The 57,671-nt window shown below is 70.7% G+C and carries 46 protein-coding genes and 2 pseudogenes (1 of these 48 cut by a window edge); 15 read left to right on the forward strand and 33 right to left on the reverse strand.

What is annotated here, in order from left to right; all coding sequences use genetic code 11:
• Positions 1–97 precede the first annotated feature (97 nt).
• Both ACFWYS_RS07335 and ACFWYS_RS07340 read right to left on the reverse strand, forming a co-directional pair.
• Complete coding sequence (locus ACFWYS_RS07335; RefSeq protein WP_384764594.1) at positions 98–667, reverse strand: SMI1/KNR4 family protein; 570 nt, start codon at positions 665–667, stop codon at positions 98–100.
• Positions 668–1,465: 798 nt separating this feature from the next.
• A pseudogene (locus ACFWYS_RS07340) lies at positions 1,466–1,654 on the reverse strand (NAD-dependent protein deacetylase 1); the annotation flags it as partial.
• A gap of 77 nt (positions 1,655–1,731) precedes the next feature.
• Here ACFWYS_RS07340 and ACFWYS_RS07345 point away from each other — a divergent pair.
• The 4 genes and pseudogenes from ACFWYS_RS07345 (at position 1,732) to ACFWYS_RS07360 (ending at position 7,524) form a co-directional block, all read left to right on the forward strand.
• Positions 1,732–1,971 carry a hypothetical protein gene (locus ACFWYS_RS07345; protein ID WP_384764596.1) on the forward strand — a complete coding sequence of 80 codons (240 nt, stop codon included), beginning with the start codon at positions 1,732–1,734 and terminating at the stop codon, positions 1,969–1,971.
• Positions 1,972–2,213: 242 nt separating this feature from the next.
• A complete protein-coding gene (locus ACFWYS_RS07350; RefSeq protein WP_384764598.1) occupies positions 2,214–5,723 on the forward strand; it encodes a SpoIIE family protein phosphatase in 3,510 nt (1,169 codons plus the stop codon).
• An 822-nt stretch (positions 5,724–6,545) separates the two neighbouring features.
• Positions 6,546–6,712 (forward strand): annotated as a pseudogene (locus ACFWYS_RS07355) (pirin family protein); the annotation flags it as partial.
• Positions 6,713–7,320: 608 nt separating this feature from the next.
• Complete coding sequence (locus ACFWYS_RS07360; protein ID WP_381631729.1) at positions 7,321–7,524, forward strand: cold-shock protein; 204 nt, start codon at positions 7,321–7,323, stop codon at positions 7,522–7,524.
• 506 nt (positions 7,525–8,030) lie between these two features.
• Here ACFWYS_RS07360 and ACFWYS_RS07365 read toward each other — a convergent pair.
• The 4 genes from ACFWYS_RS07365 to ACFWYS_RS07380 form a co-directional block, all read right to left on the reverse strand.
• On the reverse strand, positions 8,031–8,252 hold the full coding sequence (locus tag ACFWYS_RS07365) for a helix-turn-helix domain-containing protein (protein WP_384764600.1): 222 nt from the start codon (positions 8,250–8,252) through the stop codon (positions 8,031–8,033).
• A 210-nt stretch (positions 8,253–8,462) separates the two neighbouring features.
• The gene (locus tag ACFWYS_RS07370) at positions 8,463–8,615 is read right to left on the reverse strand and encodes a hypothetical protein (protein ID WP_384764602.1); all 153 of its coding nucleotides are present in this window, start codon (positions 8,613–8,615) and stop codon (positions 8,463–8,465) included.
• 223 nt (positions 8,616–8,838) lie between these two features.
• Positions 8,839–9,228 (reverse strand): helix-turn-helix transcriptional regulator, encoded by a 390-nt coding sequence (locus ACFWYS_RS07375; protein WP_384764604.1) that lies wholly within the window; start codon positions 9,226–9,228, stop codon positions 8,839–8,841.
• Between the two features lie 70 nt (positions 9,229–9,298).
• Positions 9,299–9,769 (reverse strand): cupin domain-containing protein, encoded by a 471-nt coding sequence (locus ACFWYS_RS07380; RefSeq protein WP_384764606.1) that lies wholly within the window; start codon positions 9,767–9,769, stop codon positions 9,299–9,301.
• A 70-nt stretch (positions 9,770–9,839) separates the two neighbouring features.
• Between ACFWYS_RS07380 and ACFWYS_RS07385 the strand changes: the two genes are divergently transcribed.
• The 8 genes from ACFWYS_RS07385 (at position 9,840) to ACFWYS_RS07420 (ending at position 20,663) form a co-directional block, all read left to right on the forward strand.
• Positions 9,840–10,538 (forward strand): class I SAM-dependent methyltransferase, encoded by a 699-nt coding sequence (locus tag ACFWYS_RS07385; RefSeq protein WP_384764608.1) that lies wholly within the window; start codon positions 9,840–9,842, stop codon positions 10,536–10,538.
• Positions 10,539–11,063: 525 nt separating this feature from the next.
• The gene (locus tag ACFWYS_RS07390; protein WP_384764610.1) at positions 11,064–12,197 is read left to right on the forward strand and encodes a LacI family DNA-binding transcriptional regulator; all 1,134 of its coding nucleotides are present in this window, start codon (positions 11,064–11,066) and stop codon (positions 12,195–12,197) included.
• Between the two features lie 299 nt (positions 12,198–12,496).
• A complete protein-coding gene (locus ACFWYS_RS07395) occupies positions 12,497–13,876 on the forward strand; it encodes an ABC transporter substrate-binding protein (RefSeq protein ID WP_384764612.1) in 1,380 nt (459 codons plus the stop codon).
• Between the two features lies 1 nt (position 13,877).
• Positions 13,878–14,801 (forward strand): carbohydrate ABC transporter permease, encoded by a 924-nt coding sequence (locus ACFWYS_RS07400; protein ID WP_384764613.1) that lies wholly within the window; start codon positions 13,878–13,880, stop codon positions 14,799–14,801.
• Positions 14,798–15,727 carry a carbohydrate ABC transporter permease gene (locus ACFWYS_RS07405; protein ID WP_384764615.1) on the forward strand — a complete coding sequence of 310 codons (930 nt, stop codon included), beginning with the start codon at positions 14,798–14,800 and terminating at the stop codon, positions 15,725–15,727. The genes ACFWYS_RS07400 and ACFWYS_RS07405 overlap by 4 nt, the downstream gene beginning before the upstream one ends.
• Positions 15,728–15,755: 28 nt before the next feature.
• Entirely contained in the window at positions 15,756–17,897 is a 2,142-nt protein-coding gene (locus ACFWYS_RS07410) for a beta-galactosidase (RefSeq protein ID WP_384764617.1), read from the forward strand.
• Positions 17,898–17,975: 78 nt separating this feature from the next.
• On the forward strand, positions 17,976–19,781 hold the full coding sequence (locus tag ACFWYS_RS07415; protein WP_384764619.1) for an RICIN domain-containing protein: 1,806 nt from the start codon (positions 17,976–17,978) through the stop codon (positions 19,779–19,781).
• Positions 19,782–19,973: 192 nt separating this feature from the next.
• The gene (locus ACFWYS_RS07420; protein WP_384764691.1) at positions 19,974–20,663 is read left to right on the forward strand and encodes a phosphatase PAP2 family protein; all 690 of its coding nucleotides are present in this window, start codon (positions 19,974–19,976) and stop codon (positions 20,661–20,663) included.
• Positions 20,664–20,711: 48 nt separating this feature from the next.
• Here the strand turns inward: ACFWYS_RS07420 and ACFWYS_RS07425 are convergent, their stop codons facing one another.
• From ACFWYS_RS07425 to ACFWYS_RS07530, 22 genes are all read right to left on the reverse strand, one after another.
• The gene (locus ACFWYS_RS07425) at positions 20,712–22,043 is read right to left on the reverse strand and encodes a glutamate-1-semialdehyde 2,1-aminomutase (RefSeq protein WP_384764693.1); all 1,332 of its coding nucleotides are present in this window, start codon (positions 22,041–22,043) and stop codon (positions 20,712–20,714) included.
• Positions 22,044–22,055: 12 nt separating this feature from the next.
• A complete protein-coding gene (gene rfbC / locus ACFWYS_RS07430; protein ID WP_384764621.1) occupies positions 22,056–22,607 on the reverse strand; it encodes a dTDP-4-dehydrorhamnose 3,5-epimerase in 552 nt (183 codons plus the stop codon).
• The gene (locus ACFWYS_RS07435) at positions 22,604–23,851 is read right to left on the reverse strand and encodes a polysaccharide pyruvyl transferase family protein (protein WP_384764623.1); all 1,248 of its coding nucleotides are present in this window, start codon (positions 23,849–23,851) and stop codon (positions 22,604–22,606) included. The genes rfbC and ACFWYS_RS07435 overlap by 4 nt, the downstream gene beginning before the upstream one ends.
• Positions 23,848–24,822, reverse strand: a complete 975-nt coding sequence (locus ACFWYS_RS07440; protein WP_384764624.1) for a glycosyltransferase family 2 protein — start codon at positions 24,820–24,822, stop codon at positions 23,848–23,850. Before ACFWYS_RS07440 ends, ACFWYS_RS07435 begins: the two co-directional genes overlap by 4 nt.
• Positions 24,819–26,117: a hypothetical protein gene (locus ACFWYS_RS07445; RefSeq protein ID WP_384764626.1), complete on the reverse strand. Its 1,299-nt coding sequence runs from the start codon at positions 26,115–26,117 to the stop codon at positions 24,819–24,821. The genes ACFWYS_RS07440 and ACFWYS_RS07445 overlap by 4 nt, the downstream gene beginning before the upstream one ends.
• 5 nt (positions 26,118–26,122) lie before the next feature.
• Positions 26,123–27,406 carry a DUF4910 domain-containing protein gene (locus ACFWYS_RS07450; RefSeq protein WP_384764628.1) on the reverse strand — a complete coding sequence of 428 codons (1,284 nt, stop codon included), beginning with the start codon at positions 27,404–27,406 and terminating at the stop codon, positions 26,123–26,125.
• On the reverse strand, positions 27,394–28,419 hold the full coding sequence (locus ACFWYS_RS07455; RefSeq protein WP_384764629.1) for an NAD-dependent epimerase/dehydratase family protein: 1,026 nt from the start codon (positions 28,417–28,419) through the stop codon (positions 27,394–27,396). Before ACFWYS_RS07455 ends, ACFWYS_RS07450 begins: the two co-directional genes overlap by 13 nt.
• 3 nt (positions 28,420–28,422) lie before the next feature.
• A complete protein-coding gene (locus ACFWYS_RS07460; protein ID WP_384764631.1) occupies positions 28,423–29,070 on the reverse strand; it encodes a PIG-L deacetylase family protein in 648 nt (215 codons plus the stop codon).
• Positions 29,067–29,861 carry a glucose-1-phosphate cytidylyltransferase gene (locus ACFWYS_RS07465; protein ID WP_384764633.1) on the reverse strand — a complete coding sequence of 265 codons (795 nt, stop codon included), beginning with the start codon at positions 29,859–29,861 and terminating at the stop codon, positions 29,067–29,069. Before ACFWYS_RS07465 ends, ACFWYS_RS07460 begins: the two co-directional genes overlap by 4 nt.
• Positions 29,858–31,093 (reverse strand): class I SAM-dependent methyltransferase, encoded by a 1,236-nt coding sequence (locus ACFWYS_RS07470; protein WP_384764635.1) that lies wholly within the window; start codon positions 31,091–31,093, stop codon positions 29,858–29,860. The genes ACFWYS_RS07465 and ACFWYS_RS07470 overlap by 4 nt, the downstream gene beginning before the upstream one ends.
• Entirely contained in the window at positions 31,090–32,334 is a 1,245-nt protein-coding gene (locus tag ACFWYS_RS07475; RefSeq protein ID WP_384764637.1) for a glycosyltransferase, read from the reverse strand. Before ACFWYS_RS07475 ends, ACFWYS_RS07470 begins: the two co-directional genes overlap by 4 nt.
• 2 nt (positions 32,335–32,336) lie before the next feature.
• Complete coding sequence (locus ACFWYS_RS07480; RefSeq protein WP_384764639.1) at positions 32,337–33,605, reverse strand: O-antigen ligase domain-containing protein; 1,269 nt, start codon at positions 33,603–33,605, stop codon at positions 32,337–32,339.
• A 1-nt stretch (position 33,606) separates the two neighbouring features.
• Positions 33,607–35,148, reverse strand: coding sequence for a right-handed parallel beta-helix repeat-containing protein (locus ACFWYS_RS07485; RefSeq protein WP_384764640.1), 1,542 nt, complete (start codon positions 35,146–35,148; stop codon positions 33,607–33,609).
• 9 nt (positions 35,149–35,157) lie between these two features.
• On the reverse strand, positions 35,158–37,134 hold the full coding sequence (locus tag ACFWYS_RS07490) for an alginate lyase family protein (RefSeq protein ID WP_384764642.1): 1,977 nt from the start codon (positions 37,132–37,134) through the stop codon (positions 35,158–35,160).
• A complete protein-coding gene (locus ACFWYS_RS07495; RefSeq protein WP_384764644.1) occupies positions 37,131–39,317 on the reverse strand; it encodes a bi-domain-containing oxidoreductase in 2,187 nt (728 codons plus the stop codon). The genes ACFWYS_RS07490 and ACFWYS_RS07495 overlap by 4 nt, the downstream gene beginning before the upstream one ends.
• Positions 39,318–39,334: 17 nt before the next feature.
• Positions 39,335–41,269, reverse strand: coding sequence for an asparagine synthase (glutamine-hydrolyzing) (gene asnB / locus ACFWYS_RS07500; RefSeq protein ID WP_384764646.1), 1,935 nt, complete (start codon positions 41,267–41,269; stop codon positions 39,335–39,337).
• A gap of 3 nt (positions 41,270–41,272) precedes the next feature.
• On the reverse strand, positions 41,273–42,829 hold the full coding sequence (locus ACFWYS_RS07505) for a Wzz/FepE/Etk N-terminal domain-containing protein (protein ID WP_384764647.1): 1,557 nt from the start codon (positions 42,827–42,829) through the stop codon (positions 41,273–41,275).
• 2 nt (positions 42,830–42,831) lie between these two features.
• The gene (locus ACFWYS_RS07510) at positions 42,832–44,193 is read right to left on the reverse strand and encodes a Wzz/FepE/Etk N-terminal domain-containing protein (protein ID WP_384764649.1); all 1,362 of its coding nucleotides are present in this window, start codon (positions 44,191–44,193) and stop codon (positions 42,832–42,834) included.
• Positions 44,190–45,455: a glycosyltransferase family 4 protein gene (locus ACFWYS_RS07515; protein ID WP_384764651.1), complete on the reverse strand. Its 1,266-nt coding sequence runs from the start codon at positions 45,453–45,455 to the stop codon at positions 44,190–44,192. The genes ACFWYS_RS07510 and ACFWYS_RS07515 overlap by 4 nt, the downstream gene beginning before the upstream one ends.
• Positions 45,445–46,767: a nucleotide sugar dehydrogenase gene (locus ACFWYS_RS07520; protein WP_384764653.1), complete on the reverse strand. Its 1,323-nt coding sequence runs from the start codon at positions 46,765–46,767 to the stop codon at positions 45,445–45,447. The genes ACFWYS_RS07515 and ACFWYS_RS07520 overlap by 11 nt, the downstream gene beginning before the upstream one ends.
• Positions 46,768–46,840: 73 nt before the next feature.
• Positions 46,841–48,319, reverse strand: coding sequence for a sugar transferase (locus ACFWYS_RS07525; RefSeq protein WP_384764655.1), 1,479 nt, complete (start codon positions 48,317–48,319; stop codon positions 46,841–46,843).
• Between the two features lie 857 nt (positions 48,320–49,176).
• Positions 49,177–50,040, reverse strand: coding sequence for a helix-turn-helix transcriptional regulator (locus ACFWYS_RS07530; protein ID WP_384764657.1), 864 nt, complete (start codon positions 50,038–50,040; stop codon positions 49,177–49,179).
• A 133-nt stretch (positions 50,041–50,173) separates the two neighbouring features.
• On the opposite strand from ACFWYS_RS07530, the gene ACFWYS_RS07535 reads away from it, so the two are divergent.
• Entirely contained in the window at positions 50,174–50,389 is a 216-nt protein-coding gene (locus ACFWYS_RS07535; protein ID WP_384764659.1) for a 4-oxalocrotonate tautomerase family protein, read from the forward strand.
• Positions 50,390–50,466: 77 nt separating this feature from the next.
• On the opposite strand, the gene ACFWYS_RS07540 is transcribed toward ACFWYS_RS07535, so the two are convergent.
• Entirely contained in the window at positions 50,467–51,294 is an 828-nt protein-coding gene (locus ACFWYS_RS07540; RefSeq protein ID WP_384764661.1) for an alpha/beta fold hydrolase, read from the reverse strand.
• 156 nt (positions 51,295–51,450) lie between these two features.
• On the opposite strand from ACFWYS_RS07540, the gene ACFWYS_RS07545 reads away from it, so the two are divergent.
• Both ACFWYS_RS07545 and ACFWYS_RS07550 read left to right on the forward strand, forming a co-directional pair.
• Entirely contained in the window at positions 51,451–52,503 is a 1,053-nt protein-coding gene (locus ACFWYS_RS07545) for a hypothetical protein (RefSeq protein ID WP_384764663.1), read from the forward strand.
• A gap of 2 nt (positions 52,504–52,505) precedes the next feature.
• On the forward strand, positions 52,506–53,615 hold the full coding sequence (locus ACFWYS_RS07550; RefSeq protein ID WP_384764664.1) for a hypothetical protein: 1,110 nt from the start codon (positions 52,506–52,508) through the stop codon (positions 53,613–53,615).
• A 32-nt stretch (positions 53,616–53,647) separates the two neighbouring features.
• Here the strand turns inward: ACFWYS_RS07550 and ACFWYS_RS07555 are convergent, their stop codons facing one another.
• The 4 genes from ACFWYS_RS07555 to ACFWYS_RS07570 form a co-directional block, all read right to left on the reverse strand.
• Positions 53,648–54,547, reverse strand: a complete 900-nt coding sequence (locus ACFWYS_RS07555) for an amidohydrolase family protein (RefSeq protein WP_384764666.1) — start codon at positions 54,545–54,547, stop codon at positions 53,648–53,650.
• 136 nt (positions 54,548–54,683) lie between these two features.
• A complete protein-coding gene (locus ACFWYS_RS07560) occupies positions 54,684–55,226 on the reverse strand; it encodes an AAA family ATPase (protein ID WP_384764695.1) in 543 nt (180 codons plus the stop codon).
• Between the two features lie 184 nt (positions 55,227–55,410).
• Entirely contained in the window at positions 55,411–57,441 is a 2,031-nt protein-coding gene (locus ACFWYS_RS07565; RefSeq protein ID WP_384764668.1) for an RICIN domain-containing protein, read from the reverse strand.
• A 180-nt stretch (positions 57,442–57,621) separates the two neighbouring features.
• A protein-coding gene (locus ACFWYS_RS07570) for a hypothetical protein (RefSeq protein ID WP_384764670.1) crosses the window boundary here: on the reverse strand, positions 57,622–57,671 show its 3' end. It continues 1,420 nt past the right edge of the window; the window shows 50 of its 1,470 coding nt (coding positions 1,421–1,470); its start codon lies beyond the right edge, outside the window; it ends in the stop codon at positions 57,622–57,624.

A 57,671-nucleotide genomic window follows, 5' to 3' on the forward strand; every position in this document is an offset into this window, starting at 1 on the left:
CCCCACAGCGTGTCCCGGGGGGGGCCCCCCCCCCCCCCCACCCGACACCCGGCAACACCCCGCCCCCCCCCCCCCCCCGGGGGGCCCCACTTTGGTTTCACAACCAGACGAGTCGTCCCTCGGCGACCGCGCAGGTCGGATGGCTTCCATCGGCGATTTTCGTGAGCATTTCCGTCATGGAGTCGAAATAGTGCGCCAGTGATACGTACTCGCCCGTGGTCGTGATCTCACCCACGAACCACCTGCCGATACTGCCGTCCCGCACGTCGATGAACTTTCCTGTCCAGCCGTCCTGGTCCGACAGGAACGGGATCCACTCATTGCGCCAGAACGGATTGTCCGGCTGATCCGGAGGATTGACCCCACCGGGCATGGAGCGGTTCGCGTAGAGCTTCTCTATCGCCCGGATGCCCAGAAAGAAGGTTCCCTCGTCCGGAAACCCGGCGAAACCGCAACATTCCACATCGTCGTCCACGTCTTCCTCAGGAAGATCCAGATTGTTCTGCAACAGCCACGTCCGCAGTTCCCGAGGAAGCGGGATGCCCATCCGTTCCTCGGCTGCCGCGAGCATCTGTTCGGTGGCCGGCCCGGGCAGATCCGCATGATCGGCCGGGGCGTGCTCCTGAAGAAGACTCATCACGCGGGACCAGCTCTCCACCACGCCCATTCCCCACGATCCTCTCTGTACGAACGCCCTCTACGGCTGCGCCACTGCGAGCTACTGTTCGAAGCGTCGACGCCGGGTGCCGCAATCCCGAAGCGCGCGCAAGAAAGCCACCTTGCACAGCGCCGACCGGAAAACCTCGCAGGAATGGTACTCGGAGTGGGTTGACTGTCCCCTGCTCGGCGCCTTCCGACCCACAGTGCAGGACCGTCCGCTCGCGAGGTGACCGCCCGCCAGCTCCTCATGGACACGCCGGTGTGTGCCCCTGCGGGCCCAGCTGAGGAACGTATGGTGCTCTCGCCGGCCGGCAGAGCCGCGGCGAGCGCGAGCAGCGTGACGGCCAGGACCCGGCCGATCTGCGGCGATCAGGTCCCGCAGTCAAGGGCCCGTACTTCGGCTGGGGCGCCAGGGCCGTCACCGCCGTCGTCGTCGGTCTCGCACTGGTTGCGTTCGTGAGCTGGGAGCAGCGGGCGCGCCGGCCGATCCTGAACGTGCGCAAGTACCGCGACAATGGCCATCCTAGGCTCCGCCCTGTCCACCTACTACGCCGACCAGCCCACCGACCGGTCGGCGACACCAACGTGTCCTCAGGCCTGCTCGCTGACGCCACCGACTCGGTAGGGGGCGAACTTGTCGCCATCTCGGTGCGGGGAGGCGTCTGGCACCATTCTTCGGAATGATCTTTACACCCTATTTGCACCTCTATGCTTGCGGGCGGACACAAAGCACGGATCTGACCTGGGAGTTGAGAGTGGCGCACTAGGTTGCCGCGCTGACGGCGGAACTCACGGACATGGCTGCGGGCGTGTGCCGACTCAGGCTCCCGCCTTTGCCTCGATGGTCGGGGATACCCGACTCCGTGGAGATGCCCGCCCCGCTGAGTACGAGCACACCGCCGGTGTCCAGTGCATCCGCGACCGGCTCCAGATCCATGGTGGCCGACGGCCAGTCCATGGTCGGGGCCCAGGCGAGGGTGGGGCGCATGCGCATGCCGCCAGCGTACGCAGTGGGCTGCCGTCAGGTCCTCTGGCACGGCGGCCGGGTTCCGTGGCCGGCTGCGGGGGCGAATGCCTGTGCCCGGACGGCTGAGCGGTGCCGCAGCGGTGATCAGCCGGGCCGGCTACATGCTGCGCGGCGCGCAGGTTGCCGTGCGCATCGGCGTAGCCGTAGTCGGCTGGCACCGGGGTGATCCTGCCATGGAGTTCACGCAGTCGCTGCAGCAGCGGCACCGCGACATCCCGGTCCTGGACGCACGCGGCGGAGACCATCACCACAACCAGCAGCAAGCCCAGGTAGTCCACGACTGACGGTGTCGGCAGCCCGCAGGGACTGCGACTCGATGATCGCCGCCGTCGGCGAAGGCTTGAAAGCCTACACTTCTGAGGAAATCGCAGTTTAGACTATTTTAACTCTGCAATTCTGGCAGAAGTGTCGCCAGGACCGTCGGAACCAGGCGTCCGATCAGACCGGAGGGTCCGCAGCGAGTGGTCGTCGGCAGCCTTGCAGGGGCGCGGGCGGATCACATGGGTGCCAGGAGGAACATCTCTCGATGACCCGGCCCGATGACCCGCGCACCGCGGCGGCCCGGATGTTCGCCGAGGCCGGGGCGTTCGGCGAGCTTCTGGCCGGGATCGAGTGGGCGGCGACGCCGCTCGGGCTCCCCGAGTCCTGGCCGGGGCCCCTGGTGGACACCATGCGCCTCATGCTCACCTCTGAGCACGGGATGGCTCTGTACTGGGGCACTGAATTCGCCACGCTGTACAACCAGGGCTCCTCACCCATAGTCGGCGCCAAACACCCCTGGGCGCTCGGCAAGCCGTACAAGGACGTGTTCCCCGAAGTCTGGGCCCATCCCGTGAGCTCCCACTTCCACTATGTGATCGACACCCGCAAGTCCCTGCTGATCCGCGATGAGCCGCTCATCATGGAGCGCCACGGCTTTCTGGAACAGTGCTACTTCTCCTCCTCCTTCCAGCCCGTGCTGCTGGACGACGGCACCGCCGGCGGCGTGCTGCAGATCATCACCGAGACCACCGGCCGGGTATTGGGCGAGCGCCGGCTGCGCCTGCTGAGCGAGACCGGCGCCCGCACCGCCGGGCTGCTCACGCCGGGCGAGGTCGCCCGCGTCGTTGCGGAGGTGCTGGGCTCGTATCCCGAGGAGATCCCGTTCCTGGGCTTGTACCTGGCCTCCGAGCCGGGGATGCTGCGGCCGGCTGCTTCCGTCGGTCTCCAGCCGGCGCCCGAGGTCATCTCGCCGAGTGCGGCCGACGGGTCGGAGATCGCGGCCCGGCTGGCGCAGGTGATCGCCGACGGTGCCCCTGCCACGCTGCCGGCCGCCGCGCTCACCGGGGGCAACACGGCCGGGCAGCACGCCGCGGCCGCCCGGCTCCCCGTCGAGGAGGCAATGGCTCTGCCGCTGGACTGTGCGGGCCAGGTGGGCGGCGTCCTGGTAGTGGGCATCAACCCCTGCTTCCCGCCGGCCGGCGCGTATCGGGACTTCTTGGAGGTGCTCGCTGCCGCGGTGGCCGGAGCGCTGACGGCCGCGCTCGCCCACGACGAGCAGCGTCGGCGGGCGGAGGCGCTGGCCGAGCTGGACCGAGCCAAGACCACCTTCTTCGCCAACGTGAGCCATGAACTGCGCACCCCGCTCACCCTGCTCCTGGGCCCGCTCCAGCAGGTTCTGGCCGACGAGGACCGGCCCGAGCGGCGCGAGCAGCTGGAGCTGGCCGAGCGCGGTGCCCTGCGCCTGCTGAAGCAGGTCAACACTCTCCTGGAGGTCGCCAGGGCCGATGCCGGGCAGATACGCCCGGCCCTGGAGCCGGTCGACCTCGCCGGTGCCACGGCCGAGCTGGCCGGGGTGTTCCGCTCCGCCTTCGAGGCGGCCGGGCTGACGCTGGAGGTGGACTGCCCGCCGCTGTCCAGGCCGGTGTCCCTGGACCGGGAGATGTGGGAGAAGATCGTCCTCAACCTGCTCAGCAACGCCCTGAAGTTCACCTTCACCGGTGGCGCCCGGGTACAGGTGGCCGCGGCCGGCGACCGGGCCCGGCTGACCGTGACCGACACCGGAACCGGCATCCCCGCGGACGAGCTGCCGCGTCTGTTCGAGCGTTTCTACCGGGTCCGCGGCGCCCGCTCCCGCTCCCACGAGGGCAGCGGCCTCGGCCTGGTGCTCGTGAAGGATCTGGTGGAAGCGCATGGAGGCACCGTCAGCGTGGACAGCCGGGTCGGCCAGGGCACCAACGTCACCGTGGACCTTCCCTTCGCCGTCGGCCACCGGCCGCGCCCGGCCCCGTCCGCGGCCGGCGACGTATCCCGCGATGAAACCCCCAGGGAAGGTGGAGGCGGCCGGCCCGGCCGCGCCGCGGCCTATGTGGACGAGGCGCTGGGCTGGCTGGCGCCCGACCTCGCCGCAGCCGCCCACGCCACCCCCGCGACACGCACCCCGCACGCCCCCGCGACCCACGATGCCTCCCACGACCCCGGTCCGTACGAAACCGACCGCCCCCGCCGGGCCCGCCTGCTGGTCGTCGACGACAACGCCGACATGCGGGCCTACCTCACCCAGCTCCTGCAGCCCGACTACGACGTGCTGCTTGCCGCCGACGGCCGGGCCGCCCTGGAGGTTGCTCTGGCGCAGCCGGTCGAGCTGGTGCTCAGCGACGTGATGATGCCCGGCATGGACGGCTTCGAGCTGGTCCGGGCGCTGCGCGCCGACTCGCGCACCGCCCGCCTGCCCATCGTCCTGCTCACCGCCCGCGCCGGCGAGGAGGAATCCGTGCAGGGCCGGCAGGCCGGCGCCGACGACTACCTGGCCAAACCCTTCTCCGCCCGCCAACTGCTGGCGCGCGTCCGCACCGGGCTGGAACTGTCCCGGCTGCGCGAAGAGGTCCTCACCGAGACCCGCAACCAGCTGGCCGTGCTGGCCTCCCTGGCCGACGCGGGCCTACGGCTGTCCGCCACCCTCGACCCGGACCAGATACTGCAAACCGCCGGCCAGATCTTGCTGACCGACTTCGCCGACCAGATCAGCATCCACCTCACCGCCGAAAAACCCGCCCCGGCGCAGTCGCCCCTGGCATACAGCGCCGGAACCCGCCTTGTTGCCCGCGAGGTCCTGGCCGGCGCCGCCACCCACGCGATCAACGGCACCGCCCCGGCGCCAACCGGCCCGTACCCGTCGCCCGCCGCCATGCTGGCCCTGCCGCTGCACGCCCACGGCCGGACACTGGGCGCCCTGGTACTGGTCCGGCGCGCCGACTACTCCCCGGTCGAACGCAAGTATCTGGAGAACCTCGCCCACCGCTTGGCCCTGGCATACGACAACGCGACCCGCTACCGCAACGAGCGCCACCTCGCCCTCTCCTTGCAGCGCGCCCTGCTGCCCCACCGCCTGCCCCAGGTGCCCGGAGTGCGCCTGGCCACGCACTACCGGGCCAGCAACCGCGGGGCCGAGGTCGGCGGTGACTGGTACGACGTGCTCGCACTGCCCGATGGCGCCGTGGGGCTGGCTATCGGAGACGTCATGGGCCACGACGTGGAAGCCGCCATCGTGATGGGGCAACTCCGCTCCGCGCTGCACAGCCTCGCGATGGAGGGCGCCGGCCCGGCCCAGGTGCTCGCCAGGCTGGACGCCTACCTGCAATCGCTCGCCGCCGAACGCTTCGCCACCTGCCTGTACGCGGTCTACGACCCACACCGCCACAGCCTGAGCTACGCCTCCAGCGGGCACCTGCCACCCCTGCTGATAGCCGCCGACACCACCTACTTGGAGCTGCCCCCGGCGCTGCCGCTGGGACTGGGCAGCACGCCGGTCGACCGCGAGGTGGCGTTCCCGCCCGGCACCAGCCTGCTGCTGTACACCGATGGCCTGGTGGAAAACCGAGCGCTGTCCCTGGATGGCTGCCTGGCGGCCCTGCGACAGACGTGCAGCACTCTGCCCGCCGCCGCCCGCACCGACCCGCAGCTGATCACCGAACGAGCCCTGGAGCTGCTGAACACCCCCGACCGTGTCGACGACGACACCGCCCTGCTCGCCGCCACCGCCGAGCCATCGCATTGAACCGGCGACCCGCAGGGCAGTCTGAGGGCGCGCCGCGCTTCTGCGGTACGGCGTCACCGGGGGAGACGCCCCGCGGCCGTAGTGATGGGCGGTGAACATGTAGAGCAGGCCGGAGACCACGACGACCACGCCGCACGGCAGGACGATCCAGCTTTCCCACCAGGTCTTCTCCGGGGTGCGGGCCCAGGAGATGTTGATGACGGCCAGGATGCCGTAGACCAGCGCCGCGACGTTCACGTTCCGCCCCAGGCGGCATGGAGGCCGACGACGCACTGATCGAGAAGTTGCCTCCCGCGCCGACCTCCTCAGAAGCGAGCTCGTAGCGGCCGCCGGCTGGCACCAGCGGTCTTCCTCGCCGTCCCGCCCGGTGGTGCGGCATTGTGGGTAAGCGAGCCAGTGTGGGAGCAGCACGCCCTCGCGCAGCGGCCCGACCCGCTGGGCGAGGGCGGACAGGCCCAGTTGCTCGCTCACCTGCTTGAACCAAGCCCGTGGGTCGGCTAGTTGGCGATGCCAACGCGTTCCCAAGCTCACAAGGCCTCAACGAGCGTTACGGTTTCGGGGGAGACGACCGCAGGCGTCATCCATCGTCGCCCCTTGGGCACGACGAGGCGTCTTCCCAGGGCCGACAGGTGGCGCCGCCGACCTGGTGGTCGGGCTGGGCGTCAGCCGACGTGCCCAAGAGGTGCTGGACGTGCATGCCCGCCGTGGTCACGGTGATCCTCCTGAACTCGCTGCCCCTACGTTCCGGTGGAGGCGACGGTCGTCCCGAGCGTTGTCCCGCGGCGCATCAGGGTGTTGAAGCGATGGCTGCAGCTCGCCCAGTTGTTCTCGAACTGGGTCGGGCGACCTCAGTGAGGGAACGTACAGGCTCGCCAGGACTGGAAGGAAGGCTCACGGTTCGGGGAGGCACAGGGGGGTACGACGGGGATCCACTGTGTGCCCCTGAGTTGCCTGCGGTGCCCCTGAAGCCGCGCGGTAGGGTTCGTTGACCTGCGGGAATGCCTGAAGGCAGGCTAGTGGCGAGCGGGAGGCGGTCGGATGGTGTCTCCCGTCTTTGGTTCGCTGGTGGGAGGGCGGCAGGAGGATTTCGGGAGCGGTTCCGAGGCGCGGGCGATTCCACGGTGTGGCTGTCTGTGGGCAGCTGTGGCAGGACGTTTGCTGACCTGATGCTGACTTGGGCTGGGTCCGGCCGTGTTTGGGTCCGGCCGTGCTTGGGTCGGGGGGCGGCAGCCTTCTTTGACTGACGCTGTAGGGAGACGACAAGGCTGGGAGTGGCGTCGAGCGCCCGCGCATAGTCCGGACCTTGATCGTGGATTGGTGGGGTCGGACGCAGGCCGGAGTGTCGGCTTGGCGGTGGACAGCCATCTGGTGCTCTGCCCCCGTAACACAACCTGCGAGACCAACTCCGTGTTTGAGTGGCAGAGCGTCACGAGCCGGTGTAGCGTCGTGATCAGCAGTCGTGGTTCCGAAGTCCCGTTCGCCCGTGATCGCAGTCACGGGCGTTTTTGCTGTTCAACGCCTCTCCGGACCAGGGCGATCACCTCCGGACCCCGCACGGTGCGGGGCCCGATACGAGTCCCTCGAAGGAGACAGGCACATGGCTACAGGCACTGTGAAGTGGTTCAACTCGGAGAAGGGCTTCGGCTTCATCGAGCAGGACGGCGGCGGCCCCGACGTCTTCGCCCACTACTCGAACATCGCCAGCTCGGGCTTCCGTGAGCTTCAGGAAGGCCAGAAGGTCAGCTTCGACATCACGCAGGGCCAGAAGGGCCCACAGGCAGAGAACATCACTCCTGCCTAACGACGCACGAAGAAGCCCCGGCCAGTGATCCCACCGGCCGGGGCTTGCCCGTCTCGCCCCGCCGTCCAGACCTGTACGGTCCGGAAGGCGGGGCGTCGTGCATTGTCGAGCACTCGGCTAGTCGTTCGGTAGATCCCTCCGCCCCACGCCGACTGCGTTGTAAGGCAGTTACGCGGACCCATCGGACAAGCACTAGGCGGATCGTGATCCGTGAAGGTGGACGGACGAAGAGATCTTCTTGAGGTTGTCTTGCGCGCCCAGCTGGATGCCACCGGACCGGCTCGACGCCGGTGAGGAACTGCCGCCCGGGGAGCGCGAGGATCTGCTGGAGCGGGTCGCGGAGAGGTGAGAGCGGGTGGCATTGTGCACGCACAGCGCAGGCAGTTTCGCCGTCTGTCTCCCCGGCTCCAGCGCTGCCGCGCCGACGGGCCCCCTTCCGAGGACGTCCGGGCCGGCGACGCGTTCGCCCCACTGCTGACTGGTGGCCGGACGGGCCCGCTTTCGGTTCAGCTGCCCCCCGCGTGATCGGCGAGCTGCTCCCGTTCGAGCACGGAGATGCGGCCGCGGGCCAGGCGGATCGGCTGCTTGTCGGCGAAGTCGCGCAGCACCTTGGTAGTGGTTTCCCGGGAGGTGCCGGCCAGTGCGGCGATCTGCTGGTGGGTGAGCGCGATCTGCGGGCTGCGGCCGCGTCGCCGAGGTCGCGGAAGATGTCGACCTCGGAGATGCACCAGGTCCGGTCGGGGTCGTCGTCTGCCGCGTCGTGGTCGATCATGCGGTGGGACTCCTCGCGTCGCCCCGGGGCCCATGGCGGCGGTGCGCCGCCCGAGACGGGGGCGGCCAGGGCGTCGGCGCCTTCGGCCAGACAGTACGGGACCGAGCCGTCGTCGGCACCCGGGGCAGTCGGCCGGGGCCGTCCGGCGTCGCGGGCGCAGTCGCGGTCATCGGCCGGCCGCGCTGGCACGCCCCGCCGTCACCTGGGCGATTACGGCGAAAGTGAGGCCCGCCAGCAGCCCGAACACCAGGTGGCCGCCGAGGCTGGAGTTGGTCACGTCGTTCCATTCGAAGACCGGCATGCCCATGTTCGCCGGCATGCTCCACGGAGCGCCCAGGGCCCACCACACGGCGCCGTAGGCCACTCCGAGGACGATCGCGGGCGCGAGCTTCTGAGTGAACGCGTCTAGCAGAATGCCGAAGCCGATGCCCGCGAGTGAGGGCTTACGTACGGGCTGGTAGGCACTCGGCGTGGTTACAGCGGCTTTCGGCAGGGCTCGGCCCGAGCCGGGAGGAGGCCATGCAGGTGGCTTCCCGGGTTGCTCAGCGCCTCGGCCTGCTTCCGGGATCGGTGCCGGCTCGGCGCCACTGTGCGGGGCTCATTCCGTGCACCTTGCCGAACGTGCGGGCGAAGTAGCCGGCGTCCGGGAAGCCCACGTGCCTGCCTATCTCGCTGATGGGGAGTTCGGTCGCGGCCAGCAGGCGCCGGGCTTGCACCATCCGTCGCTCGGTGATCCACTCCTGTACGGTACGCCCGGTCCGTCGGCGCACGGTCGAGGTGAGGTGGCCGGGGGAGAGGTTGACTGCGCCGGCCACGTCGCGCAGGGACAGCGGTTGTGGGTAGCGCTGCTCGATGACCTCGAACACCTCGGCGAGCAGTGGTTCCCGGTTCTCGCGCAGGTCGCCCACGACATCGGCGGCGAGCCGGGACACTGCGACCAGCAGCAGTGTCAGATGGGCCGACGCGGCCTCCCGGTAGCCGTCCTGGCGTTGCGCCAGTTCATCATGAAGGGCCTGGATCCGGTCGGTCCGGTTCGGGTACCCGCAACCGCAGGGCGCCGATCGCTCCGCCGCGCACGAACGGGAACAGCAGCGGGTGCGTGCGCCAGGCCAGGTGAGCGCCGGGAACGTCCGGGCCGAGCGCGTCGGCCGTGAAGAACACGCCCCAGCCATGGGCCTGGGCCAGGTCGGTGGCGTGGACATGGCCCATCACGTCGCCGGGTGCAATGACGAACAGGTCGCCGGCCTCGATCGGCCAGGCCCGCCGGCCGGTGCGCAGCAGTCCGCCGCCGGTCTGGAAGTACGCCAGGCCGGGGAAGTCGTGGGCGTGCTCCTCGAAGGTGCCGGTGCTTTCCCAGTCACTCTCCCAGCCGTGCTCCAGCCGCCAGGTCGCCATGGGCAGTTCGCCGGGTGTCGGCCGTATCGAGTAGGTCGCCGGCCGGTCCCGGTTGGGTGCCTTGCGTACAGTCCTCACCGTTGAATCGTCCCATTGAAGCCGCAGATCGGTACAGGTCCGCAGCTTCGGACGCAGTCAGACTGAGGGCATGACCGAAAAAATGTCTCAGCCGCTCACCGAGCGGAAGTACATCCCGGGCATGGGGAAGCACTTCCTGACGCCGCTCTACGACGTGATGCACCACGTGTTCGGGCTGCGCCCGATCCACCAGGAGATGATCACGCTGGCCCGGCTGCGGGACGGGCACCGGGTGCTGGACGTCGGCTGTGGCACCGGGAACCTGCTGCGGGCGACCGGTCAGCGGCATCGGAACGTGGACCTCGTCGGGCTGGACCCGGACCCGCAGGCGCTGGCCCGCGCCGGGCGCAAGGCCCGGCGGGCCGGCTTCACCGTACGGCTGGACCGCGGGTTCGCCCAGGAACTGCCCTACGCCGACGGCTCGTTCGACCGGGTCTTCTCCAGCCTGATGCTGCACCACCTGGACAGCACGTCGAAGGACGCACTGCTGGCCGAAGTCCGCCGCGTGCTGCGGCCCGACGGGCTCCTCGTCCTGGCCGACGCGGTGCTCGACGAGCACGGGCATGACCACATGCACGGCCGAGGTCGCCGTCAGGGCGGGAGGCGCGGCCGGATGCGCGAACAACTGCGCGACAACGTCGGTGACGCCGTTCCGCAGCGGATCGCCGCCGCCGGCTTCACTGTGGAGTCAACCCGCACCATGGCCCTGCGGATCGGCGGAAGAGTCGGCATCGAACTGGCCCACCCGAGTGGGCCGGCCCAGAATTAGCCCGGGTCGGACCGCCCGGTGCCGGGCATCCGCCAACACCCGGCACCGATCACGCAGTTGACCGGCGAGTGCTCAGCCTTGCATGGAGAAGGTCAGCGGCGTCGGTAGGGGCCTGGTCTCGGCCGGGCGGTGGCCATGCGCGTGGCAGGTGCTCAGCCAGTCGTCGACCATCGGCGTTCCACGCCAGCTGCGGTAGTCGTTGGACCGCGGCTCGAAGCGCAGGCGTTGATTCGTGGCACGCTGAAGCGGTCATGGGTTAGACCCTGATCACTGTCGGCGGTGGCCGACCTCTGCGAGGCGTAGCAGGGCCCTGGATCTCTGCACTCCGCGACAGTGATTGGCGCGTGGGGAAGCCGCCGTGCGGCGCGGTTCGGTGCTGCGATGTTGTGTGAAGCCTTGACACGTTCTGTTCGGCTGCGTAGATATGACACCGCAGTCATGACAGCGCAGTCATAAAGCGGTCGGCCCCGGACGGCCGTCCCTGACTCGCTAGGATCTGAGCCGACGGACAGCGGGAGACACCAGATGACGCGAGTGGGAGGACGGGGTGGAAGCCCCGCCGCGCCGCGCAGCGTGGACGTTGCCCGGCTGGCCGGCGTCTCGCAGAAGACGGTGTCGCGGGTTTTCAACGGTGAGCGGTACGTGTCGGACGAGGTGCGTCGGCGGGTGCTCGAAGCCGCCGAGGAACTCGGCTACCGGATCAACAGCGCGGCCCGTGCACTGGCCTCGGGGCGCTCCCGCTCCATCGGCGTGGTCACCCTGGGAACCGCCTTGTACGGCCCCGCCTCACTGCTCACCGGCATCGAGCGGGCCGCGCGGGACGCGGGTTATGCCCTCCGTGTGGTCACCACGCTGGAGGGCGACCCGGGCGGAGTCGCCGGCGCTGTGGAGTCCCTGCTGGAACAGGGCGTGGACGGCATCGTCATATCGGAACCGATCGACGAGGGGGCGGTCTCCCTCAGCGTCGATGTGCCGGTCCTCGTTCTCGGCGCGCCCGCGGCATTCGGCGGCCCCAGGGCCGTGACCGCGGGGGCCGGTGCGGAGTCGTTGGCGCGAGCAGCCACCGAGCATCTGCTGAGTCTGGGCCATCCGACGGTCCATCACCTCGCCGGTCCGCAGCGATGGTTCGCCGCCCGGGACCGTCTGGAGGGCTGGCGGGCGGCGCTGGAGGCACAGGGCCGGGAACAGCCGCCCGTGATGGTGGGCGACTGGTCGGCCGAGTCCGGCTACGTGGCGGGCCGCGAACTGCTCGCCTCTGCCGGCGATGTCACCGCGGTGTTCGCCGCCAACGACGACATGGCCATCGGACTGGTCCGAGCGCTGGTGGAAGCCGGTCTGCGGGTGCCGGACGACGTGAGTGTCGTCGGTTTCGACGACGTCCCCGTCGCGGGCTATGTCACTCCTCCGCTGACCACGATGCGCCAGCCCTTCGACGCCGTGGCACAGGAGGGGCTGCGGCTCCTGGTGCAGGCCATCGAGAAGCCGGACGCGGAGTCGGCACCGGCGCACGATCCGCCGGTCGAGCTTGTCGTCCGCGCCTCGACCGCACCCCCGCCGGTCCGGAAGACCCCGGCAGGCGGGCGACGTACGGCCCCCCGTGCACGCCGCGGCCCAGCACACGCGCCTCCGCCCACAGACGGACCGCCGACCACCGACTGACCAGCCCTCACCGGCCGACGCCACCCGCTCACGGCCGCTGAGCCGATGGGCGAACCAGTAGCCGGGCGGTGAGCCGCCCGCGCCCACCGCCCCTCAACGCCCTTCCACGGCTGTGGACCTCCGCCGTCGGTACGCGTCACGCGCGTCGGCCACGGCCCCTGTGACGCCGACCCGAGCATGGCGACCCCGATGCCTCGGCAGTCCGCGCCCCGCACTTCCCCGCACGCTCCTCCCATCCCACCTTCACGACGCGCCCTCGCCAGGCGCTCCGTTCCCCTTCCCACCGGCGGGAGTTCACCATGCCCAGGTCCTTCGTTCCCACCTCCTCCATGAGCCGTCGGCGCTTCCTTGCCGCGACCGGCGCGGTGTCCCTCGGCGCCGCGCTCGCCGCCTGCGGTGGCGACAGCGGCTCCGGCTCGTCCGCCGAGCCGGCGAGCCAGGCCGACATCGACAAGGCGATGAAGACGCCGACCGAGCTGTCGTTCTGGACCTGGGTGCCGGACATCCAGCAGGAGATCGCGCTGTTCGAGAAGAAGTACCCCGCGATCAAGGTCAAGGTCGTCAACTCCGGCCAGGGCGTCGAGCACTACACCAAGCTGCGCACCGCGCTCAAGGCCGGCACCGGCGCACCGGATCTCGTGCAGATCGAGTACCAGGCGATCCCCACCTTCACGATCACGGACAGCCTGCTGAACCTCGCCCCGTACGGCGCCTCGGCGCTGAAGGACCAGTTCGTCGACTGGACATGGGGCCAGGTCGGCGGACCCGGTGGCGAGGTCTGGGCGATACCCCAGGACACCGGTCCGATGGGCATGCTGTACCGCAAGGACATCTTCGACAAGCACGGCATCCAAGTGCCCACCACCTGGGACGAGTTCGCCGCGGCCGCGCGCAGGCTCCACAAGGCCGACCCGGACGTCTACCTCACCAACCTCGCGCGGAACGAACCCGCCGCCTGGCACGGCCTGCTGTGGCAGGCAGGCGCCAAACCGTATGCGACCCCGGGCAGGAGCGACCTCTCCATCAGTGTCGACGACGCCGTCTCCAGGAAGCTCGGCGCGTACTGGGGCGGGCTCGCGAAGGAAGGCGTCATCAGTACCGACCCGGACTTCACCGACGGCTGGTACGCCGGGTTCAACAAGGGCAAGTACGCCACCTGGCTCACCGCGGCCTGGGGCCCGGCCTTCCTGTCCGGCTCGGCCAAGGCCACCGCCGGCAACTGGCGCGCGGCGCCGCTGCCGCAGTGGGACGCGTCCAAGCCGGTCTCGGGCAACTGGGGCGGCTCCACGACCGCGGTCATCAAGTCCACCAGGAACGCGATCGCGGCAGCGCGGTTCGCCCAGTTCCTCAACAGCGACCCGGCCAGCGCCAGGATGTTCGCCACCAAGCAGTTCTTCTTCCCGGCGACCAAGTCCCTGCTCGCCGACCCGAGTTTCACCGGCGACGCGCCTGCCTTCTACGGCGGCCAGAAGGTCAACCAGATCTTCGCCGGCATCAGCGAGACGGTCCCCACGTCGTTCCAGTGGCCGCCGTTCCTCGACCAGGCGGCGACCGACTGGACCGAGACCGTCGGAAAGTCCCTCGCCGACCGGTCCGACACCGTCTCCGCGCTCGGCACGTGGCAGTCGCGGCTCACGACGTACGCGAAGAAGCAGGGCTTCACCGTCAAGGGGGCCTGAAGTGGCTGTCCCGACTGCGGGCCAGGCCGCGAAGCCGCGCCGATCGGGACCGCCGCGCCGCCGGTCCGGCGCGGCAGGGCCGCTGTTCGTGGCCCCGTTCCTGATCCTCTTCCTCCTGCTGTTCCTCGCCCCCCTCGGCTATGCCGCCTACCTCAGCCTCTTCCAGCAACGCCTCATCGGCGGAACGGTCTTCGTCGGCCTGGACAACTACGTCACCGCCCTGAAGGACCCGCTCCTCCTCCACGGCGTCGGACGCGTGGCCCTGTTCTTCGTGATCCAGGTGCCGCTGATGCTGCTGCTGGCCCTGGTGTTCGCCCTCGCCCTCGACAGCGGCCTGCTGCGGCTGGCACGTGTGATCAGGCTGGGCATCTTCGTGCCCTACGCGGTGCCCAGTGTGGTGGCCGCTCTCATGTGGGGCTACCTCTACGGCCGGGACTTCGGTCCGTTCGCCCAGCTGAGCCGCAACCTGGACGTGCCGGCCCCGCGGTTCCTCAGTGAGGGCTGGATGCTGGGCAGCCTGGCGAACATCGTGACCTGGGAGTTCGTCGGCTACAACATGATCATCCTGTACGCGGCCCTGCGGACCATCCCGCAGGACCTGTACGAGGCGGCCGCGATGGACGGGGCGGGCGCCTGGCGCATCGCCTGGTCGATCAAACTCCCGGCGCTGCGGCCCGCTCTGCTGCTCACCCTGCTGTTCTCGGTGATCGGCAGCTTCCAGTTGTTCAACGAGCCGAACCTGCTGATGAAGATCGCCCCCGACGTCATCAGCAGCTCCTACACCGCCAACCTCTATGCCTACTCCCTCGCCTTCACCGGCAACCAGGTCAACTACGCGGCCACGGTGTCCTTCCTCCTGGGCCTGGTCATCGTGATCGCCTCCTACGTCGTGCTGCTGACCGCGAACCGCAGGAGGGCCACGTGACGACGACGATGCCGAAGGCCACGACCGCACCGGCCGGCCCCGCACCCGCCGCACCGACGCGACGCCGCACCACGTCCCGCCGCCGCAGCACCCCGCTGACGATCGCCATGCTGGCGGCCCTGGCCTACTTCCTGCTCCCGCTGTTCTGGCTGCTGGTGGCCTCGACCAAGAACACACAGGACCTGTTCAACAGCTTCGGCCTGTGGTTCTCCCGCACCCCGCAGTTGTCGGCCAACATCAAAGCCACCTTCACACAGGACGACGGCGTCTTCGTGCACTGGCTGCTCAACACCGCCGGGTACGCCGTCGTCAGTGCGCTCGGCGCCGCACTGCTCGCGGCCGCCGCAGGATACGGCTTCGCCAAGTACCGCTTCCGCGGTGACCGGGCCGCCTTCAACCTCGTACTCGGCGCCATCATGGTCCCGGCCACCGCGCTGGCCATCCCGACCTATCTGCTGTTCGCCGAGGTCGGCCTGGTCAACACGCCCTGGGCGATCATCCTGCCCTCCCTCGTCAACCCCTTCGGCCTCTACCTGATGCGCGTCTACGCGGCCGACGCCGTCCCGGACAGTCTCCTGGAGGCCGCCCGCATCGACGGGGCAGGGGAGGCACGGATCTTCTTCCGGATCGTGCTCAGGCTGCTGGCGCCCGGACTGGTGACCGTCCTGCTCTTCACCCTCGTATCGACCTGGAACAACTACTTCCTGCCGTTGATCATGCTCAACGACCCGAACCTGTACCCCATCACGGTCGGACTCTCCTCCTGGGCAGCCCAGGCGCAGAACGGTGGGGCCGGCGCCGGCGGCGACATGCTCCCGCTCGTCGTGACCGGGTCCCTGATCTCCGTCGTGCCGCTCGTCATGGCCTTCCTCCTGCTCCAGCGCTACTGGCAAAGCGGTCTGGCGACCGGAAGCGTCAAGCAGTAACTCCCCCTACTTTTCCGGAGGTTCCTTCATGGCGGATCTGCCCGCCCGAGTCCTGTTCGGCGCCGCTTACTACCACGAGTACACGCCCGGGTACGACCCCGAACTGCGGCCCGCCGAACGGCTGAAGACCGATCTCGACCTGATGGCCGCGGCGAACTTCACTGTGATCCGCGTGGGCGAGTCGGTCTGGTCGACCTGGGAGCCGGAGAACGGCGGCTTCGACCTCGACTGGCTCCAGCCCGTCCTCGACGGCGCCCACGAGCGGGGCATCTCCGTCATCATCGGCACCCCGACGTACGCGGTGCCGCCCTGGCTGGCCCGCCAGTACCCGGAGATCACGGGCGAACACGCCACCGGACAGCGCCTCGGCTGGGGCGCCCGCCAGGAGGTCGACTTCACCCACCCGGCGTTCCGCTTCCACGCCGAGCGGATCATCCGCAAGATCGTCGCCCGGTACGCCGGCCATCCGGCCGTCATCGGCTGGCAGGTGGACAACGAACCGGGCCTGCACCTCTTCCACAACCGGGGCGTCTTCCAGCGCTTCGTCGACCACCTGCGCGGCAAGTACGGCGATGTCGAGACCCTGAACCGCGAATGGGGCCTGGTGTACTGGTCGCACCGGCTGTCCGACTGGGCCGACCTGTGGACCCCGGACGGCAACGTCCAGCCCCAGTACGACGTCGCCTGGCGGGAGTTCCAGGCCCGTCAGGTCACCGAGTTCATCGGCTGGCAGGCGGACATCGTCCGCGAGTACGCCCGCCCCGGGCACTTCGTCACCACCTGCATCTCCTACACCCGCCAGGGCGTCGCGGACGACGAGCTGTCCGCCCGCCTCGATATCGCCTCCGGCAACCCGTACTACGACATGCAGGACGCCCTCCTGCTCCCCGACCCCACACCGGACGACCACGAGCAGATCTGGAAGACCACCGGCGTCTGGTCGATGTACCAGACGGCGGACTGGATGTTCTCCTCCCGGCAGGAGCCGTTCCTGGTCACCGAGACCAACGCGAGCTCCATCGGTTTCGCCTGGGACAACCGCCCCGCCTACGACGGCCAGTGGCGGCAGGCCGCGTGGGCGCACGTGGCGCGCGGGGCGCGGATGATCGAGTACTGGCAGTGGCAGACCCTGCGCTTCGGCGCCGAGACGTACTGGGGCGGTGTCCTGCCGCACAGCGGACAGCCCGGCCGCGCATACGCCGAACTCGCCCGCCTGGGCGCCGAGTTCGAGACGGCCGGATCGCTCGTCGCCGGGCTCGAACCGGACGCCGACATCACGATGGTCTACTCGACGCCCAGCAAGTGGCTGATGCAGAAGCACCCCCCGCTCGCGACCGCCGACGGTGCCCCCGACCCTGCCGCCTACCACCGCATCTTCGACCCCTTCTACCGCGGCGCCTTCGAGGCCGGCCGCCAGGTGCGCCTCGTGCACGCCCGTCAACTGCACGACCCGCTCGGCGAGCGGGAAGGCATGACGCCGCAGGAGGCCGCCCACCGCCACCCCGTACTGGTCGTCCCCGGGCTGTACATCGCCGCCGACCCCACCCTCGACTGGCTCGCGGCCTACGCCGACGCGGGCGGCCACCTGGTCCTCGGCCCGCGCACCGGATACGCCGACCACGAGGCCCGGGCCCGCCTCGAACCGCAACCCGGACGCCTCACCGAGGCCGCGGGCATCACGTACGACGAATTCAGCAACCTCGCGGCCGACATCCCGGTCCGTGCCGTACCCGGCAGCCCGCTGCAGTTGCCGCAGGAGGCGGCGGCGACCCGCTGGGCCGACGGCCTGACCGTCACCGACGCCGAGGTGCTCGCCGCGTACGACCACCCGCATTTCGGCCGCTGGCCCGCGATCACCACCCGCCGTCACGGCGAGGGCCGTGTCACCTACGTCGGCACGCTCCCCGACCGGGCCCTCGCCCGGGCGCTGGCGACCTGGCTGGCCCCCACGGCCCGCCATGGTTGGGGCGAGCTGCCGGAATCGGTCACCGCGACGACCGGTACGGCCCCCGACGGGCGCCGCGTCCACGTCGTCCACAACTGGAGCTGGCAGCCCGCCCGTGTCCAGGCCCCGGTGTACCTCTCCGACGCCCTGAACGACGGTCCCGTACCGGCCGGCACCGCGCTGGACCTCGGCCCGTGGGACGTACGGGTACTCGTCGCCGACTGAGCACCCCACCCCACCCCACCCCGCCCACCTGCGATCGCAGGACCCGGGCAGCACCGTAGGCATCGCCGAAGGAGAGTCATGCAGAGAAGAAGACTGGGCAAGGCACTGGGAACCTTCGCCGCAACGTCCGCGTTGCTGGCCATCCCCGTGTCCGCCGCGCAGGCGTACAACCCGACGGGCGGGATCCTGTACCAACTCGGCGGCGAACCGTGTCTGAAGGGGCGAGGCAACTGCGCGGTCTACCCCAAGTCGGCGCAACTGCCGAGTGGGCGACTGGTGGCGTCGTTCGAGAAGTCCACGGTCGTGACGGAGACGGCAAGCGCCGACAAGCAGACGCTCCCGGTCTACAAGAGTGACGACGACGGCACGTCGTGGCAGCCGCTGTCCGAGGTCAGGGCGCCGGCGTACCTCTCCAGCGACCCCAAGTACGCGAGGTACACGAGCAACTGGACAAACCCTTACCTCTACGTCCTTCCGCAGGACGTCGGAAACCTGAAGCAAGGCACCCTGCTGCTCGCCAGTGTCGTGTCGGGCGACGACTACTACTACAAGGAGCACAAGGCCGCCGACCCCGACTGGACGCCGTCCAACGACGGAGACCGCAAGGACATGGCGATCGCCCTCTACTCCAGCACCGACGACGGCGCGACATGGAAGGTCGTCAACGTCGTCGCCACCGGCGGCTGGCAGGGCGGCAGCGCCGGCGCGACCGGTCAGAACATCGCCGCCGCGAACACGGACAAGCAGGTGGACCCCCTCTGGGAGCCGTACCTCATGGTCCACAAGGGCAGGCTCGTCTGCTACTACTCCGACGAGAACGACTACACCGGCTTCGACCCGAACACGGGAGTGCCGACCCTCGACCCGGCGAACGACACCGCCAGGGATTCGCTCGGCCAGATCCTCGTGCACAAGACCTGGGACGGCCGCAGCGCGGCGTGGAGCGCCCCCGTCGTCGACATCGCCGGACTGACTCAGGACATGGGCGGCGGCAAGACGGAGATCGGAGGCGGGCGGCCGGGCATGACGAACGTCGTCCGCACGACTGACGGCAAGTGGATGCTCACCTACGAGTACTGGGGCGGCGGGGCCAACACCAGATACCGGATCGCCGACGACCCGCTGAAGTTCCACACCGGCTCGCCCACCGGTACAGGGGTCAACTCACTGCCGGTCGACTCTGGTTCGCGGACTCTCTCGGCCAACGGCAGCCCCGTCCTCATCAGGCTTCCCGGTGGGCGGCTGGTGTACAACGCCGCGAGCAGCGGCAACGTCTGGGTCAACGAGAGCGGCCGCAGCGACGGCGCGTGGAAGGAGTACCAGACGACTTCGCAGGCCGGCTACAGCCGCAACCTGCAGTACGTCGAGGGCACCGGCCGCATCGCGATACTCAACAACCAGGGAACCTCGACGCTCAGGTTCGCCGAGGTCGACCTCGGCCACTCGGACGGCCCCTACTTCCAGTTGGTGAACCGGAAGACGGATCAGGTGATCGGTACCGGGAACAAGACCAACGACGCGAACATCGGCAACGGCGACGTTCCCGACGTCCGTCTGGAAGCCCCCGGATCGGCGGCCAACGCGGACACTCAGTTCTGGCACATCGTGACCGAGCCCAACGGCGGCAAGACGCTGCTGAACAAGTCGGGCGGTCGCGCGGCCGCCATCTGGACCGGGAACGCGACGGCCGGCCAGAAGATCGGTCAGTGGGTGGACAACAGCGCCACGGGCAGCTGGAACCTCGTCAAGACCGACGACGGCTTCTACAAGCTGCAGTCCGTCAAGAACCCGAGCCTGTACCTGACCGGCGCGTCCGCCGGGGCCCAGCTGACCTTGCAGAACGCGGCGACCGACGGCTCGCAGGACTGGGAGCTCGTCCAGTAGGCCTCTGCTCCAAGGACCCGACAGTGTCCTTCACCGGCCACGGAAGGCGTTCTCCAACGGCCGTTTGCCCCCGCCGTGTTGTTGGTTAGGGTGGCCGACGGAGACGGATTCCGATGCCCTTGACCAGGGCGTCAGTCGCCTCGGCGACGGCCTCGACGGGAGGGGGAGGTGGATCGCATCCGCCAGATGGTCGTGACCGGCCGGTCGGCACCCACGGTGCTGTCTCCGGCGCTGCGCGCGTGGCTCGGGCTGATCGCGGCCCTCGCCGCGCTGGTGGTCGTCGTGCTCGGGGTCTTGTACGCCGGACACAGCGAGCCCGGCACGGTGGACAGGTGGGTCATCGACCCGACGGCGGACAGTGTGCGCCCGCCGTGGCGGCATGCCGCTCTGGCCACGGACTTCCTGGGGGAGCCGGTCGGCGCGGCGATGCTTGTCGTGGCCGCCGTGACGGGCTGCCTACTGCTTCGGCGTCCTCGCGCGGCGGTGTTCGTCGTTGCCGGGGTCGCCACCACCGTGGTGACGGCGACGCTGCTCAAATCCCTGGTGGGACGCACCATCCACGGCGACGGCAACCTGTCCTATCCGAGCGGGCACACCGCCTTCCTCACGGCGTTCGCCCTCGTGGTGGCGCTGCTCGTGACCGGCTGGCTCGGCCTCGGCAGGACGGCCGGCCTGTCACTCGTGCTCGCCGCGGCGCTCGTCGCCGGAGCCGCCATGGGCTGGGCGCAGGTCGCCCTGGGCGCGCACTACCCGACCGATGTCCTAGGCGGCTGGTGCACCGCGCTGGCGGTGGTACCGGCGACCGCGTGGCTGATCGACCGGATGGCTGCCCGGCCGGTCGATCGGATGGCCGCCGACGCCGGTCAGCGGGACCGTAGCTGACGGCACGGCAGCCCACCACACACCACCCCACGGCATCTCACATTCACGTCATGCCAAGCGGCGGAACACCGGCTTCACCGGCCGTCCGGCCATCCAAGGGCCTGGGTCACCGGCGTCAAGTGCCTTCCGGTACACCGCACATGCCTGAGCCACCACGTCCACGGTGCGGTCGATGTCGGCGTCGTCCAGCGCGCTGCTCACCACGAACGACGGGGCCAGCACTCCGCCCGCAAGGAGTCGGCGCAGGAACAGGGTGCGGTACTGCTGCGACGGCTGGAGGTTCTCGTCGAGGGTGGCGAAGACCAGGTTGCTGGCCCGGCCCCGGACGACGACGTGGTCGCCGACGCCCATGCCGGCCGCGGCGTCGCGGACACCGGCCGCCAACCGCTCGCCGAGGGCGTGCAGCCGCGCGGTGATGCCCTCCTCTACGTAGGTGGTCTGCACGGCCATCGCGGCTGCGAGGGAGTGCGTTTCCGCACCGTGCGTGGTGGACAGCAGGAACACCCGGTCGCCGGGGGGACGCAGCCCGCCCCGCTCCATCAGATCGCGGCGCCCGGCCAGCGCGGAGACGGCGAACCCGTTGCCCAGCGCCTTGCCGAACGTGGAGAGGTCGGGGACGACGCCGTACAGGCCCTGGGCGCCCGCCTCGGACCAGCGGAAGCCGGTGATCATCTCGTCGAAGACGAGTACGCAGCCGTGCCGGTCGGCCAGTTCGCGCAGGCCGGCGAGGTAGCCGGGCGGCGGCTCGGTGTGGGTGGCGGGTTCGAGGATCAGGCAGGCGATCTCGTCCTGGTGCCGGGTGAGCAGTTCCTCCGTGGCGGCCAGGTCGCCGTACGGAAATGCCACGGTGAGGTCGGTGGTCGCCGCCGGAATTCCGGCGGGCATCGGCGTCGTACCGATGAACCAGTCGTCGACGGAGAAGAACGGATGGTCGGCGCAGATGGCCACCCGCGGGCGTCCGGTGGCGGCTCGGGCGAGGCGTACCGCGGCGGTGGTGGCGTCGGAGCCGTTCTTCGCGAACTTCACCATCTCGGCGGTCGGCACCGTGGCCAGGAAGCGTTCCGCGGCCTCGACCTCCACGATGGACGGCCGGACGAAGTTGCTGCCGCGTTCGAGTTCCCGCCGCACCGCCTTGGTCACACGTGGGTGGGCGTGGCCGAGGCTCACCGACCGCAGGCCGGAGCCGTACTCGATGTAGCGGTTGCCGTCGATGTCCCACACATGGGCACCGCGGCCGTGGCTGATGACCGGGGCGAGGTGCTCGGGGTACTGGTCGTCGCCCTTGGCGTAGGTGTGCGCGCCCCCCGGGATCATGGCGTGCAGCCGCTCGTTCGCCGCCCGCGACCGGGGCAGGAGGAACTCCGTGGACTCGTCGGTCACGTCAGTCACGTCTCACCTCTCCTCGTGCTTCAGGACCTCGGCGAGGCTCGGTGCCTCCCGGTCCCGCTGGGACATCGATGTGACCGGCAGCGGCCAGGGAATGGCGAGCTCCGGGTCGTCGAAGGCGATGGTCACGTCCTCGGCCGGATCGTGCGGGCGGTCGATCCGGTAGGAGGTGTCCGCGGTTTCGGTCAGGGCCTGGAAGCCGTGCGCGCAGCCCGCCGGGATGTACAGGGTCGTCTGCGTCTCGCCGGAGAGCTCGAAGAAGGCCCGGCCCAGGTACGTGGGCGAATCCGGCCGCAGGTCCACGACGACGTCGAAGATCTGCCCGTACGAGCACCGCACCAGCTTGGCCTCGCCCGCGCCGGAGCGCAGGTGCAGGCCGCGCAGGACGCCCCGGACCGAGCGGGACAGGCTGTCCTGGACGAAGGCGTTCGGGTCGAGGCCCACCGAGCGGACCACGTCGGCGTCGAAGGTGCGGCAGAAGAAGCCGCGTTCGTCGGCGTACGGCGTCGGCTCGAACAGGAACGCGCCGTCGATCGCCGGGACTTGGGTCGCCTTCATGGAGTCTCCTGCCTGGTGCGGGCGTGCGGGTGGTCGTTCGCCGGGAACAGGGCGGCCGTCAACGCGGTGAACTGGTCCTGGAGTTGCCGGGCGGCGAGCCGGTTCCGCTCGGCGAGGGTCTGCCGCAGCTCCGCCGAGCGCTTCTCCAGCGCGCGGAACTGCTCCAGCAGCCGGTCGGCGTCGACCTCGCGAGCCGGGTGGCAGTACGCGGCGAGGCCCATCCGGTCCATGAGCGCGTCGCTCTTCGCCGCATAGCTGAGCGCGAGCGTCGGAGTGCCGGACTTCAGCGCGCAGACCAGGTTGTGGTACCGGGTCGCCACCACGGTGTCGGCGGCCGCGGTCTCCTTCATCAGGTCGGCCAGCGAGGCCGCTTCGGCGGCGGTGACCAGCGGCGAGTCCACCGCGTCGAGGATCGCGGCGACCACCGGGGCATCGCATGCGTCGCCGGTGAGCAGCCGGACCGGTCTGCCGTCCTCGACCAGCGCGCGGACGAAACGGGTTGTCCCGTCGAGGTAGCGCCGGTGGATCTCCTCGGCACGAGCACGGTCGTCGTTGCCGCCGTGGAAGTCCATGACGCCGACGCAGACCAAGCCGCCGGTCATGCCGGAGGGCGCGCTGGCCCGCGGCGTCGGCAGGGCGAACGCGAGGTCCGGGTAGACCTCGTCGCGCGTGGTGTCCACGCCCATCGCCCGCATCGCGTCACGGGACATGGTGTCCCGGTACGACCGGTACGCGGCCAGCCGTGCCGACCGGCGCACCAGGGCCCGGGTCGCCCGGTCGCGGATCGCGGCGGCGCCCACGCCGACCAGCGCGACCTTGGTGCCGAAGAGCCTGCCGGTCGCGCAGAGCAGGAACAGCGAGTACGGGAAGCCCCACGGCCGCAGCGGCAGCGTGGCCTCCAGGACGCCCATGCCCGGCACGATCACCACGTCGTGCCGGCGCACCCAGGCGGCGGTGCGGAAGACGTCGACGAGTTTGCCCAGTCCCTTCCCCGCGATCGCGCCCACACGGGACGCCGTCCGGTACTCCCCGCGGTACCAGTGCAGCCGCGTCGCGGGGATCCCGTACCGGGCCGAGACGACCTCGGGCCCGCCGCACAGCGCGTCCACGACCGCCTCCGGGTGCTCGGCGCGCAGGTACCCGAGCACGGCTTCGAGCGACCCGTCGTTGCCCAGGTTGCCGGAGCCGAGCAGGCCGAACACCCCGACGCGCACCGGGCGTTCGTGTTCGTGCGCCGACGTCATGCCTGCTCCTCTGCGCGCCCCGCACGACCCACACGACCTTCACGGCCGGCGACGAGGGCGTCGACGGAGACCGTGAGCCGGGCCGGGTCGACCGGGGCGCGGTCCTCGACCCGCTCGCCGGCACCCGGCCGGACCCGGCTGGTCATCCATGCGGAGAGGTGGCGGTAGCAGGCGCGGCGGTCGGCTGTGGACAGCGGCGCCCGCTGGATCGCCGAGACGAAGCCCCAGACGTACTCGGCGAGCAGCCGGGGTGTCGGGTGCAGTGCGCCCGCCCGGCGCGGGTCCAGGTTGACGCACCGGGAGCGCTTGGAAGGGTTCGCCCGCTCGGCGCGGGTGGGGTGGTCGCGGCGGAAGTACAGCAGCTCCGGCACCTGGTGGAAGGGTCCGTGCAGGACGATCTCGGCGACGAACGTGCGGTCCGCGTGGTGGTAGCTGTCGTGCGGCTTCACCCGGCGCAGCATGTCGGCGCGCATCACCCCGTAGAAGTCGTCGCCACCGGGCTCGAACAGGAAGCTGCGGAACCGCTCCGGCGCGTGCGGGGAGGCGGTGGCGAGCCCGTACTCGTACGGGACCTTCACCTGCCCTTCGCCGTCGATGACCGCCTGGTCGGAGTGCGCGAGGACCACGTCCGGACGCTCGTCCAGCGCCTCCACGCAGCGCCGCAGCAGGTCCCGGGCGTACAGGTCGTCGTGCGAGGCCCACTTGAACAGCTCGCCGCGGCACTCGGTGAACACGTAGTTGTGGTTGGGCGCGGCGCCGATGTTCCGGGTCAGCCGGATGTACCGGATGCGCGAGTCCTGCGCCGCGTACTTGCGGCAGATGTCCTGGGTCCCGTCGATCGAGGCGTTGTCGGAGATGACCAGCTCGAAGTCCTCATAGGTCTGGCCGAGCAGGGCGTCGAGCGACTCGGCCAGATACTCCTCGCCGTTGTACACGGGCAGGCCGATGCTCAGCCGGGGATGGGCGCTCATGACGTCCTCACTTGTGGGATGGGATGGTGCTGGTACTCGCGCAGGGCGGACCGCAGTTGCAGCCACCACACGGCCGAGGCGCAGAGGGTCGCGGCGGCGACGCCCCAGGCCGAGCCGACCGTGCCGGCCAGGGCCGCCCCGCCGAGACCGCCGGTGACGTAGCAGGCGGAGGCGAACAGCTGGCAGCGCAGGCTGCGCCGGGCCGCGGCGAGCGCGCGCAGCCCGGCCGCCGCGCCGGTGCCGAGGCCGGCGCCCGCGACACCGAGGGTGACCGGCACGATCAGCTGTGCGGCGGAGTGCCAGACGTCGCCGAGGACGAGCTCGCCGAGCCGGTCCGGCATCAGGAACAGTGCCCCGCCCCAGAGCAGCGCGGCGACGGCCTGCGCGCCGCCCAGCAGGAGGCAGAACCTGCCGAGGCGGTGCGGGGCCCGCCGCAGCACCCGTGCCGCCTCCGCGACGGTGACCAGCGACAGCCCCATCAGCACGGCGAGGAACGGGCCGAGCAGGAGCTCGGCGCCCCGGACCGCACCCACCGCGCCGACCCCGGCGATCGCGCCGAGCCCGTACGCACGCAGCTGGCTCGCCCCGCTGAGGCTGACGTTCTCGACCAGGTACCGGTAGCCGAGGTCGCGTTGCTCGCGAAGCCACGCACGGGCCCGGGTCACCCGGGGCAGGATGCCGGACTGGACGTAGCCGTAGCCCGCGGCCACCGTGGCGGACGCGCCCCAGGCGAGCACGAAGGCGGACACGCTGCCCACGCGGGCCGCCACCACCATGGCCGGGACCAGCGCGACGCCCCACACGACGTCGTTGACGAACGCCTTCCGCCCGGTGCCCGCGGCGAAGAACGCGTACCGCCAGGCGTCCTGCAGCAGCAGCCCCGGCAGCATGACGCCGAGGCAGGCGAACGCGGGCCCCACACGGCCGCCGAGCGCGAGGCCGGCCACCAGACACACCGCCCCTATGGCGGCACCGACGCCGAGCGCGGTACCCGACGACCGGGCCACCGCCCTGCGCCAGGACGTGTCCGATACGCCGCTGAAGCGCACCACGAGCGGATCGGTGGCAAGCCCGCGGGAGACGTTGAGCACCACGCCGTAGGTCACCCAGGCGAGGCTGAACACGCCGAACGCGGTCACCCCCAGCGAGCGTGCCACGTAGATGCCCACCGCGAAGTTGCTGATGCTGGAGGCCGCCTGGTCGGCCAGTCCCCAGGACAGCCGGCCGACGAAGGCCCGCCGGGCGGATCCGGCCTTTGGCGCCGTCGTCGGCGGTTTCTCCTCCTCGGTGGTCATCGGCGTCACACCTTGATCAGTTCGGCGCCGTGCAGGGCGTCGGCCGCGGCGGCGACGGTGTCGAACGGCAGCCCGGACCGCTCGGCGACGTCCAGCAGACTGTGCTCGCCGTCGGAGAGGCTGAGCACCCAGAGCATGGCCATCTGGGCCTGCTTGGTGTCGCTGCGGCCGCCGAGCGCGTCGTACAACCCGCGCCGCCCCAGCTGCGGTTCGCCGTAGGGGCTGAGGTTGACGTACCGCCGGTTGCGGTCGAGGACGGCGAAGGCCTCGCGGCAGACCGCGAGGGTGTCCGCCATCGCCTGAGGGGAGACGAAGTCCAGGTTGTCCGCCGAGGTGTGATACTCCGGGTAACCGGCGTACGGCGTCCGGCTGAGCGAGCCCACCCCGAGGTTGAACCCGGGCGAGCAGTACTGCCGCTCGTCGTAGCCGTACGGAGTGAACTCGGCGACGCTGTGCGGGCGTTCGGAGGCGGCCAGCACATGCCCCATCACCCGGTCGATCTCCGCGTCGCCGCGCCTGCTCCGCTTGTACGTCAGACTGCCCGAGTCACCCGCGCAGGCCAGCACCAGCCCGTGCTTGACCCGCTCCACCCGCTCGGCGTTGCGGGCCAGCCAGGTGATCGCCCCGATGGTGCCGGGCGCGAAGATGAACCGGTAGGTGTAGTACGGCTTCTGCTCCGCGAGCGCCCGGGCCAGGAACGTCGCCACCGCGATGCCGGCCAGGTTGTCGTTGGCCAGCGACGGGTGGCAGACATGGCAGGAGACGATCACCTCGTCGGCGACCTGCCCGGGGACCACGTGCTCGGCGTAGGTGAGGTGACCGTCGGCGAGCGTGGAGTCGATCCGCACCTCGTACTCGCCGTCCGGCAGTGCGTCCAGGGTCTCCTGGGCCAGGCAGAACCCCCACTCCGGCTTGTAGTAGCTGGTCCGGTACGGCACCCAGGCCGGGTGCTCCGGCAGGGTGTGCAGATGTTCGCGCAGCTCGGCCAGGGGCATGGTCGCCGACACCGGCACGCTGTAGCCGAGCACGTGCAGGCTGGACGCGGCGAAGTCGACGACCCGGTTCCCGGCCGCGTCGGCGATGTACGCGTCCCGGATGTTCCACTCCTGCGGCACCGTCCAGTCGAGCACCTGCGTCCCGGTCGGCACCTCGTGCACCTGCAGCGGGATGTACTCGCCGACGATGTCCAAGGTGGCGCGCACACCGTCGCCGGTGATGCTCCGGCAGAGCGGGTACAGCCGCTCCACCAGGGCGTACATCTCAGCGCCGTGCGCGGTCACCGGCGCCACCGCAGCGTGCCGTCGACGGCGCCCGCGTCGGACGCCGAGCGCAGCACGGCGAGGCGGGTGAAGCGCTGCTCGAAGTCCTCGCGGGTCAGCCCGTGTGTGCGGTAGGCGTCGGCGAGTTCGAGCGCGCCCTGCTTCACCGTCCACTCGCAGTCGAAGCCGGGGACGGCCGAGCGGAACCGGGAGAAGTCCACCCGGTACGACCGCGGATCCGCGCCGTTCTCCCCGGTGATGTTCACCTTCGCGCCGGACACCGCCTCGGCGACCTGCCCGGCGATCTCGGCGACCGTGACGTTGTTGATCTCGCTGCCGATGTTGAACGCCCGGTCGTGCACCGCTTCCCGCGGCGCCGTCAGCGCGGCCGTGAAGGCCCGTGCGATGTCGGCGGCGTGCACCAGCGGACGCCAGGGGGTGCCGTCGGAGAGCACCAGCACCTCGCCGGACAACAGCGCGTGGCCCACCAGGTTGTTCAGCACGATGTCGGCGCGCAGCCGGGGCGAGTAGCCGAACGCGGTGGCGTTGCGCATGTACACCGGGCTGAAGTCGCCGTCGGACAGCGCGTGCAGGTCGTCCTCCACCCGCACCTTGGACTCCGCGTACGGCGTCACCGGCCGCAGCGGGGCGTCCTCGGCCACCAGGTCGTCGCCCCCGGCGGCGCCGTACACCGAGCACGTCGACGCGTACAGGAAGCGCCGCACCCCGGCGTCGCGGGCCAGCCGGGCCAGCCGTACGGACGCGTGGTGGTTGATGTCGTAGGTGAGCTCCGGGGCCAGCGAGCCCAGCGGGTCGTTGGAGAGCGCGGCCAGATGGATCACGGCGTCGACGCCGGCCACGTGTTCGGCTCTGACGTCGCGCAGGTCCACCCGGTGCCCCTGCGGGTCCGCGGGCGTCGGGCCCAGCACACAGTCGGCGAACAGGCCGGCGTCGAGGCCGACGACCTCGTGCCCGGCGGCCGTGAGGACCGGGGCCATGACGGTTCCCAGATATCCCTGGTGTCCGGTCAGCAGTACGCGCAAGGTTCAACCCCCCAGGTTGAGCGTGAGTTTGGTGACGGCGAACGCTTCGGCGTATCGCTCATGGCATTCGATGCCGCGGATCCGGGCGAGGCCGAGGAAGGCCTCCCGGTCGTACCAGGGCCGGTGCCGCTGCGAGGGATAGTGCTCCTGCAGCAGCCGCACCTTCTCTTCGGCGATCTCCGGCGACAGCGGCTGGTACGCGGCGAGGCGGCCGAGGTCGCCGTCCCACTTGACGATCTCGTAGCCGAGCACCAGGTGGTCGCGGAACGCGGTGGGTATCAGCTGCGCCAGGCCGCGGTGGTCCTGGTGCGCGTCATCGGTGCGCGGGGCCAGGATCAGATCGGGCTCGGTCTGCCCGCGCAGTTCCTCGACCGCGGCCTTGGCCTCGTCCCAGTGCACGGGCATCCGGCCGTCCGGCAGCTTGAGCACGGTCAGCCGCAGGTCGGCGCCCGGGCAGAAGGCGGCGAGCGCCGCCCGCTCCTCCTGCTCGCGCTCGCTGCCGCCGCCGGAGAGCACCAGCGCGTCGACCCGCAGACCCGGCCGCGCGCGGCACAGCGTCAGCAGCGTGCCGCCCGCGCCGATGGCGATGTCGTCGCAGTGCGCGCCCACCGCGACGATCCGCTCAGGCCGCCCCGCGCCGAGCCGGATCACGCGCTCACCCCCGCGTCGTCGTGCTCCCACACGGCCCACGGGCGGTCGCCCCGGGCGTAGGCCTCGTCGAGCGCGGCCCGCTCCTTCACGGTGTCGGTCGGCTTCCAGAAACCGCGGTGCTGATGCGCCACCAGCCGTCCCCGCTTGGCCAGTTGGGCGCATCCGTCGGCGACCAGATCCCCGTTCTCCGGTATGTGGTCGAAGACCTCCTGGCGGAGCACGAAGTAGCCGCCGTTCTCCCACAGCGGCAGTTCGCTCACCGCGGTGATGCCCCCCACCAGGCCGTCCTCGCCCAGGTCCACGCAGTGGAACGACGACTGCGGCGGCACCACCATCATCGACGCACCCGCGTCGCGCGCCGCGAACCGGTCGATCATCTCCGGCAGCGGGGCGTCGGTGAGCACATCGGCGTAGTTGGCGAGGAACATCTCGTCGCCGTCCAGATGGTGCCGCACCCGGCGCAGCCGCTCACCGATCGGTGACTCGATGCCGGTCTGCGCGAACGTGATCGTCCAGTCGGCGATGTCGGTGGACAGCAGCTCGGTCCGCCCGCCGCGCAGCACGAAGTCGTTGGACGTCGTCTCCTCGTAGTTGAGGAAGAAGTCCTTGATGTGGTGCGCCCCGTACCCGAGGCACAGGATGAACTCCTTGTGCCCGAAGTGCGCGTAGTAGCGCATGACATGCCAGATCAGCGGCCGCGGGCCGACCATCGCCATCGGCTTGGGTACGTCGTCGGAGGCACCGCTGCGCATCCGCATCCCGTAACCGCCGCAGAACAGAACGACCTTCATGCCTTGACCTCGACAATGCTCAGTTCCGGGATGGGGAAGACCAGCCGGCCGCCCCAGTCGCCTACGAAGGACAGTTGCTCGACCAGCTCGGCCCGCAGGTTCCACGGGAGGACCAGGACGTAGTCCGGCCGGTCGTTCGCTATCTGATCGGGCGGCAGGATCGGGACACGGGCGCCCGGCGTGAACCTGCCGTGCTTGTAGGGGTTGCGGTCCACGGTGTACGCGAGCAGGTCGGGCCGGATGCCGCAGTGGTTGAGCAGGGTGTTGCCCTTGCCGGGGGCGCCGTAGCCGACGACCGTCTCGCCGCGCTCGGCCGCCTCGATGAGGAACTTGAGCAGGTCCCGGCGCACCTTGGCGACCCGCGCGGAGAACTCGGTGTACCCGGACAGCTCCTGGAGCCCGGCGGCCTTCTCCCGGGCCAGCACGTCGGCCACCCGCTGCGTCGGCTCGCCGGCCACCTCGGCCGGGCGGGCCCACAGCCGGATGGAGCCGCCGTGCGTGGGCAGCAACTCGACGTCCACGAGCGCGAGTCCACCACTCGCCAGCGCCCGGATCGCGGACGCGACCGTGTAGTACTGGAAGTGCTCGTGGTAGATCGTGTCGTACTGGTTCTCCTCGATCAGGGTCAGCAGGTGCTGCACCTCGATGGAGACCCAGCCGTCGTCGGCGACCAGGGCGCGCAGCCCTTGGGTGAACCCGACGACGTCGGGGATGTGCGCGTACACGTTGTTGGCCACGACGAGGTTTGCCGGGCCGTGCTCCTCGCGGACGGCGGCACCGGTGTCCGGGCTCAGGAACTCCGTGAGCGTGGGCACGCCCGCGTCCCGCGCCGAGGCGCCGACGTTCACCGACGGCTCGATGCCGAGGCAGCGGATCCCGCGGTCCACCACATGCTTCAGCAGGTATCCGTCGTTGCTCGCGACCTCGACCACGAAGGCGTCGGTGCCGAGATCCAGCCGCTCGACGGCGTCGGCGACGAACGTGCGCGCGTGCTCCACCCAGGAGGTCGAGAAGGAGGAGAAGTACGCGTACTCGCTGAACGTCTCCTCCGGCGTGATCAGCGGAGGAATCTGCGCGAGCCAGCAGTCGGTGCAGACCCGCAGGTGCAGCGGGTACGCGGGCTCCGGCCGGTCCAGTTGGTCCGCGGCGAGAAAGCTCTCACACGGTGGTGTCGCCCCGAGATCGACGACGCTCGCCATCGCTTCCGAGCCGCACAGTCGGCATTGTGTCATCTACTGTCCCCATCCCCCCTGTTCGCGTGGGTGTCCCCACCGCGAGCCAGTGCTGACCGACCCGCGATCGCGGTGCGGTACTCCTCCACCAGGCGCTCAAGGCCGACGGCCGGGCTGAAGCCCTGCTCGTAACGGCGCCGGGCCGCCTGGCCCATCTCTTGGTTGCGGGCCGGCTCGGCCGTGATCCGGCGTATGCCGGACGCGAGCGAGGCGGACTCGCCCGGCCGGTGCAGCAGCCCCGTCACGCCGTCCTCGACGAGCTCGACGAAGGCGCCGTGACCGGCGGCGACGACCGGGACCCCGGCCGCCATCGCCTCCACGACCACCAGGCCGAACGCCTCCAGCCACGTCGAGGGAGCGACCACGGCGACCGACCGCGCGATGGCCTTCTGGCACTCCGCCGTGTCGTACAGGCCGACGTAGCGCACGTCGTCCCGGCCCGCCGCCCAGGCCGTGACCTCCGCCTCCAGCGGTCCCGTGCCGGCGATCACGAGCGGCACGCCCACACCGCCGCTCGCCGCGACCTCGTCCCACGCGGCCATGAGCAGCCGCACGCCCTTGGCCTCCGCGAGCCGGCCGAGGTAGAGCACGTGCTCGCCGGCGTCCGAGCGGCGGTCGTCCGGGTCCGGCACGAAGTTGTGCTTCACCACCAGCCGCTCCGCCGGCATGCCGGCCCCCACCAGAACGTCGCGCTGCGCCGCGGAGATGCACAGGAACCGCTCCACACCGGACCACCAGCGCCGCCGGTTGACCGAAAGGCTGACCGCGAGCGGCACCGTCGCAAGACGGGAACTCCGGTAGCAGCCGTGCCGGACGGCGGGCAGCGGCGCCGCCGCCCCGACGCACTCGGTGCACGGCCGGCCGTCCCGCTGGAGTGTGCCGGGCGGGCAGACCTGGGTGTAGTTGTGCAGCGTGGCCACGGCGGGCACCCCGGCGTCGGCGCAGGCGGCGAGGACCGCGGGTGACAGCAGCGGGAAGACGTTGTGGACGTGCACCACGTCAGGCCGCTCGCCGCGCAGCCGGGCGGTGAGTTCCGCGCGGACCGCCGGGTTCCACGGCACCCGCAGGGGCAGCGCGGCCTTGGCGGGCAGGGACATGGCTGCGATGTCGTCGCTGCGCCGCTCGAACACCTCCACCCGGTGGCCGGCCCCGCGCAGCAGCGCCACCTCCTGGTCGACGACCTTGTTCTCCCCGCTCGGCTGCGCCGAGGCGTAGCGGTTGTGCACCACGAGAACGTGCATGCTCAGATCACCTCCGCTCTCTGGGCCCATCGCGGGACACGTCGCCGCGGGACCTCGGGCGTCGATTCGGGCGTCGTTGCGGGTGTCGACAGGGGAGTGGCCGCGGCAGGCGCCGCCAACAGCGAGGCGGCCACGGCCAGATGCAGCAGATACGGCGAGGCGTCGCCCAGTCCGGCCTCGGTGTACGACGCGATTCCGCAATAGCTGATCAGGAAGATCGCGCAGGCCCTCGACAGCGACGGCGGCCTCAGCAGCGCGACGCCGCCCAGCACGATGATGATCAACGCGACCAGGGTGACGCCGATCAGACCCTGCTCGTTGTAGACGGCCAGCCAGCTGTTGTCGATCGGCAGCCCGCCGAACGACTTGTCGCCCAGACCCACGCCGAACAGCTCCTGCGAGGTCGACCGGGGCGCGGCCAGCAGCGCGTCCCAGACCTTGGCCCGACCGGTGAGGTTGGAGAAGTTCTCCTTGCTCTGTCCGCGCAGGAACCACGTCTGCAGCGCGGAGGCGAACCCCACCGCGGCCACCACGGCGCACGCCACCGTCCAGCTGAAGAACCGCCGGGCCGATGCGCTTGTCAGGATCAGCGAGCCGATCGCGAACGCCAGCCCGATGAACAGGCCGAGCGTGGCCGTCCGGGTGTGGGTCAGCGCGAGCAGGACGAGTGACGGCACGATGACCACCGCCGCGCTGGTCCGGTCGGTCCGGCGGCCCAGTACGAGCAGCACGGTGAGCCCGATGATCACCGCGGCGTACTGCCCGATCTGCGGCGGGGTGAGCGGCCACAGCGCGCCGACCAGACGTCCGCCGTAGAGGTCGGGCAGGGCCGCGCCCGGTGAGACGGCCAGGCCGGCGGCCACCGACCCGAGCACCGCGAAGTACATCCGGATGTGATGCCGGACGAACGTCATGGAGCCGTCCCACCAGCGGCTGAGCAGCCACAGCGTGCCGACGAAGAGAGCCAGCCGGGCGCAGCGGAACAGCGCGCCGAACCCGGACTCCAGGTTGGCGCTGGAGATCACGCTCAGCACCAGCAGCAGGGTCAGCAGAAGCAGATAGGCGCTGGCCCGGATGCGCAGCCGGAGATTGACCGCGAGCGCCAGCGTGAACGCGGCGACCAGCGCGCCCATGGTGACCATCTGGATGAGGGAGCGGGGCAGTGGGACGATGGTCTTCGCCCCGGCGGAGCCGAGCGTGTTGAGGATCAGCAGCCCCCAGACCGCCCCGACGATCTTCGACGGGTGGTTTGCGGACGGAGTGGCGGCCATCTCAACCACCGTCCCGTGCGCGGATGGTGCTGCCCTTGTCCTGCTGGTACGGCGTGCCCTGCCACTGCCCGAAGTCGAGCACCCGGCTCGGGTCGTAGGCGACGAACTTCCACGGTCCGAGGTAGACGTTGTCGTGCCAGCGGTTGTGCTGCTTGCGGGTGATCGCCTCGGACACCCGCTCGCCCTGGTACGGCGACCAGTCCGGATAGGTGCCGTAGTTGGCCAGCACCGCCATCCGGTCGCACTTCACCGTGCAGTCGACGGCGGACTTGTCCAGCACGAAGCGGTTGTCGTGGATGTCCACCCGCTGGGTCTTCCACCGGCAGTCGGCGTACAGCGGTGCGCTGGCGATCGCCGGCTGTGCGCAGCGGTCGGTCTTCTTGACCAGCAACGTGCAGTCACCGGAGGAGGTGTTGGCCGGGCTGTTGCAGAACCGGTCGGCGTTCTCCCACAGGGTGATCCCGGACCAGTTGTTCTCCAGCACGTTCCGGTAGATCTCGATCTTGTCCGTGCGGGCTCGGACCCGTGGTTCGCCGCCCGACTCGGACAGGTAGACGGTCGCGAACGGGAAGTTGTCGCCGCGCTCGGCGTATCTACGGCCCTCGACCCAGTTGTTCCGCCGGATCGTGTTCCGCCGGATGACCGCGTTGTAGCTGGTCTCGTAGATCAGCGCGGCGCCGTCGTTGGCCTCGAACACGTTGTCTTCGATGCGGAAGTCATTGTTGTTGGTGTCCGCCCACAACCCGGTTCCGCGGTTGTCGTGCACCCAGTTGCCGCGCACGTCGGCGCCGTTGACGGCCCAGAACTTGATGCCTCCGGTGCAGCCGCAGCCCTTGCGCCGCCGCTCCCAGTCACCGGTGTTGTTGCCCACGATCTCGTTGTCCTCGACCACCAGGCCGCGCAGGGGGTCACCGTCCTTGTACGCGTTCATGCCGTACTGGCCGTTGTCGCGCAGGCAGCTGGCGCGGACCCGCTGGTGGGCACCGGCCATCAGCCCGGCGCCGGAGTTCTTCTGGATCGTCGCGTGCTCGATCACCCACCCGTCGGCCGAGTCATGGTTGACCACGCCCTCGTTGTGCGGCGCGACGAACCCCTGCACGGTCAGAAAGCGGATGGTGACGTCGCGGGCGGTGCCACCGAACGCGTACTGGTTGGTCTTGTGCCCGTCGAGCACCGCGCCCGGCGCGCCGAGGTAGGTGTTCCCCTTCTTGGGGATGACCTGGGCGTAGCGGTCCGGCTCAAGCCGGTGCTTGCCCGGCCGGAGCCAGAACGTGGTGTTCGGGGGGCTGCTCTTGGTCTTCGCGGCCAGGTCACCGGTCACCGAGGGGTCGACCGTCACCGCGCCCTTGGGCGCCTTCGCCGGCCCGGCCGCGGGCTTGGCGCACACCCGGGCGACCGACGTGGACGACGCCCCGGATGTGGCGGGCGCAGCGGTCGGCCCCGCCGCCGGGGTGCCCGCCGTGCCGCTGTCACATCCGGTCACCGCCAGCAGGGCCAGCGCCAGCGGTGCCGCCGACGCCCAGTGCCGTCTCTTGATCCCCACACGTGCCCCCTAGCCGTGGAACTTGAGCACGGTGGTGAAGCCCTCCGTGCCGTCGGCGAAGCCGGTGCCGACCAGCGTGGTGGCGGGTTCCTTGCGCCCGAAGCCGGGGGAGTACCAGCCCAGGGGCGGGTTGCTCTCGCCGCGATGCGCCCGCCACGACAGCTGCTCTGGCAGGTCGAGCGCCGCGGAGCGGTCCTCGCCGTCCCGGGTCCAGGTGAGCACGGCCCGGTTGTCCACCAGGTCCGCGGTGATCGCCGGGCCGAGGTGGAAGGCCAGCCGCACGGCCCGGCGCGGGCCGCGCACCTCGTCGACGACCCGCAGCTCCTGGCTCTCGGCCGTCAGCTCCACCCGGCGGCGGTGCACGGAGCCCTGGTAGCCGTCGTGCTCGGCAACCCAGCGGGCCACCCCCTCGCCGGACGCGTCCGCTGTGCCCCCTGTGCCCGCGACCAGGACGCGGCTGCGGGCATGCCGGGTCCACAGGAACGGGCCGCCTGAGACGGACTGGTCGACGCCGTCCAGTTGCAGGGTGTTGTGGCCGAGGGTCGACCGGAAGTACTGCCGCCACTCGGGCTGCCCGTGATAGCAGTACGTCCCCGGATCGGCGAGCACGTCGACGCCGTCGTGCCGGACCTCCACGGACAGCGCGTCCGCGTGGGCGTGCGCGGCGATGGACAGGAAGCCGTGCGGACCCCCGTCGCAGCGGCACCAGACCTTCTCCGGACCGCGCAGGATGGTGAGCCCCGCGTCGGCGAAGTGGCCCGGTCGGCTCGCCGGGCGGGCCATGGCCGGTGCGGTTCCCTTTTTCGCGTAGGGCCGGATGAGCGCGGCCAGCAGCGGGGTGCGCACATCGGTGCCTGTCACCACCGGCCACCAGTCGAGCCGGCCGAACACGGCGTCCCCGGTGGCCAGCAGCGAGGCCCAGCGGTCGGTGCCCGTGCCGTCCACGATCAGACCGTGCCCGTCGTCCGAGTCGCCCTGGCGCGGGGGCCGCAGCCGGTTGTCCACGACGGCCGCGAGCGCGTCGGTCATCCGCAGCAGCACCAGCCGGACCGTCGCGGGGACCGGCACGTCGGCGGCGTCCGCCTCGGCCAGCGCGGCCAGGCCGAGCTCCAGCACCAGTCCGTGATATTCGGTGGCCAGCTCGCGGTTGAGGCCGGAGCCGAAGGTGTTGCCGCGCAGATGCCGCTCCAGCGACCGCAGCGCGTCGGCCCGCCAGCGCGCCGAGGAGGGGAACCAGTCGAACGCGCAGGCCGCGGCGAACTGCCCGGCGGCCTCGGCGATGATGTGGTTGTTCGCCGACGACCCCCGGCTGGGGAACGCGGCCAGCCAGCGCTGGTGGTGCCAGATCTGGTTCAGCGCCACCGGGTTGCCCTCGAACAGCCCGGCCGCGCCCGGCCAGCCGTCGAGCAGCCGGCGGATCCACACCCAGGACAGCAGCCGGATCCCCAGCTCGATGCCGCTGGTCCAGTGCACTCCGCGCAGCGGCGCGTTGGCCGCCCACCACGACCGCAGGTGCTCGGCCACCCGCTCGGCGTACCGCTCGTCCCCGGTGACCGCGTAGGCGGCGGCGAGCACGGTGAGGTACTGATGCCGGGACAGCTCCCAGATCTGCTTGATGTCCCCGACCGCGTCCTCGCTGCGGTACGGCACGTCGAAGGCGTAGCCCCACGGGGCCCGGCGCCCGGTCTTCGGGTCGTACCACCAGTCCGGGTCGGCCAGGTCGTCGCGGTCCACCCCGAAGTACTCGGCGTGCCCGGCCATCAGCCGGTCCGCCTCGGCGATGAGACGCTTCGCGGCGTCCGGTGGCACCGCGGCGACCGTCCCCGCGGGCAGCACGGCGGTGAACCGGGCGCCGGTCACGCCCGGGCAGTCCGGCCGCGCCGACCGCCACAGCCGTCTGCGCACCGTGTCGCCCACCCGGCCGCCGATCTCCCGCGGCCCCATCCGGGACAGCCGGCGCAGGTACCAGCCCGCGCTCATGGTCATCGCGCCCTCGCCAACGTCACCGGCGCGCCGCCGGCCAGGCCGGCCTGCACGGCGAGGGTGGCCGCCGTGGTGGCGACCAGCGACTCCAGCGGCACCGGCATGGGACCGCCGGTCCGAACGGCCTTGACGAACGCGGCCAGTTCGGCGTTCTGGCCCTTGTCGCGGGCCTTGGGCAGCCGCGAACTCACCCACCGCTTGCGGTCGTACACCGAGGCACGGACGAAGTCGTCGAGCTGGAGCACCTTGCCGTCCGCGACCAGGTCCAGCGTCTCCTTGGGGAAGCCGGCCGCGCCGGTGGTGACATAGCTGATGGCGGCGGTGGACCCGTCCGGGTAGCGCAGTACGACCTGGAGGTCCTCGTTGCCGGACGGGGCGACCGCGTACACCGAGACCGGGTCGGCGTCGAGCAGCCAGCTCGCCGTGTCGATGAAGTGTCCGCCCTCGCCGGCGAACCGCGAGCCCTCGGTGCCCTGCTGGAGATACCAGCTGCCGTGGTCGAGCCGCCCCGCGTTGACCAGGTAGCGCAGGCTGGCCGGGCCGGTACGGGCGCCGAACCGCTTCTTGGCCTCCTGGAGCAGCGGCGCGAACCGGCGGTTGAAGCCCACCTGGAGCCGGTCGTTGCCGGACTCCTCGACCGCCGCGAGCACGCCGGACAGGTCGTCCTCGGTGAGCGCCAGCGGCTTCTCCACGAACACCGCCTTGCCGGCCAGCAGTGCCTTCCGGGTCAGGTCGGCGTGCGAGCTGTGCCGGGTGACCACGAACACCGCGTCGATGGACTTGTCGCCGAGCACGGCGTCGAGGTCGGTGGTGGCCTGGGCGAAGCCGAACTTCCGCTGTGCGTTGGCCGCGGACAGCGCCGTCGTGGTGACGACGGTCGACAACTCGACACCGTCGCGTGCTGAAAGATGCGGCAGCAGCATCGACGTCGCGTAGTTGCCCGCGCCGATGAACGCCAGGCGCACCGGCGTCCCGGCGGCCCGGGCCGGACTCCGCTGCACGTTCACCGCGGGCACGGTCACCGCCGGGGCCACAGCCTCGGCCTCGGTCTTTCCGGCCGTCTGTCCGGGGTAGCGGAACAGCACGGCCACGGCCTTCAAGTCGCCGTCCTTCAGGCGCTGGTACGTCTCGACGGCGTCATCGAAGTCGGCGATGTGGGAGACCAAGGGCTCCACGTCGACCTTGTCGCGGGCGACCAGGTCGAGGAAGCACGCCAGGTTGCGGCGCTCCGTCCAGCGCACATAGCCGATCGGGTAGTCGCGCCCTTCGAGCTCGTACTCCGGGTCGTAGCGGCCGGGGCCGTAGCTGCGGGAGAACCGGACGTCGAGTTCCTTCTCGTAGTACGCGTTCCACGGCAGGTCCAGGCGGCACTTGCCGATGTCGACGACCCGGCCGCGGTCCCGGCAGAGCCGGGCGGCCAGCTCGACGGGCTGGTTGCTGCCGCCGCCCGCGGCCAGGTACACCTGGTCCACGCCGTGACCGCCGGTGAGTTCGGCGACGGCCGTCTCCACGGCCGCGGACGCGGGATCGCCGCAGGCCACCGCGCCCAGGCGCTCGGCGAGTTCACAGCGCGCCGGGTCGGGGTCGGCGCCGACGACGCGGACTCCCGAGGCCGTGAGGAGCTGCACCACCAGCTGTCCGATCAGCCCGAGGCCGATGACCAGCGCCACCTCGCCGAGCTGGGGCTCGCCCTGGCGGACGCCCTGCATCGCGATCGACCCGACGGTGCCGAAGGCGGCGTGGCTGGGGGCCAGGCCGTCCGGCACCGGGGCGTAGAGGTTCTTCGGCACCCAGTTCAACTCGGCGTGCAGCGCGTGCTCGTTGCCGGCGCAGGCCACCAGGTCGCCGACCTTCACGTCGTCGACGCCGGCGCCGACCTGCTCGACCACCCCGCACAGCGAGTAGCCCAGCGGTGTGTAGGAGTCCAGCTTGCCCATCACCTTGCGGTAGGTGGCGGGCACCCCGTTGGTGGCCACGCTCTGCATGACCTTGGCGACCTGGTCCGGGCGGGAGCGGGCCTTGCCCAGCATCGACATGCCGGCCTCGGACACCTTCATCAGCTCGGTCCCGGTGGAGATCAGCGAGAAGGCACTGCGGACCAGCACACCGCCCGGCTTGCACCCCGGCACCGGCACGTCGAGCACCGCCAGCTCGCCGCTCTTGTAGTTCTGTACAACCTGCTTCACCCGAACTCCTCTGATTCCTAAGCCGTTAACCGAGTGCTCTGGCCGGACCCAGAGATCGCGTCGCGATACCAGTACTCAAGGGTCAGCACATGCCACAGATGCTTGGAGAAATCCCGCTGCCCGGCGGCGTCCTCGGCGGCCATCCGCGCCAGCGCGTCGCGGCGCAGGAACCCTGATCTGACGAGCTCGCCGTCGTGGATCACCTCGCGCACCAGCGGGGCCAGATCCCGGCTCATCCAGGCCCGCAGCGGCGCGCTGAACAGGCCCTTGGGCCGGTACACGATCTCCCGGGGCAGGATCGAGGTGGCGGCCTCCTTGAGGACGGCCTTGCCCTGCCGACCCACGATCTTGCGATCACCGGGAACGGCGAACGCCGCCTTCACCACCTCGACGTCCACGTACGGCACCCGCACCTCGGTCGACGCGGCCATGCTGGAGCGGTCCGTGTACGTGAGGTTCAGGCCCGGCAGGAACATCCGGGCGTCGCCCAGGCACATGCGGTTGACGAAGTCGTCCAGGTCGTTGTCCTCGTAGACATCCGCATGCTCGGTCAGCACGTCCTCGACCGTCCCGGCCAGGTCCGGGTCGACCAGGGCGAGCAACTCGTCCTGGTCGTACATGGTGTAGCTGCGCCGGAACGCGGTCTCCTCCGGCAGCTCGGCGAAGGACAGGAACCGCTTCGCGAAGCGCACCGACCGGTACCCCCGGCGGGCCGAGGCGACCGGCAGCCGGTCCACGACCGCGGACACCCCGCGCCGCAGGGGCCGCGGGACGCGCTGGTAGCGCAGCGCGATCAGGTTGGCCAGGTGCTTGCGGTACCCGGCGAACAGCTCGTCGGCGCCCATCCCCGAGAGCATCACCTTGACCCCGGCCTCCCGGGCGGCCGAGCAGATCAGGAAGGTGTTGATCGCGGCGGGGTCGCCGATCGGCTCGTCCAGGGAGTACGTCATCTGCGGCAGCAGATCGAGCACGTTCGGGGCGATCTCGATCTCGTGCAGATCGACGCCGAACCGCTCGGCCACCTGCCGGGCATAGCGCAGGTCGTCCGGCATCGCCTCGAACCTGGCGTCCTCGGCGCGGAACCCGATCGTGTAGGCGGAGATCCCGGGTTGGTGGCGGGCCGCAAGCGCGGTCAGATAGCTGGAGTCGAGACCGCCGGAGAGGAACGTCGCCACCGGTACGTCGGACAGCAGATGGCGTCGGGTCGACTCCTCGACGATGGCGGCCAGGTCCGGCTGCTCGCCGGCCCGCGCACGCTCCCGGCCCTCGGCGGCGACGTCCTTCAGGTTCCAGAACCGGCCGCGATCCACCCGGCCGTCGGGCCGGATCCGCAGCCAGCTCCCCGGCGGCAGCTTCTCCGCCTCGCGGAACGCACACCGTGAGTCCGGCACCCAGTAGTAGAGGAGCGAGGCCACCAGCGCCCCATGGTCCACCTGCAACGATCCGCCGGTCACGGCGGCGAGCGCCTTGAGCTCGGAGGCGAACACCAGACCCTCGCCGCGCCGGAGCAGGAACAGCGGCTTGATGCCGAGCTGGTCGCGGGCGAGCACCAGCTCACCGGTCCGCTCGTCGAAGACCGCGAACACGAACATGCCGCGCAGCCGGGGCAGGCAGTCGGTACCCCAGCGCCGCCACGCCTCCAGCAGCACCTCGGTGTCGGAGGTACCGCGGAAGCGCACCCCGGCGGCCGCCAGCTCGGCCCGCAGCTCCGGCGCGTTGTACAACTCGCCGTTGTACGTCAGGACGAGGCCGCCCGAGACCATAGGCTGGGCGCCCGTCTCGGACAGGTCGATGATGGCCAGCCGACGGTGCCCGAGGTGCACCTCGCCGTCACCGGCGGAATGGCTGTAGCGGCCCGACCCGTCCGGCCCGCGGTGGGCGAGGGTCTCGGTGAGCCGGTCGGTCACGACCTTCTCGTCCGGCCATCGGTAAGTGCCTGCGATGCCACACATGTACTACCGCGCCTCCTGGTCGCTGTCCGGGCCCCGCGTCGCCCACATCGGCTGCCGCTCCGTGCGCGGTTGGCCCTCACCCACTGCCTTGACGGCGTGGGAGGTACCCCCACCGTTCTTCTGCCGGGCCTGCCGCTCGCTGTGGCCCCGCAGCGCGGTGTGCAGGCCGTCCCACAGCGTGCCGTCGGTCCGGTCACGCGGATCGGGGTCGATCAGCACCACACCGATCACCGGAATGCCCTGGTCCGCGAGCTGCCGCGCCACGGTGTGCAGCCATGCGGCGCTGCCGTGCCCGGCCCGCACCACGAGCACCGTCTGGGTGCCGAGGTACTGGAGGTCGGTCCACGCCGTGCCGGGCGCGACCGAGCCGACGCCGAACCGGCGTTCCCCGTGCGACAGGTCCGCGGCGTCCTTGCCGCTGACCACGGTCGGGCCTCCCGGCTTCGGCCGACGGCCCGAGAGTTGCGTACCGGGCAGGGCGTCGACGATCACCACGGGCCCGTCCGGTGCCAGCGCCTCGGCGAGCTCCAGGGCGATCACGCTCGCGCTGCGCGCACAGCCCAGTTCCAGCAGCGACACGGGTTCAGCGGAGCCGCGCACGGTGCGGGCCAACGACGTGGTGAGCCGTTCGCGTGCCGCCCGGATCCGTCGGCGCCGCCACGGCCTGCCGGACCGGCGGGGCAGCTCCGCGATGACGGAGGCGCCGAGGTTCGCCGCGATCTCCCGGCGCAGTACGGGGCGGTCCGCCACCACCGTGCCGACCGCGGCCACCGCGAGCCCGAGGACGAGCCCGAGGACGAGTCCGATCGCGGCGTTGGTGGCGGCGGCCTTGGGCAGGGAGTGCCGGATCGCGCGCGGGGCGTCCACGACCTGTGTGCCGGCGACGACCTTGGGCGTGCCGGTACGTGCCTCCGCGGCGCGCTGGCCGAAGTCGGTGATCCGCGAGGTGAGTTCGGCCCGGCGGGCGAAGAGCGACTCCATGTTCGCCGACGCCTTCGGCCCGCTCTCCGGCGATCCCTCGCCGATCGCCTTGTTGACCTGGGCGAGCTCGTCCCGCATGCGGTCACGCTGGTCCAGCAGGGCCTTGGACTCGGCCGACGCGGAGTCCCGCATCCGCTTCACATGGTCCGCGACGAACGCGTCGGCCAGCGCCTTGGCCCGGGCCGTCGCCTCCGCGTCGCTGTCACCCGTCACGGTGATCTGCAGCAGGTTGTTGGTCAGGCCGGCACCCCGGTAGTCCCGCATGAAGTCTTCCGGTTTTTCCGGGGACTTGAGGGACCGCAGGGCCTTCTCGGCGATCCGTGTGGTCCCCAGCAGTTCGACGTCGGTACGGATCAGCGTTCCGGTGTCGTTCGGCTGGTCCCCCTCATGCGCGACCAGCACCTTGGTCACCGCGGTCGGGGGCGGCGGCATCAGGACCGCCACCGACGCGCCGGCCAGCAGTCCCAGCAGCGCCATGGCGCTCCACAGGCGGCGGCGCCTGCGCACCGCCACCACCAGCGCCTGCAGATCAAAGAGCGGAGTGGAGGCCGACGACTCCGCGGTCGTGCTCGTCGTCACGTTCAACCTCCCGTCGCGGGGCCGCGCACCGCGAGAGCCAGCGTGGCCTCGTCGGCAGGACGTTCGGCGGTTCGCGCGGGATGGACCCGGACCGGGTCGGCGACGACGATGCCGACGACCTGATGGCCGCCGTCCGCACACGCCTCGGCGACGCCGGCGAGCTCCTCCGCGGTCCAGCTGCCCGCGCTGAGGACGACCAGGGCACCCGCCTCGGTGTCACGGTCCGGCACCGTCGGCCGGTCCACCGAAACCTCCACGACCCGCAGCAGCGGATCGCTCTTGGCCTCGGTGACGAGCTGCCCGGCGGCTCGGCGGGCGATCTCGTCGCCCTCCGGTACGACGACCAGCAGCCGCCGCGGGGCAGGCAGCTGGTTCCGGAGGCGAGCGCACACCCGCCGGTAGCGGATCCGTCGGCCGGCCTCGTCGCCGGACCGCTGCGGGGTCGGTACGTCCCACCGGGTGTCGACGCCGAGGAGCCGGCGGATCCCGGCCCGTCGGCCACCGCCTTCCGGCCGGTGCGCGTGCCCTTCGGCAGGCACGTCGACGGTGCCGAGGAGCGCCGAGCCCAGCGCCGCGGCGATCTCCGCTTCGGTGCGCAGCCGGCGATTCATCCGTGCGGCGACGAGATGGCCGATGACCGCGAGCAGGAAGGACAGCAGCGCCCCGGCGACGATGAGCTGAATCCTCGTCGGCGGCGCCGCGCCGGTCGGCCGGGCGGCCGGCCCCATGACGACCATGCTGGCCTTGTTGGCCGCAGGGTCGGCCTCGTCCAGCTTCTTCATGGCCTCCTGCAGCGTCGTACGCAGCTTTTCGAGCTCGGTGCGGGCCTGCACGCTCTCCACGGTCTGTCCCGGATCGGCCGCATCGGCCAGGTCGGTGATGCGGCGGTTGGTCTCCGCCACCTTCTGCCGCAGCGCCTCGGCTCCCGTGGCCGCTTCGGTGTCGGTGCCGCCGCCCGCGATCCGCGCGGCGAAGCCGACGAACTGCTGGGCCACCCGGTCGGCGAGCTGCTGCGCGCGCGCCGGGGTGCCGGCCGTGCCCGCGATCTTGATGATGTTCCCGTCGGCGGCCGTGGCACCCACCTGATCCCGTAGCTCGCTGCCGCTGACGCTCTGCCAGCCGAGCTTGGCCGCCACGCCGTCGAGCACGGTCGAACTGGTCGCGATGTCGACCTGGGTCAGCAGTTCGCGCTCCTCCCACTGCCCCGGCAGGAGGACCGACGCCGACGCCGTGTACCGCGGCGGAAACACCACCGAGGCGCCGTAGCCGACGAGCGCGCCCACCACGGCGACGGTGGCGAGGAGCCGCCACCGTCGACGGAGTATCCACCCGATCGTGACCAGGTGGATCGTGTCATCGCTCAACTGCGCGGCCTCTTCCCTGTGCGAACCGGGGCGCCCGCCGAGACCGCGGTACGGTCACGGCACGCGGCGGCGTAGGCGGCGAGCAGCGAGACTTGCGAGTTCCGCCAGGAAAGCGGTCCGCTGATCCGCTCCTGGCCGATCTTGCCCATCCGGGCCCGCTGTTCTGGATCGTCCAGCAGCAGCGCGATGAGCCCCGCGAACTCGGCCTCGTCGTTGGCGGGCGCGTAGAGGGCGGCGTCACCGGCGGAGACGCGTGCCTCGGTCAGGTCGAACGAGACGATCGGCCGGCCCATCGCCATGTACTCCAGGACCTTGTTCATGGTCGACACGTCGTTGAGCGGATTGTGCGGGTCGGGGGAGAGGCATACGTCCGCGGTGGACAGGTAGCGCACCAGGTCGGCGTCCGGAATGCGCCCGGTGAACTGCACCTGATCCGTGAGTCCGAGCTGCCGCGACAGCTCCACCATCGCGTCGAAGGCGTCGCCGGCGCCGACGAACACCGCGTGCCAGTCGGTCCGTCCGAGCTCGTCGCGCAGCTTCGCGAGGGCGCGCAAGGCGTAGTCGACGCCGTCCTGCGGGCCCATGACGCCCAGATAGCACAGCAGATGAGGCTTGCCGCGCTTCAACTCCGGCTCGGGCGGCACCGGTTGGAACCGTTCGATCTGGGGCGCGCTGCGCACCACGAACACGTCGTCGGGCCGCTGACCGCCACGGCGGATCGCGACGTCCCGGTAGCTCTCGTTCGTGGCGAGCACGATGTCGGCGGCCCGGTAGGTCCGCCGTTCCAGCGCGCACACGGCGCGGTAGAGCAGGTCCTTGCCGCGGTCGAACCGGGAGAGGTACAGCTCGGGCACCAGGTCGTGCTGGTCGAAGACGAACCGCGCGCCGCGCCGCCTGAGCCACCGTGCCGCCAGGAACAGCAGGTCCGGCGGGTTGCAGGCGTGGACCACGTGGACCGGGCCGACCTTGCGGGCCAGCCGGGCCGTGTGCCACAGGGCGGATCCGTACTCCCGCAGGTAGCCGGCCGGTCCTCCGGTGGCCGCTTTCAACGGGTAGCGGTGGATCCGCACCCCGTCGATCACCGCCTCCGGCTCCGTGTCCCGCTTCTCCCCCCGCGGGCAGATGACGTGCACTTCCCAGCCCGCGTCGCGCAGTGTCGTGCACTCCTGCCACACTCGCCGGTCGAACGGCACCGACAGGTTCTCCACCAGGATCAGCGCGCGCCGCCCCGACCCCTCACCACTGATTGCATTACCAAGCAAGGCCCATGTACCCCGGTTCGGTCCGGCGCGCCTCGGCGTCGGGAAGGCGGATGAGGTCGACTATCACCGGGCCGTCGGCGCCGCCGTGGGGCAGTGCCGACAGGACGGCCGGATCCCTGGTCCCGACCAGGCACACCTCGGCGTGCTCAAGCACCTCGTCGACGGAATCCGCGAGCAGCTGCGCGAGATGCGGCAGCCGGGTCTCGATGTACTCGCGGTTCGCGCCGAGCAGCCGGGAGAGGCTCACGTTGGCGTCGTAGATCTTCAGGTCGTACCCCTTGCCGAAGAGCCGCTCCGCCAGCTCGACGAGCGGGCTCTCGCGGAGGTCGTCGGTGCCGGGTTTGAAGGACAGGCCGAACAGGCCCGCCTTGCGCTTTCCGGTGCGCTCGACCAGCTCCACCGCGCGTTGCAGATGGTCGGAGTTGGAGGGCAGCACATGGGAGAGGATGGGCACCGAGACGTCGGCCCGCTGCGCCGCGTGGACCAGGCTGCGCAGGTCCTTGGGCAGGCAGGAGCCGCCGAAGGCGAAGCCGGGCCGCAGATAGGCGGGGCTGATGTTCAGCTTGCGGTCGGCCAGGAACACGTCCATCACCTGGTGCGAGTCCACCCCGAGCGCCTGGCACACCGCGCCCAGCTCGTTCGCGAAGCCGATCTTGAGGCCGTGGAAGGCGTTGTCCGCGTACTTGATCGCCTCGGCCGTCGGCACCGGCACCCGGAACACCTCGCCGGGCAGCCCGTCGTACAGCGCCAGCACGGCGTCGCCGCTAGCCGAGTCGAGCTCGCCGATGACGGTCTTGGGCGGGTCGAAGAAGTCCCGCACGCTCGTGCCCTCGCGCAGGAACTCCGGGTTGACCGCGACCCCGATGTCCACCCCGGCCGTGCCGCCGACGTACTTCTCCAGGATCGGCACCAGCAGGTTCAGACAGGTGCCCGGGAGCATGGTGCTGCGGAACACGACGGTGTGCCGTCCGCCCCGCTCGGCGAGCGCGGCGCCGATCTCCTCGGTGACTCGCTCCAAGTACGTGGTGCACAGGCTGCCGTTGGGCTCCGACGGCGTGCCCACGCAGATCAGCGACACCTCGCTGTCCATGATCGCCTCACGGACGTCGCCGGTGGCGCGTAATGCTCCGGTCCGCACGACGTCGGCGATGAGCTCGCCGATCCGCTCCTCGACCACCGGGGCCTTGCCGTCGTTGACCAGGTCGACCTTCACCTGGTTGACGTCCACCCCGATGACCTCGTGCCCCATGCTGGCCAGGCAGGCGGCCGACACGCAGCCCACATAGCCGAGCCCGAAAACGCTGACTCTCATGACCCGTTCCTCCCCCCACGCAGGCCCTTGTGGCCTGCGTTCCGCGCGCCCCCCGGACGCCGTCCCCCGCGCATCAGTACGCCCCCTGCCCGTGCAGCACCGCACGCAGCGTCTTCCACAAGATCACCGTGTCCAGGGCGAGCGACCAGTCCTCCACGTATCGCAGGTCCAGCCGGACCGCCTCCTCCCACGGCAGGTCACTGCGTCCGCTTATCTGCCACAGTCCGGTGAGCCCGGGCTTGACCAGCAGCCGCCGCCGGATGTCCGGGCCGTACGCCGCGGACTCCTCCGGCAGCGGAGGCCGCGGACCGACGAGCGACATCGATCCGGTGAGTACGTTGAAAAGCTGCGGGAGTTCGTCGAGCGAATACCGGCGCAGCACCGCCCCCACCCGGGTCACCCGCGGATCCCGGCGGAGCTTGAACAGCAGCCCCGCACCCTCGTTGCGGTAGGCCAGCGCGGCACGTGCCCGGTGGGCCCCGTCGACCATGGTGCGGAACTTGTAGATGGTGAACTCGCGGCCGTCCTTGCCGACCCTGCGCTGGCGGTAGAACGCCCCGCCCCGGCTGTCGGCCACCACGAGCAGTCCGACGAACAGCATCAGCGGCGCGAACAGCATCAGCAGGATCGCCGAGCCCATCCGGTCTACGACAGCTTTTATCGCCCGGCGCCCTCCGGTGAAGGTCGGCATGCTGACCCGCAGCAGCGGAATCCCGAGCACCGCGTCGACGTGCAGCCGCGGGCCGGCCACCTCCATCAGCACGGGGGCCACGACCATCTCGGCGTCGCTGCCCTCCAGATTCCAGGCCAGCCGCTGCAGCCGGTCCGGTGTCCAGTGCGGGTCCGGTGTGACCGCGACGACACGGTAGCCGTCGTGCTCGACGTACTTGGCGACGTCTGTCAGCCGGCCGACGACCGGTACTCCGTCCAGTTGGTCGCCGTCGAGCCCGCGACCGTCCGTCGTGCACACGCCGTCCACGCGCCATCCGAGGTGCGGGAACTTGCGGGTGCGGCTTATCAGGTCGCGCACGGTGTCGGGGCTACCGGCAGCGAGCACGGGTCTAAGACACCGCCCTTCGTTCCGCCGTTTGTGCAGTCCCAGGCGGAGCACATACCGCGCGGTCATGGTGATGAGCGCGATCGCGGGGATCGCGACGAAGATCCAGAGCTTGATGTTGCGCGAGGTCAGGGCGATCCCGCCGAGTGCCAGTACGACGGTCGCCGTGAACAGTGAGCGTCCGAGCCGGCGGAATTCCTCCGCGCCCTGGCCGAGCACGGCCGGAGCCCACGACCGGCTCACCGCAAGCGAACCCAGCACCAGCAGCTCGGTGCCGAAGGCGAGTATTCCCCACTTCTCGTGCCAGTTGGCCGCGTCCCGGGCCCCGAAGAAGTTGCCGATCGCCGCCACTACCAAGGCGGTGGCCACCGTGTCGCTGATGATCACGGTACGGCGGTACCGCTGCTCCCACTCGATCGCGGGCTGGCTGATCGCCCCGTTCGCCAGACGCCCGCGCGCCGACGGAAACGGGCTGACTAATCCCCCTTGCCGCACAGAACCCCCCAGGTTCCCAGTGGTTGGGCGTCCTTGCCCAACCCTGTCTCTCCCTCGGAAGGCGCCCCCGCCCCCCGCGCCGCGCTGTTCCTCCCCTCGGGAGGCCCCCGCCTCCCGCGCATGACGTACCGGCTGTTTGAGCGCTACTTGAACCCACCCTGGCGGCAGCGGACTGGCGTGTCCTGCCGGCCTGTCGAAGTGCGCGCGAACCCGTCGAACCTTTGAGTGCTCCCCGCACTCAAAGCCCCCTCACGAGCCCCAAAGAACGTGTCCGATCAGCTGAAGCACGGTCAATCTAGACCATCGGGGCCCAGTGTGTAGAGGGGATGTGTGTAATTTGTGTTCAAGCTTTGGTTCGGCATCCAAAGACCGGTAAAACCGCTATGGGCGGCTTCTCGCCACCGCGCGCTCCAGCAGCTCAACCGGCCCCCGTGTGCGGCCTCTGCGCGGCGGTCTGAGGCCCCGTCAACGGTGATGCCCGACCCCTTGTCGGTCAGGGGCGCGTGGCCGGAAATGACGTAGCAGGCCTCGGTGTCGGTCCGGGGCGACGACGAACCGGCCGCCCGGTTCGCGGCTCGGTCGAAGGGCGTCAAGTGGACTTCAGGGCAGGCGAGTTGGTGAAAATTCGGCTCGAACCGCTCGGCTGTGCTCGTGCCTTCGAACGGACGACGGCCGGTGGAATGCCGGGACCGCCGGATACCGCTCCCAGGACAACAGGGGCACCCTGACCGTGCGGGTGCGGGTGCGGGTGCGGGTGCGGGTGCGGGTGCGGGTGACGCACCCGAACTGAGCGCTGAGGAACGGCTGACACCCCCGCCGCGACACCACCCACCCTGCAAGGCCGCGCGCTCCTCGTGTCAACCGCGCCGCTCGCCGCCTGCCGGTGTCATGTCCTGTGTGCCGATGACCGACAGCAGCTCCAGCTGGGCGGCGCCCCGGGTGCCGGGTGGGGCGTCGAACCACAGCAGGCGCTGGCGGCCGTCCTCGCTGAACAGGCTGTGGCAGTCCAGCTCGATGACACCCACCGTGGGGTGCACGATGCGTTTGTGGTCGGCCCGGCGCACCGCCACGTCCCGGGTGTCCCACAGGGCGGTGAACTCCGCGCTGCTGCGCCGTAGTGCGGCCACCAGGCGGGCGACCTCGGCGTCGCGGCCCCGGCGGGCGGCGGCCGCACGGAGGTCGGCGACGAAGACCTCGGAGTGGTGCGGGTGGTCCTCGGGGGGATAGATGTCGCGGGACGCGGGGTCGGTGAACCAGCGGTGGACGAAGCCGGCCGCCGGGCCGCGCCTCGGTGGCGGTGGGCCGATGAGTGCGGTGGCCAGGTCGTTCTGCGCCAGCGTCTCGTGCAGGTCCGTGTTCACCAGGGCGGGCGTGGTGGTGAGCCGGTCGAGCAGGCTGAGCAGACCGGGTTCGACCAGGGCGGCCGGACCGCGGGCGGCCGACGGCACCCGCCGGTCGGCCAGATGGAACAGGTGGTCGCGCTCGTCACCGGTCAGCCGTAGCGCCCGGGCCAGGGCGGCCAGGGTCTGGTCGGAGGGCTGGACGCCGCTGCCGCGCTCCAACTCCGTGTAGTAGTCGGCGGACAGACCGGCCAGCTGCGCCACCTCCTCGCGCCGCAGGCCCGGCACACGACGCCTGGGCCCGGCGGTCAGTCCGACGTCGGACGGCCGGACGCGGGCGCGCCGGGACTTGAGGAACGCGGCGAGTTCGGGAAGGTCCATCCGCCCATCGTGACCCGGCTGCCCCTGACGGAACCAGGGGGTGGCACCCCCAGGGTCGGCACAGCCCTGGCAGACCGCGAGCCACTCCTCGACCTTGGTCTGTGCAACCCGTCGTCAGAAGGAGCACCCGGTCATGCCGTTCGCCAACTTCAAGGTCCCCGCCGGGACCCTCACCCCCGAGCAGAAGCAGCAGATCATCACCGCCGCCACCGAGCTGTACGTCGACATCTACGGCGAACGCGCCCGCGCCACCACCCTGGTGCTCGTCGAGGAGGTGCATGACGGCGGCTGGGGCATCGGCGGCGACGTCCTGACGCTCGCCAAACTCCTGCAGACACCGGGTAGTTGACGGGTGCCGGGGTGCATAGGCATCCGGTGTGACCCGCGACAGTGACCGGCCGGCCTGCCGGACCGGCCGACCTGCCGTCATCGAATCCGGCGTCGGGCAAGATGCCCCAGCAGCAACTCGGCGAGGCGTTCAGGTGTCCGCAGAGGCAGGTAGTGGTCGGCGTCGGGGATCACCTCTCCACGCGCGCCGGGGATGTCGGCGACGAGCCGTTTCGCGATCGCGCCGATCTCGGGGTGATCCCGGTCGCCGTGGATGACCAGCGTGGGCGCGGCGATGTCGCCCAGCTGGGCTTCGGCGTTGAGGTCCGGGGAGTACGCGAGGTACGACTCGCTCACGATGCGCCGGCGTGCGTTGTCCATCACCATCGCTTCGATCAGCTCTCCTCCAGGAGCCGTGCGGCCCATGGACGCCCAGACCGACAGCTCAAGTGCGGCCAGAGCGGCGGCGTCCCGCTCGCGACGAGCCGCGGCATAGGCCACCGACTGGGAGTCCTCCGGCCACAGATGACCGCTCACCGAGGCGCCGACCAAGCCCAGCGCGCCGACCCTGCCGGGATGCGCGAGGGCGAAATCCAGCGAGGTCTCCCCACCCATGCTCAAGCCGACCAACGCCGCCCGGCGCAGACCGAAGTGGTCGAGCACGGCCCGCAGATCCTCGACATCGCTGTACGGCCGCTCCGGAGCGGTGGAGCGGCCCAGGCCACGGGCGTCGTAGCGAATCACGTCATGGTGACGCGCCAACTCGGGGACGACGGCGTCCCACAGGCGGGAGTCCATGCCGGCGCCGTGCAGCAGCACCACCGGGCTGCCGGTTCCGCTGCGCTCGGCCCACAGGCTGCCGCCGCCGGGAGCGGGAAGAGGGCCTTCGTGTACGACGGGGACGGCCGGACAGGTGTGCGAACTCATGCCGCGATCATGTCAGAGCACCTGCCCGCAAGCCCCGTCGTTCATCGCTCCAGGAAGTGCCGGGGCGTCATGGCCGGATGCCGTCTGTTCACGGTTGTGTGAACGCCCATAGGCTCTGCGACCTCCGTGATCTGGGGGTCTCGTGAGGGGGGTCTCGTGAACGGTCTCCGTGCGGTCCTTGTCGGCCTTGTGATCGCGTGTGCCTCGGTGGTGTCTCCGGCCGCGGCGGTGACACCGGGCTGGTCGGCGCTACCGGTGCCGGCGGCGGCCCCGCCGGTGACCGTCTCCGATCTCGCCGCTCGCGGGCCGGGCGAGGCATGGGCGACCGGGTACGAGCAGGCCGCCGACGGACTGCGGCCGATGCTGTACCGGTGGGACGGGACGGCGTGGAGCCGGGACACGGCCTTTCCCGGCGCCGGTGAGGTCGGCTGGCTCGGCAAGGTCCAGTTCGTCGGCGAGGAGGTGTGGATCTTCCACAACCGCGCGGGGGCGGGGGAGATCCTGCGCCGGTCGGCGGGCGGATGGAGCGCCGTTCCGCTGCCGCAGACCCTTTGGAGCTACCAGGACTTCACCGCCGTACCGGGTGCCGCGTGGGTGGTCGGGGAGGACGACACCGGACTCAAGGTGTTGCACTACGACGGCTCCGGCTGGACCACCCAGTCCACCCCGGACGGCGTGCTGTTCCTGATGGGCATCACCGCGCGCACGGCCACAGATGCCTGGGCCTGGGCGGACACCAGCACCGGGACCACCGTCCTGCGCTGGGACGGCAAGGCGTGGCGGGACGCGAACGTGCCGCTGCCGCCGAACAGCAACGTGCACACGATCCTGCTCGAACCGTCCGGCCGCGTCACGATCGGCGGCAGCCAGTACACCGACGGCGTGGCCCGCACCTACCTCATGACCTGGAACGGGCACGGGACTTGGCGCACCACCCACCCGCCACTCGGTGACACCTACACCGAGGCCATGGTGCGCGGCCCGGACGGCGCGCTGTGGCTGCCGGTGCGCAGCGACCGCGCGTTCCAGTCGAAGTACGCACGGGTGGACGGCTCCCGCACCACCTTCTCCCACGGCCCGGAGCACACGAACGCGATCGACGTCAAACCGCGTGCACTGGCGAGGGCCGGGTCCGCACTGCTGTCCTTCGGGACCGTCGAGATCTACGGCTCGAAACCGAACCTGATGAGCGAACGGCTAGGAGGCTGACCATGGTGCGCAGACTTCTCGTCGCGGCCCTCGCCGTCGCCATGGCCATCGTGACGATCATGAGCTCGGCCGCGGCGGAAACCCTGTCCTGGCAACACGTTCCGGTCCCGGCACAGGTACGCCCCCAGGCCGGGCTGAACGAGGCGGTGGCGCTCGGGCCGGACCGGGCGTGGGCGGTGGGTGCCGATGCCGTCGGCCGCGAGGCGCCGGGCTTCCCGCTGGTGCTGCGCTGGACCGGAACCGTGTGGCAGCGCCAGAGTCTGCCCGGGATCGGCTGGCAGGGAGAACTGCTGTCCGTCGCCGCGACCTCACCGACCGCGGTCTGGGCGGTCGGCCGCGACTCGGCGGGCGGCGCCCATCTGCTCCGCTTCGACGGCAAGGCATGGTCCGAGAGCCCGCCGCCGCGCGGTGTCGTGCTGACCAAGGTCGTCGCCGGAGGCGGTGAGACCTGGCTGATCGGTTCGCGGGACGGCACACAGGTGTTGCTGCGCCGGGACGGACATGGCTGGCAGGACGTGCCGGCGCCGCCGGGAGCCGTGTACGGCCTGCACGTCCTGGCGGCCGACGACGTCTGGGCCGCGGGCGCCACCGGCTCGGGTGCGGCCGTGTCGCACTGGAACGGGCAGGCGTGGCAGCAGACGATCGTGGACGGGTTCCCGCGGTCGGCCGTGGGCAGTGTGCTGGCGGTCTCGCCGACGGAGGTGTGGGCGGGCGGCACGGCCGGGTTCATCGGGGGCCCGCCGGGCCGGCCGATTCCGCCACTGCTGGTCCGCTGGGACGGGCAGGCGTGGAACCGGGTGACCGTGCCCACCGACTTCGGCTCGATCAGCTCACTGACGCCCGGCACGTCCGGCGCGCTGGCCTGGGTCGCGGTGGCCGGCTCGCAGAAGTGGGGTCCGCCGGGGAGCTCTCCGCCGCTTGTCCCCGGGCCGGATTTCCTTGCCTGGAACGGACAGTCGTTCACCGAGTACAGCGAACCGGCGGTGGCCGGGGAGGGCGACTCCCGGATGCTGCGGCTGGCGCCGGTACCGGGCACGGCGACGGTGTGGTCGGTCGGCCGCGCCGACGGCCCCGAGGGCACCTTCGCACCCCGCATCCTGCGGTTCGGCTGAGTACCCCAGCGCCGCCGCACGGCTTGTTCCTGTCACAAGCCGAACAGGTTCGCCGCGTTGTCGTGGCACACGGCCCGCAGCCACTCCTGCCCCAGTCCCAGCCGCTCCAGGGCGTGCAGCTGGTGCAGGTAGGGGTAGGGGATGTTGGGGAAGTCGGAGCCGAGAAGGATGCGGTCACCGAGGTCGGCAAGGCGAGGCAGGTCCCGGCGGGGGAACGGCATGAACCCTTCGGTGAAGTCGGTGAACGCCATCGTCGTGTCGAGGCGTACCTCGTCGTACCGCTCCGCGAGATCGAGGAACTCCGCGTACTCCGGCATGCCCATGTGCGCGACGATCAGCCGCAGTCCCGGATGGCGTGCCAGCACCCTCACGATGGGCTCGGGACCGGTGTGCTTGCCGGGCGCGGGCCCGGAGCCGCAGTGCATCACCACGGGGATCCCGGCCTCGGCCAGCAGCCCCCATGCCCGCTGGAGCTGCCCGTCGGCCGGGTCGTAGTCTCCCACCTGCACATGGGCCTTGAACACGCGCGCCCCTGCTTCGACGGCCTCGCGGACGTAACTCTCGACGTCCGGCTCGGGGTGGAGCGTGGCGGTGTGCAGACAGTCGGGGGTGCGGCGGGCGAAGTCGGCCGCCCATGCGTTCAGCCACCTGGCCATGCCGGGCTTGTGGGGGTAGAGCATCGAGGTGAAGGCCCTCACCCCGAACTCCCGCAGCAGAGCCGTCCGCTCCGCCTCCTCCTCCCGGTAGGTGATCGGCCACGTCAGACCGCCGATCAGCGGCCCGTTGGTGTCGAAGTACTTCCAGACCTTGTGCAGGACACGCTCGGGCATGAAGTGCGTGTGGACATCGATCACCCCGGGAAGACCCAGCCCACCCCAGAAACGACGTATCTCACGGGCCTCCTCGCCGAAGTCCGCGTGGGGGAACCCCACCTGGCACCACCTCTCGTCCGCCCGCGCCGGGGACCTGCCTGTTCAGGTGCGTAGGCTACGGCTACTTCGCCTCTGGACGTGCTCCATGCTGTGCGGAAGCGAAGCCGGTCGTGCATCAGGGGTGGTCTCAGCGGGCTCAGCGGTCAACCGCCGGAATCCGGTCGAGGCCGGTCTCGCGCATGATGCGCTGCACGGTCTCGCCCAAGGTACTGTCGGCGTCGATGACGGTCTCGATCCCGCCCGGCAGCAGGTCCCGCTCGCGATACCAGTCCCGCAGATGCCGGTCGGTCACCTGGGCCAGGTACGCCGGATCGGGCTTCGTCGCATGCCGAACCAGCGTTTCCTGAAGCGGCACGTCCAGGTAGTAGCAGCGAGAGGTGCCCCGGTGGTCGCGGACGAGATCCTCCAGCATGGCGGCGTAACGGTCGGCGTACAGGATTCCCTCGACGACCGTGTGGAATCCGGCGTCCAGTGCGTAGCGAGCTGTCATGCCGATCAAGCCGATGTTGGCCGCGCCGGGCCGGTCACGCTCCCGTAGTACGACGCGGCGCAGGTTGTCCTGGCCGATCAGGGCCAGGTTGCGGCCGAACCGCTCGCGCAGGCCCGCCGCGATGGACGACTTCCCGGAGGCGCTGTTGCCGCGCACGACGATCAGCCGGGTCTCCTCGGTTCCCACCATCACGACGGGCACGATAGTGGCGGCCGCTGACACACATGCGCGCCCTGGGGTCCGCTGATGGGGTCCGCCGGCCTCTTGGCCCGGGACCTGACGGGCGGTGAACTGCTCGCGGACTTTCGAGAGGCCGCCTGCCGGGCCTTCCCGGAGGGCCCGGCAGGCGGGCGCCCGTGTGGCGCCCCGGAGTTCAGGTGCGGGGCGTCGTTTCGTCGGTCACGGTCCAGCGCTGGTTGGCGTTCGACGTCGGCGTCCAGGTGGTCACCCTTGAGCCGTCCGCCGTGGCGTGGCCGGCGACATCGAGCAGTCGGCCGGTGGCGGCGTTGATGAACGTCCAGGTGCCGTCACCTGTCGTCGACATGAGCCACTGAGCCTCTGGGCCGGCCGGCATGGAGTCCGCGTCCTCCAGTACTGCTCCGCCGTCCCGCACCGCTAGCCGCGTGCCTGTCCCGGAGTTGACGAGGGCGTAGCGCTCACGGTTGCTGTTGCCGTGGGTCAGTTTTCGTACGGACCACAGCTGGGCGTCGGTGATGGTGTCGGCGGTGCGGATGACGACCCCGGTGGTGTCGTCGTTCGGGGTCAGTGACTTGCCGCTCTGCACGCCCTGCAGTCGGTAGACGTGGCCGGGCTGGACGAGCGCGGCATCTCGGGCGCTCCCGCCGACGCCGGAGAGACGGAACGTCGTGACCGACTTGGCGGGGACGGTGAGTGCGGCGGAACGGCCGGTCACGCGCACCGGTTCGCCCTGGACGAGCGCACCGTCGACGCTGGTCACCACCGGCGTGACGGAGGCCCAGGGGGCGACGTACCCGAAGCGGGAGAGGTCCAGGGTCACCGTCCGTGCCGTGGTGCCGTCGTTGACGTGCACCACCGTGGCGCCGGTGCCGGACTTTTTGACGGCCGCGACGCTGGAGGCGTCGTCGGTCTTGACGAAGCGGTCCCCGGGGCGGATGTAGTGGGTGAAGTTCCGGATGGTGTGGAACTTGCTGTTGGCCTTGATCGGGCAGGTCTCCAGCGTGTCGGCGGCCGTGCAGTTGAACGGGATGTGGATGCTGCCCCAGTTCTTGCCGGCGGCCGCCTGGGGAACGGCGTCCTCGACGGGCTGCCAGAACACCCATGCCGAGGGCTCCAGTTCGCGCAGGTCGCCGACCATGCGGTTGGCGATCCCCAGGCCGGGCTCCATGCCCGTGAAGTCGGTGCCCGTGCCCCAGGTGCCCTCGACCTCGCTCATCCACAGCTTCTTGCCCGCGCCCTTGGCACCGTCACGGGCGCTGGTGCGCATGGCCGTGCCGTACGTGTGCACGTTGAGCTGGTCCACGGCGGCCCGAGCCGTCGCGTCGTAGGCGTTCCAGTTGTCCGTGAAGATCTTCGGGTTGGTCTCGTCCATCGCGGAGATCGTGGCCCGTGTCCTGGCTACGCCGAGGGCGCGTCCCAGGGCCAGGACCACCTTCTGCTGGAGTTCGGGGCCGGCGTGCGCACCCTCCTGGCGTCCGCCGGTCGGCTGCCCGTCGGTGCCCAACTGGGTACCCCAGTAAGGCGTGTTGGGCTCGTTGAGCGGGGCTATGGTGTCGAACCTGATGTGGTGCTCCTTCTCCAGGCGGTCGGTCACCTTCACCAGATACGTCGCGAAGTCGTCGACGCGGTCGGCACGGATCTGGTCCTTGCTCGCGTCGAAGCCTCCGGAGACGTATCCGCTGACCGTCTGGAACCAGGGCGGCGAGTTGCTGAACGCCTCCCAGCGGGTCACCTTGCTCTTGATCTGGTCGATCCACCAGCGCTGGTTGGCGTCGGCGGCCCAGTTCCAGTGGTCCGGGTTCTCGGGGTCCCACCAGTCCGTGTCCTCGCGGGTGGTTCCCTCGGGGGCCTTCCAGAAGCCCTCCATGGTGGCGCCGACCTTCATGTAGTCCTTGCGGACGTCGGGGGCGTTGCCGCCGCCGATGTTGTAGCGCGCGATGTTCAGGCGCAGGCCGTCACGGCCGAAGAGCATGTCCACGAGCTGCTTGCGGATCGGGTCCGGGTAGCCGCCGGTGACGTTGGCGAACCAGACCAGGCTCGTGCCCCATCCCTCGAACTCCCGCTGCTGGTACGAGGGATCGATGCGCACCGTGACCGTGCCGGTCGGGTCGGCCGCGGTGGCCGCGGGCATGGCGACCAGCCCCGCGCCGAGCGCCAGGGGGAGGGTGAGCGCCAAGGCGCGGACTGTGCGACGTCTGCTGGGCATGACCATCCGCTCAAACAAAAGCGTGCAGAACCGATCGGACTGTAGGGATGCTGGACGACAGTTCTGAACACGTCAAGACATCACGCCTCCGGCGAGGGCGGGGGAACACGTTCCGGCCGCCCCGTGCTACGGCGCACGCGACGGCCGGAACGCATCTGCCGGACCTCGTGAGGTGCAGGGTTACGACAGCGGCTTGGTGCAGGCCGTCGTGGTGCCCTCGCTGATGCAGG

The sequence above is a fragment of the Streptomyces sp. NPDC059010 genome (genome assembly GCF_042740355.1).
Lineage (GTDB): Bacteria > Actinomycetota > Actinomycetes > Streptomycetales > Streptomycetaceae > Streptomyces.

Excerpts from the sequence above, each read along its gene's own strand:
- ACFWYS_RS07540 (WP_384764661.1), bottom strand. The coding sequence starts at position 51,294 with ATGAGTTCGCACACCTGTCCGGCCGTCCCCGTCGTACACGAAGGCCCT.
- ACFWYS_RS07475 (WP_384764637.1), bottom strand. The coding sequence starts at position 32,334 with ATGCACGTTCTCGTGGTGCACAACCGCTACGCCTCGGCGCAGCCGAGC.
- ACFWYS_RS07345 (WP_384764596.1), top strand. The coding sequence starts at position 1,732 with ATGCCTGTGCCCGGACGGCTGAGCGGTGCCGCAGCGGTGATCAGCCGG.
- ACFWYS_RS07385 (WP_384764608.1), top strand. The coding sequence starts at position 9,840 with ATGACCGAAAAAATGTCTCAGCCGCTCACCGAGCGGAAGTACATCCCG.
- ACFWYS_RS07480 (WP_384764639.1), bottom strand. The coding sequence starts at position 33,605 with ATGGCCGCCACTCCGTCCGCAAACCACCCGTCGAAGATCGTCGGGGCG.
- ACFWYS_RS07410 (WP_384764617.1), top strand. The coding sequence starts at position 15,756 with ATGGCGGATCTGCCCGCCCGAGTCCTGTTCGGCGCCGCTTACTACCAC.
- ACFWYS_RS07335 (WP_384764594.1), bottom strand. The coding sequence starts at position 667 with ATGGGCGTGGTGGAGAGCTGGTCCCGCGTGATGAGTCTTCTTCAGGAG.
- ACFWYS_RS07520 (WP_384764653.1), bottom strand. The coding sequence starts at position 46,767 with ATGAGAGTCAGCGTTTTCGGGCTCGGCTATGTGGGCTGCGTGTCGGCC.
- ACFWYS_RS07490 (WP_384764642.1), bottom strand. The coding sequence starts at position 37,134 with ATGACCATGAGCGCGGGCTGGTACCTGCGCCGGCTGTCCCGGATGGGG.
- ACFWYS_RS07435 (WP_384764623.1), bottom strand. The coding sequence starts at position 23,851 with ATGACGTCGGCGCACGAACACGAACGCCCGGTGCGCGTCGGGGTGTTC.
- ACFWYS_RS07370 (WP_384764602.1), bottom strand. The coding sequence starts at position 8,615 with ATGCCGGCGAACATGGGCATGCCGGTCTTCGAATGGAACGACGTGACC.
- ACFWYS_RS07415 (WP_384764619.1), top strand. The coding sequence starts at position 17,976 with ATGCAGAGAAGAAGACTGGGCAAGGCACTGGGAACCTTCGCCGCAACG.
- ACFWYS_RS07390 (WP_384764610.1), top strand. The coding sequence starts at position 11,064 with ATGACGCGAGTGGGAGGACGGGGTGGAAGCCCCGCCGCGCCGCGCAGC.
- asnB (WP_384764646.1), bottom strand. The coding sequence starts at position 41,269 with ATGTGTGGCATCGCAGGCACTTACCGATGGCCGGACGAGAAGGTCGTG.
- ACFWYS_RS07565 (WP_384764668.1), bottom strand. The coding sequence starts at position 57,441 with ATGCCCAGCAGACGTCGCACAGTCCGCGCCTTGGCGCTCACCCTCCCC.
- ACFWYS_RS07445 (WP_384764626.1), bottom strand. The coding sequence starts at position 26,117 with ATGACCACCGAGGAGGAGAAACCGCCGACGACGGCGCCAAAGGCCGGA.
- ACFWYS_RS07530 (WP_384764657.1), bottom strand. The coding sequence starts at position 50,040 with ATGGACCTTCCCGAACTCGCCGCGTTCCTCAAGTCCCGGCGCGCCCGC.
- rfbC (WP_384764621.1), bottom strand. The coding sequence starts at position 22,607 with ATGAAGGCGACCCAAGTCCCGGCGATCGACGGCGCGTTCCTGTTCGAG.
- ACFWYS_RS07395 (WP_384764612.1), top strand. The coding sequence starts at position 12,497 with ATGCCCAGGTCCTTCGTTCCCACCTCCTCCATGAGCCGTCGGCGCTTC.
- ACFWYS_RS07360 (WP_381631729.1), top strand. The coding sequence starts at position 7,321 with ATGGCTACAGGCACTGTGAAGTGGTTCAACTCGGAGAAGGGCTTCGGC.
- ACFWYS_RS07350 (WP_384764598.1), top strand. The coding sequence starts at position 2,214 with ATGACCCGGCCCGATGACCCGCGCACCGCGGCGGCCCGGATGTTCGCC.
- ACFWYS_RS07560 (WP_384764695.1), bottom strand. The coding sequence starts at position 55,226 with ATGGTGGGAACCGAGGAGACCCGGCTGATCGTCGTGCGCGGCAACAGC.
- ACFWYS_RS07465 (WP_384764633.1), bottom strand. The coding sequence starts at position 29,861 with ATGAAGGTCGTTCTGTTCTGCGGCGGTTACGGGATGCGGATGCGCAGC.
- ACFWYS_RS07550 (WP_384764664.1), top strand. The coding sequence starts at position 52,506 with ATGGTGCGCAGACTTCTCGTCGCGGCCCTCGCCGTCGCCATGGCCATC.
- ACFWYS_RS07440 (WP_384764624.1), bottom strand. The coding sequence starts at position 24,822 with ATGAGCGCCCATCCCCGGCTGAGCATCGGCCTGCCCGTGTACAACGGC.
- ACFWYS_RS07535 (WP_384764659.1), top strand. The coding sequence starts at position 50,174 with ATGCCGTTCGCCAACTTCAAGGTCCCCGCCGGGACCCTCACCCCCGAG.
- ACFWYS_RS07470 (WP_384764635.1), bottom strand. The coding sequence starts at position 31,093 with ATGACACAATGCCGACTGTGCGGCTCGGAAGCGATGGCGAGCGTCGTC.